Source organism: Salifodinibacter halophilus, from assembly GCA_012999515.1.
In the GTDB taxonomy this organism is placed as follows: domain Bacteria; phylum Pseudomonadota; class Gammaproteobacteria; order Nevskiales; family Salinisphaeraceae; genus Salifodinibacter; species Salifodinibacter halophilus.
In genome coordinates, this window is the sequence record JABEEB010000001.1 from 57,672 (window position 1) to 114,784 (window position 57,113).

The 57,113-nt window shown below is 58.7% G+C and carries 58 protein-coding genes and 2 tRNA genes (2 of these 60 cut by a window edge); 38 read left to right on the plus strand and 22 right to left on the minus strand.

Annotation, left to right across the window (positions count from 1 at the left end):
* Positions 1-1,677, minus strand: the 5' portion of a protein-coding gene (locus HKX41_00230) for a TonB-dependent siderophore receptor (GenBank protein NNC22586.1). It extends 627 nt beyond the left edge of the window; 1,677 of the gene's 2,304 nt are visible here — the first part of the coding sequence; the start codon lies at positions 1,675-1,677; its stop codon lies off the left edge, out of view.
* Positions 1,678-1,921: 244 nt separating this feature from the next.
* Positions 1,922-2,689 carry a siderophore-iron reductase FhuF gene (gene fhuF / locus HKX41_00235; GenBank protein NNC22587.1) on the minus strand — a complete coding sequence of 256 codons (768 nt, stop codon included), beginning with the start codon at positions 2,687-2,689 and terminating at the stop codon, positions 1,922-1,924.
* Positions 2,690-2,856: 167 nt separating this feature from the next.
* On the opposite strand from fhuF, the gene HKX41_00240 reads away from it, so the two are divergent.
* Genes HKX41_00240 through HKX41_00250 form a run of 3 tightly spaced genes read left to right on the plus strand, consistent with a single transcriptional unit; the run spans position 2,857 to position 4,404 of the window.
* Complete coding sequence (locus tag HKX41_00240; protein NNC22588.1) at positions 2,857-3,600, plus strand: MotA/TolQ/ExbB proton channel family protein; 744 nt, start codon at positions 2,857-2,859, stop codon at positions 3,598-3,600.
* Positions 3,601-3,607: 7 nt separating this feature from the next.
* Complete coding sequence (locus tag HKX41_00245) at positions 3,608-4,006, plus strand: biopolymer transporter ExbD (protein ID NNC22589.1); 399 nt, start codon at positions 3,608-3,610, stop codon at positions 4,004-4,006.
* Positions 4,003-4,404, plus strand: coding sequence for a biopolymer transporter ExbD (locus HKX41_00250; GenBank protein NNC22590.1), 402 nt, complete (start codon positions 4,003-4,005; stop codon positions 4,402-4,404). Before HKX41_00245 ends, HKX41_00250 begins: the two co-directional genes overlap by 4 nt.
* A gap of 73 nt (positions 4,405-4,477) precedes the next feature.
* On the opposite strand, the gene HKX41_00255 is transcribed toward HKX41_00250, so the two are convergent.
* A complete protein-coding gene (locus tag HKX41_00255) occupies positions 4,478-4,912 on the minus strand; it encodes a hypothetical protein (GenBank protein ID NNC22591.1) in 435 nt (144 codons plus the stop codon).
* Positions 4,913-4,925: 13 nt separating this feature from the next.
* Here HKX41_00255 and HKX41_00260 point away from each other — a divergent pair, with 13 nt between their 5' ends.
* On the plus strand, positions 4,926-5,288 hold the full coding sequence (locus tag HKX41_00260) for an energy transducer TonB (protein ID NNC22592.1): 363 nt from the start codon (positions 4,926-4,928) through the stop codon (positions 5,286-5,288).
* A gap of 197 nt (positions 5,289-5,485) precedes the next feature.
* Positions 5,486-6,352, plus strand: coding sequence for a formate/nitrite transporter family protein (locus HKX41_00265; GenBank protein NNC22593.1), 867 nt, complete (start codon positions 5,486-5,488; stop codon positions 6,350-6,352).
* A 75-nt stretch (positions 6,353-6,427) separates the two neighbouring features.
* Here the strand turns inward: HKX41_00265 and HKX41_00270 are convergent, their stop codons facing one another.
* A complete protein-coding gene (locus HKX41_00270) occupies positions 6,428-7,261 on the minus strand; it encodes an aldo/keto reductase (protein NNC22594.1) in 834 nt (277 codons plus the stop codon).
* Positions 7,262-7,400: 139 nt separating this feature from the next.
* The gene (locus HKX41_00275) at positions 7,401-8,192 is read right to left on the minus strand and encodes an SDR family oxidoreductase (protein NNC22595.1); all 792 of its coding nucleotides are present in this window, start codon (positions 8,190-8,192) and stop codon (positions 7,401-7,403) included.
* 119 nt (positions 8,193-8,311) lie between these two features.
* On the opposite strand from HKX41_00275, the gene HKX41_00280 reads away from it, so the two are divergent.
* Positions 8,312-9,439, plus strand: coding sequence for an ABC transporter ATP-binding protein (locus HKX41_00280; protein NNC22596.1), 1,128 nt, complete (start codon positions 8,312-8,314; stop codon positions 9,437-9,439).
* Positions 9,436-10,197: an ABC transporter permease gene (locus HKX41_00285; GenBank protein NNC22597.1), complete on the plus strand. Its 762-nt coding sequence runs from the start codon at positions 9,436-9,438 to the stop codon at positions 10,195-10,197. Before HKX41_00280 ends, HKX41_00285 begins: the two co-directional genes overlap by 4 nt.
* A gap of 260 nt (positions 10,198-10,457) precedes the next feature.
* Here the strand turns inward: HKX41_00285 and HKX41_00290 are convergent.
* Together HKX41_00290 and HKX41_00295 are read right to left on the minus strand one after the other, a co-directional pair.
* Positions 10,458-10,534, minus strand: a tRNA-Pro gene (locus HKX41_00290).
* A 5-nt stretch (positions 10,535-10,539) separates the two neighbouring features.
* Positions 10,540-11,508 (minus strand): octaprenyl diphosphate synthase, encoded by a 969-nt coding sequence (locus HKX41_00295; GenBank protein ID NNC22598.1) that lies wholly within the window; start codon positions 11,506-11,508, stop codon positions 10,540-10,542.
* Between the two features lie 160 nt (positions 11,509-11,668).
* Between HKX41_00295 and rplU the strand changes: the two genes are divergently transcribed.
* From rplU to HKX41_00315, 4 genes are all read left to right on the plus strand, one after another.
* Positions 11,669-11,983: a 50S ribosomal protein L21 gene (gene rplU, locus HKX41_00300; protein NNC22599.1), complete on the plus strand. Its 315-nt coding sequence runs from the start codon at positions 11,669-11,671 to the stop codon at positions 11,981-11,983.
* Positions 11,984-12,021: 38 nt separating this feature from the next.
* On the plus strand, positions 12,022-12,282 hold the full coding sequence (gene rpmA, locus HKX41_00305; protein NNC22600.1) for a 50S ribosomal protein L27: 261 nt from the start codon (positions 12,022-12,024) through the stop codon (positions 12,280-12,282).
* Between the two features lie 89 nt (positions 12,283-12,371).
* Positions 12,372-13,427 carry an Obg family GTPase CgtA gene (gene cgtA / locus HKX41_00310; protein ID NNC22601.1) on the plus strand — a complete coding sequence of 352 codons (1,056 nt, stop codon included), beginning with the start codon at positions 12,372-12,374 and terminating at the stop codon, positions 13,425-13,427.
* The gene (locus HKX41_00315) at positions 13,424-14,548 is read left to right on the plus strand and encodes a glutamate 5-kinase (protein ID NNC22602.1); all 1,125 of its coding nucleotides are present in this window, start codon (positions 13,424-13,426) and stop codon (positions 14,546-14,548) included. Before cgtA ends, HKX41_00315 begins: the two co-directional genes overlap by 4 nt.
* Before the next feature lie 45 nt (positions 14,549-14,593).
* On the opposite strand, the gene rpsT is transcribed toward HKX41_00315, so the two are convergent.
* Complete coding sequence (gene rpsT, locus HKX41_00320) at positions 14,594-14,857, minus strand: 30S ribosomal protein S20 (GenBank protein ID NNC22603.1); 264 nt, start codon at positions 14,855-14,857, stop codon at positions 14,594-14,596.
* 121 nt (positions 14,858-14,978) lie between these two features.
* Positions 14,979-15,245, minus strand: a complete 267-nt coding sequence (locus tag HKX41_00325) for a BolA family transcriptional regulator (protein NNC22604.1) — start codon at positions 15,243-15,245, stop codon at positions 14,979-14,981.
* 231 nt (positions 15,246-15,476) lie between these two features.
* On the opposite strand from HKX41_00325, the gene HKX41_00330 reads away from it, so the two are divergent.
* From HKX41_00330 to HKX41_00360, 7 genes are all read left to right on the plus strand, one after another.
* Positions 15,477-16,103, plus strand: coding sequence for a threonylcarbamoyl-AMP synthase (locus HKX41_00330; protein ID NNC22605.1), 627 nt, complete (start codon positions 15,477-15,479; stop codon positions 16,101-16,103).
* A gap of 89 nt (positions 16,104-16,192) precedes the next feature.
* Entirely contained in the window at positions 16,193-17,197 is a 1,005-nt protein-coding gene (gene trpS / locus HKX41_00335; GenBank protein ID NNC22606.1) for a tryptophan--tRNA ligase, read from the plus strand.
* A gap of 41 nt (positions 17,198-17,238) precedes the next feature.
* Positions 17,239-18,057 (plus strand): segregation/condensation protein A, encoded by an 819-nt coding sequence (locus tag HKX41_00340; protein ID NNC22607.1) that lies wholly within the window; start codon positions 17,239-17,241, stop codon positions 18,055-18,057.
* Positions 18,054-18,704, plus strand: coding sequence for an SMC-Scp complex subunit ScpB (gene scpB, locus HKX41_00345; protein NNC22608.1), 651 nt, complete (start codon positions 18,054-18,056; stop codon positions 18,702-18,704). Before HKX41_00340 ends, scpB begins: the two co-directional genes overlap by 4 nt.
* A 159-nt stretch (positions 18,705-18,863) precedes the next feature.
* On the plus strand, positions 18,864-19,640 hold the full coding sequence (locus HKX41_00350; protein ID NNC22609.1) for a ferredoxin--NADP reductase: 777 nt from the start codon (positions 18,864-18,866) through the stop codon (positions 19,638-19,640).
* A complete protein-coding gene (locus HKX41_00355; GenBank protein ID NNC22610.1) occupies positions 19,640-20,383 on the plus strand; it encodes a pseudouridine synthase in 744 nt (247 codons plus the stop codon). The genes HKX41_00350 and HKX41_00355 overlap by 1 nt, the downstream gene beginning before the upstream one ends.
* Before the next feature lie 3 nt (positions 20,384-20,386).
* Positions 20,387-21,091: a hypothetical protein gene (locus HKX41_00360; GenBank protein NNC22611.1), complete on the plus strand. Its 705-nt coding sequence runs from the start codon at positions 20,387-20,389 to the stop codon at positions 21,089-21,091.
* 199 nt (positions 21,092-21,290) lie between these two features.
* On the opposite strand, the gene HKX41_00365 is transcribed toward HKX41_00360, so the two are convergent.
* The 8 genes from HKX41_00365 to HKX41_00400 all read right to left on the minus strand — a co-directional run bounded on the left by HKX41_00365 (position 21,291) and on the right by HKX41_00400 (position 28,192).
* Positions 21,291-21,515 (minus strand): formate dehydrogenase subunit delta, encoded by a 225-nt coding sequence (locus HKX41_00365; GenBank protein ID NNC22612.1) that lies wholly within the window; start codon positions 21,513-21,515, stop codon positions 21,291-21,293.
* Between the two features lie 49 nt (positions 21,516-21,564).
* The gene (fdhF, locus tag HKX41_00370) at positions 21,565-24,462 is read right to left on the minus strand and encodes a formate dehydrogenase subunit alpha (protein ID NNC22613.1); all 2,898 of its coding nucleotides are present in this window, start codon (positions 24,460-24,462) and stop codon (positions 21,565-21,567) included.
* Positions 24,463-24,479: 17 nt separating this feature from the next.
* Positions 24,480-26,018: a formate dehydrogenase gene (locus HKX41_00375; protein NNC22614.1), complete on the minus strand. Its 1,539-nt coding sequence runs from the start codon at positions 26,016-26,018 to the stop codon at positions 24,480-24,482.
* The gene (locus HKX41_00380) at positions 26,015-26,482 is read right to left on the minus strand and encodes a formate dehydrogenase (GenBank protein NNC22615.1); all 468 of its coding nucleotides are present in this window, start codon (positions 26,480-26,482) and stop codon (positions 26,015-26,017) included. The genes HKX41_00375 and HKX41_00380 overlap by 4 nt, the downstream gene beginning before the upstream one ends.
* Before the next feature lie 420 nt (positions 26,483-26,902).
* Positions 26,903-27,214 carry a hypothetical protein gene (locus HKX41_00385; protein ID NNC22616.1) on the minus strand — a complete coding sequence of 104 codons (312 nt, stop codon included), beginning with the start codon at positions 27,212-27,214 and terminating at the stop codon, positions 26,903-26,905.
* A gap of 82 nt (positions 27,215-27,296) precedes the next feature.
* Positions 27,297-27,372, minus strand: a tRNA-Glu gene (locus HKX41_00390).
* Between the two features lie 46 nt (positions 27,373-27,418).
* Positions 27,419-27,628, minus strand: coding sequence for a hypothetical protein (locus HKX41_00395; GenBank protein ID NNC22617.1), 210 nt, complete (start codon positions 27,626-27,628; stop codon positions 27,419-27,421).
* Between the two features lie 33 nt (positions 27,629-27,661).
* Positions 27,662-28,192 (minus strand): rhomboid family intramembrane serine protease, encoded by a 531-nt coding sequence (locus tag HKX41_00400; protein NNC22618.1) that lies wholly within the window; start codon positions 28,190-28,192, stop codon positions 27,662-27,664.
* A 73-nt stretch (positions 28,193-28,265) separates the two neighbouring features.
* Here HKX41_00400 and HKX41_00405 point away from each other — a divergent pair, with 73 nt between their 5' ends.
* The 4 genes from HKX41_00405 (at position 28,266) to HKX41_00420 (ending at position 30,870) form a co-directional block, all read left to right on the plus strand.
* Positions 28,266-28,865, plus strand: coding sequence for an asparaginase (locus tag HKX41_00405; GenBank protein ID NNC22619.1), 600 nt, complete (start codon positions 28,266-28,268; stop codon positions 28,863-28,865).
* A 53-nt stretch (positions 28,866-28,918) separates the two neighbouring features.
* Positions 28,919-29,686 carry a hypothetical protein gene (locus HKX41_00410; GenBank protein NNC22620.1) on the plus strand — a complete coding sequence of 256 codons (768 nt, stop codon included), beginning with the start codon at positions 28,919-28,921 and terminating at the stop codon, positions 29,684-29,686.
* Positions 29,687-29,860: 174 nt separating this feature from the next.
* A complete protein-coding gene (gene iolB / locus HKX41_00415) occupies positions 29,861-30,652 on the plus strand; it encodes a 5-deoxy-glucuronate isomerase (protein ID NNC22621.1) in 792 nt (263 codons plus the stop codon).
* Between the two features lie 32 nt (positions 30,653-30,684).
* Positions 30,685-30,870 (plus strand): hypothetical protein, encoded by a 186-nt coding sequence (locus tag HKX41_00420; GenBank protein NNC22622.1) that lies wholly within the window; start codon positions 30,685-30,687, stop codon positions 30,868-30,870.
* 237 nt (positions 30,871-31,107) lie between these two features.
* Here the strand turns inward: HKX41_00420 and HKX41_00425 are convergent, their stop codons facing one another.
* Entirely contained in the window at positions 31,108-32,073 is a 966-nt protein-coding gene (locus tag HKX41_00425) for a sugar phosphate isomerase/epimerase (GenBank protein NNC22623.1), read from the minus strand.
* Between the two features lie 380 nt (positions 32,074-32,453).
* On the opposite strand from HKX41_00425, the gene HKX41_00430 reads away from it, so the two are divergent.
* The 11 genes from HKX41_00430 to HKX41_00480 all read left to right on the plus strand — a co-directional run bounded on the left by HKX41_00430 (position 32,454) and on the right by HKX41_00480 (position 46,257).
* Positions 32,454-33,458, plus strand: coding sequence for a Gfo/Idh/MocA family oxidoreductase (locus HKX41_00430; protein ID NNC22624.1), 1,005 nt, complete (start codon positions 32,454-32,456; stop codon positions 33,456-33,458).
* Between the two features lie 14 nt (positions 33,459-33,472).
* Positions 33,473-34,468 (plus strand): inositol 2-dehydrogenase, encoded by a 996-nt coding sequence (gene iolG, locus HKX41_00435; GenBank protein ID NNC22625.1) that lies wholly within the window; start codon positions 33,473-33,475, stop codon positions 34,466-34,468.
* Positions 34,469-34,491: 23 nt separating this feature from the next.
* Positions 34,492-35,529 carry a Gfo/Idh/MocA family oxidoreductase gene (locus tag HKX41_00440; protein NNC22626.1) on the plus strand — a complete coding sequence of 346 codons (1,038 nt, stop codon included), beginning with the start codon at positions 34,492-34,494 and terminating at the stop codon, positions 35,527-35,529.
* Positions 35,530-35,555: 26 nt separating this feature from the next.
* Positions 35,556-36,350, plus strand: coding sequence for a TIM barrel protein (locus tag HKX41_00445; protein ID NNC22627.1), 795 nt, complete (start codon positions 35,556-35,558; stop codon positions 36,348-36,350).
* 124 nt (positions 36,351-36,474) lie between these two features.
* The gene (iolC, locus tag HKX41_00450; GenBank protein ID NNC22628.1) at positions 36,475-38,424 is read left to right on the plus strand and encodes a 5-dehydro-2-deoxygluconokinase; all 1,950 of its coding nucleotides are present in this window, start codon (positions 36,475-36,477) and stop codon (positions 38,422-38,424) included.
* Positions 38,421-40,274 (plus strand): 3D-(3,5/4)-trihydroxycyclohexane-1,2-dione acylhydrolase (decyclizing), encoded by a 1,854-nt coding sequence (iolD, locus tag HKX41_00455; GenBank protein ID NNC22629.1) that lies wholly within the window; start codon positions 38,421-38,423, stop codon positions 40,272-40,274. The genes iolC and iolD overlap by 4 nt, the downstream gene beginning before the upstream one ends.
* A gap of 10 nt (positions 40,275-40,284) precedes the next feature.
* On the plus strand, positions 40,285-41,190 hold the full coding sequence (gene iolE, locus HKX41_00460; protein ID NNC22630.1) for a myo-inosose-2 dehydratase: 906 nt from the start codon (positions 40,285-40,287) through the stop codon (positions 41,188-41,190).
* A gap of 45 nt (positions 41,191-41,235) precedes the next feature.
* The gene (locus tag HKX41_00465) at positions 41,236-42,738 is read left to right on the plus strand and encodes a CoA-acylating methylmalonate-semialdehyde dehydrogenase (GenBank protein NNC22631.1); all 1,503 of its coding nucleotides are present in this window, start codon (positions 41,236-41,238) and stop codon (positions 42,736-42,738) included.
* Between the two features lie 112 nt (positions 42,739-42,850).
* Entirely contained in the window at positions 42,851-43,756 is a 906-nt protein-coding gene (iolE, locus tag HKX41_00470; protein NNC22632.1) for a myo-inosose-2 dehydratase, read from the plus strand.
* A gap of 78 nt (positions 43,757-43,834) precedes the next feature.
* The gene (locus HKX41_00475) at positions 43,835-44,998 is read left to right on the plus strand and encodes a Gfo/Idh/MocA family oxidoreductase (GenBank protein ID NNC22633.1); all 1,164 of its coding nucleotides are present in this window, start codon (positions 43,835-43,837) and stop codon (positions 44,996-44,998) included.
* Between the two features lie 86 nt (positions 44,999-45,084).
* Complete coding sequence (locus tag HKX41_00480; protein ID NNC22634.1) at positions 45,085-46,257, plus strand: Gfo/Idh/MocA family oxidoreductase; 1,173 nt, start codon at positions 45,085-45,087, stop codon at positions 46,255-46,257.
* Positions 46,258-46,533: 276 nt separating this feature from the next.
* On the opposite strand, the gene HKX41_00485 is transcribed toward HKX41_00480, so the two are convergent.
* Both HKX41_00485 and HKX41_00490 read right to left on the minus strand, forming a co-directional pair.
* Positions 46,534-47,277: a sulfite exporter TauE/SafE family protein gene (locus tag HKX41_00485; protein NNC22635.1), complete on the minus strand. Its 744-nt coding sequence runs from the start codon at positions 47,275-47,277 to the stop codon at positions 46,534-46,536.
* Positions 47,278-47,497: 220 nt separating this feature from the next.
* A complete protein-coding gene (locus HKX41_00490; GenBank protein ID NNC22636.1) occupies positions 47,498-48,508 on the minus strand; it encodes a Gfo/Idh/MocA family oxidoreductase in 1,011 nt (336 codons plus the stop codon).
* Positions 48,509-48,881: 373 nt separating this feature from the next.
* On the opposite strand from HKX41_00490, the gene HKX41_00495 reads away from it, so the two are divergent.
* Positions 48,882-50,360, plus strand: a complete 1,479-nt coding sequence (locus HKX41_00495; GenBank protein ID NNC22637.1) for a sugar porter family MFS transporter — start codon at positions 48,882-48,884, stop codon at positions 50,358-50,360.
* Between the two features lie 271 nt (positions 50,361-50,631).
* On the opposite strand, the gene HKX41_00500 is transcribed toward HKX41_00495, so the two are convergent.
* Positions 50,632-51,810, minus strand: a complete 1,179-nt coding sequence (locus tag HKX41_00500; GenBank protein ID NNC22638.1) for a phytanoyl-CoA dioxygenase — start codon at positions 51,808-51,810, stop codon at positions 50,632-50,634.
* 12 nt (positions 51,811-51,822) lie between these two features.
* Positions 51,823-52,845, minus strand: a complete 1,023-nt coding sequence (locus HKX41_00505; protein ID NNC22639.1) for an alcohol dehydrogenase catalytic domain-containing protein — start codon at positions 52,843-52,845, stop codon at positions 51,823-51,825.
* A 465-nt stretch (positions 52,846-53,310) separates the two neighbouring features.
* Here HKX41_00505 and HKX41_00510 point away from each other — a divergent pair, with 465 nt between their 5' ends.
* The 4 genes from HKX41_00510 to HKX41_00525 form a co-directional block, all read left to right on the plus strand.
* A complete protein-coding gene (locus HKX41_00510) occupies positions 53,311-54,279 on the plus strand; it encodes a sugar ABC transporter substrate-binding protein (GenBank protein NNC22640.1) in 969 nt (322 codons plus the stop codon).
* A gap of 59 nt (positions 54,280-54,338) precedes the next feature.
* Entirely contained in the window at positions 54,339-55,391 is a 1,053-nt protein-coding gene (locus HKX41_00515) for an ABC transporter permease (protein ID NNC22641.1), read from the plus strand.
* On the plus strand, positions 55,361-56,182 hold the full coding sequence (locus tag HKX41_00520; GenBank protein ID NNC22642.1) for a sugar ABC transporter ATP-binding protein: 822 nt from the start codon (positions 55,361-55,363) through the stop codon (positions 56,180-56,182). Before HKX41_00515 ends, HKX41_00520 begins: the two co-directional genes overlap by 31 nt.
* 145 nt (positions 56,183-56,327) lie before the next feature.
* On the plus strand, positions 56,328-57,113 hold the 5' portion of the coding sequence (locus HKX41_00525; protein NNC22643.1) for a MurR/RpiR family transcriptional regulator. The gene runs 81 nt beyond the window's last position; 786 of the gene's 867 nt are visible here — the first part of the coding sequence; the start codon lies at positions 56,328-56,330; its stop codon lies beyond the right edge, outside the window.

Consider the following 57,113-nt stretch of genomic DNA (forward strand, 5'->3'; position numbering starts at 1 on the left):
ACCGCCGGCCGGCGAATAGGCGTTGGGATTAAACGATTCGCTGTAGGAGAAATACGGCGACACGCCCCATTTCGATTGATACAGAATCGCCGCCCGACCTGAGAAGTTGTCATCGCTCCGATCCGGGCTTGCGCCGCCCATCTTGGAGTTGTATTCGCGGTAGAGATAATCCTCGCGACCGTTCAACAGCAGGTGCCAGCGATTCCAGGTCATTTGATCCTGAACGTAGACGCCGAACTGGCGTAGCTTCCGGTCCTTTTTCGTTGTCGCCACTGGTGTGACGCCCGCCGGAAGGCCGTCGCCCGAATAATCCGGATTGAATGGATCGAGCTCGGTTGCTGACGCGCTGTAGTTCCGAGCGTCGTTGTCACGCTGCTGATAGCCGAAGCCAGTCAGGACCTTGTGTTCGACCGGCCCGGTGTCAAAATCGAACGCTGCGTAGTTGTCGGTCGAAAACGCGTTCAGATTGTTATGGGCACCACTGTAAAAGCGACTCAGCGTTGCACCGTCGCCCGTGAAGCCACCCTGCGCGATCTGTTTTAGATCGGTTTCGTTATGCGAGTAGCGCGATTGCGAATGCAAGCTGACATGATCATTGACCTGATGGTCGAGCTTGTAGGAAAACAGTTGTTCGTCGCGCTCGAACTGGTTGTTGCCCCGGCTCTGATCGACCCAGGATGGATCGACCTTGCGCCCAAAGCGCGATCCGTGGACCGAAAGGTCGTAGGGCACTGAACCGTGAAAGCCGCCGGTCGGATCGTGTTGGATGTAAGCCTGCAGCAGTAGCTTGGTATCGTCCGATAGGTTGAGGCGTACTTCGGGCATGAGCGTGTAGCTCTCGCTCTGGACGACATCGAACTGCGTATTCGTCGTCGACGCTTTGCCGACCACGCGATAACTGCCCCAGTCGTCGTCCGGCAGTGAGCCTTGGTGTGGCAACGGGCCGGTGAAATCGATGCCACCGCCGAACGTGTGGAAGCTGCCCCCGAAGAAACGGATTTCACGCTGCGTCGTGTCCAGCGGCTTTTTCGAAGAGAAGTTGACCAGGCCGCCTGGCATCGCGCGGCCATAGAGCACCGAGCTGGGACCCTTGACGACGTTCACACGCTTGAGAAAGAACGGATCAATTTGAAAGCTCGCGTAGGTACCGGGGTCGCTCATCAAGCGCAATCCGTCGAAAAACGTATTGTTGACATCGCCGGCATGGAAACCGCGTAGTGCAACTACGTCCTGGCGTTGGGACGCGCCGGCTAATCCGGTGAAAGTGCCGGCCGTATACTTCAGCGCGTCGTTAACGCTGCGAGCGTCCTGATCCGTGAGCTGTTGCCGTGTAACTACATCAACCGACTGTGGCGTTTCGACCAGCGGTGTATCGGTGCGAGTAGCGCCGCGGCTGCTATGCGCTTTGTAGCCTGGGGTCGCCGCGGCGGCGCCGGGTGCCTTGCCCGTCACGTTGATCGGTTGGAGTTGCTGGGACGAGCTGGTAACTGCAACGCTGTCCGAGTCTGCGGCTACCGCGCCATCTGTGCTCTGTGTTGAGCCAGCCTGCTGATTGGTTGGTTGGTTGCTCTGGGTGGCCGCGCTTGCGGGCCCAAATGTGGCGAGTGCGGTGAGTCCGCATAGCCACAGCGCTGCTCGTGGTGGCCGTATCTGTCCCAAAATCCCTTGTTTTTTCATCCCTGTCTCTCTATTGCTTGTGGCGCCATTGCTCATCGGATTAGGCCCGCGACAAGGCGTGGCGCTATTCTATTTGCGACTGATTCTCAATTGCAAATAAAGAGTGGCGGTTTCGGTCCAGCGATTTGTCGCCAGCCTGGTTCTGGGGGCGCCTGTGTGGGCATTACGTGGCGGTGAGTCGCCAGCTTCTTAGTATTGTTGGAACCGAGTGCCATGGCTAGCGGCTACGCCCTGGGTTGTAAACTCAGTTCGTCAGCGCGCATGAGGTCTGCGGTGCCGAGGTTTGCCGCTTAATCGCGCGTGGGCAATTCGCACACAGGCCAAGCGATGGGTCGCAGTCCTGAACGCAGCAGAGGCGGCGACATTGCTCCGTTGGTTCGCCGTTGCCGTCGCGCGCGCCGGGGGATAGTGTTTTGAATTGTGCGTAAAACGGGTTGAAGCCACCATCCGGGCGAACAGGGGTGTTCATTAGGCTGCGTGCACGGCGCAATATCGTGTTGGGTGATGCCGCCTGGTGTGCAAGCTGTTCCAGAACCCAGTTGTAGTACATCGTGGCGTTGGATGAAAAAACACGCGCCGACAGGCCGCTGGCTGCCGCAAGCGTCGCGGTCATTGGCGCGATCACGTCGTCGATAAGCGAGGTCATATCGCCGGCTCGACGGTTGTCGGTGACTGGGTCACGAGCGAAAACAAAATGTTTGACGGTGCCGTCGGCAGCGCATGCCGCATGCCATCGGTCGGCCGAGAGTACCAACCCCGAGGAGGTGCCGTGTTCGATGACCGTAGCGGGGATGATGAGCCGCGCGAAAAAATATTTTGACCATTGACTGATGGTGGCGCGACGATCTTCGAGGTCGCAGGTGTTGGCGAACGTCTGCAGTAATGGGTCGAGGGAATGGCCGGCGATCAGGTCGATGCCCGGAACAACGACCTCGGCTTGTGGCCACGGCTGCGCCGAAAATACGTCCGCGAATGCTTGAAGATTACCGCTGAAGAAATGCGCGTGATTCATTGGCGAGTGGGCACGTGCGTGGTATCCGGCCGAACCGTTCGATGCTGATAATGGCGTCGCCAATTAGGGGGATCGTCGAATGGTCGGACACGTATTGTAAATACGAATGATTTGCAATATTATACTAATGTCTAAATTCGCTGTTAACGTCAGCTGCAGTAGTCACGATGGGCAATACCGGTTTCGACCTCGACAACCTAGTTTCACTAATCAGTATTGGTGGGCCTGTTGTCGCGGTGCTTATCTTGATGTCGGTCGCTGGACTGGCCATCGTGATCGCCAAATGCGCACAGTTTGTGAGCCTTGGTTTGCCCCGGCGAAGGTTTATTGAAACAAGTCTGTCGCAGTGGCAGGCCGGCGAGCGTGGTGCGGCCGTCGCCGAGCTCGAAGCACAACGCCATCCGATCGCGACGCCATTGGTGACCGCGATGCGCGGCACGCAGTCGAAAATGGATACCGCGATTGTGCGCGAAGAGGCAGGGCGCGTCGGCGCGCGGGAATTGGCGAACCTCCGGCGGTTTTTTCGGCCGTTGGAAGTGATTGGTTCGCTAGCCCCGTTACTGGGGTTGCTCGGTACGGTTCTGGGCATGATCGATGCGTTCAAACAGATCGCTGGCGGTGGCAGCCAAGTCGATCCCACGGTGCTTTCAGCCGGCATTTGGCAGGCGCTGATGACGACTGCGGTCGGCCTCATCGTGGCGGTGCCAGCGGTCGCGCTACTCAATTGGTTCGAGCGGATCACCGAGCGTGTGCACGAAGACATGCAGGATGTGTTGACGCGCTTTTTTACCTTGTTTCAAAGCGAACAAGTCAGTTTGCATGAAACGGTCGATGCACCGCGTGCGGTATCCAAAGCGAGTGCCGGCACGTTCGAGAGCGAGCAGCCGACCCGTGCCGCGCGTGCTGGGTGAGTAACGCGTGGAAATCGCGGCTCCCCGGCGTCGGCGACACGCGATTAGCCTGACGCCACTGATCGACGTCGTTTTCATCCTGCTGGTTTTTTTCATGCTCGCGACTAGTTTTGCGCACTGGCGTACGGTCTCGGTCGCGACCGGCCATACGTCGTCGAAACAGGCCGACCATCCCCCAGCAGTCGTACATGTCGCGCCTGATGGCAGCCTTCGCTATAAAGATAAAGTGTACGCGCCAGATAAATTGGCGAGCACATTGAAAGCGGATCGGCGTCACAACGAAATTGCGGCGGTTATCGTTCAGCCGGCCGCCGATACACCCTTGAAACTCTCGGTCCAGACGCTCGATCGTTTGGCCGATAGCGGCGTTAAATCACTGTCTTTGGCCGGCGGGGCGAGCGAGTGATCATCAAGCAGCCGCAGCGTTCGAACTCGTCCGAGACCAGTGTGTTGCCGCTGATCAATATCGTGTTCCTGCTGCTAATTTTTTTCATGGTCACCGGCACGCTCAGTCAACAATGGCCGTTTTCGATCCAGTCGCCGACGACCCAGTCGGCCGATAAACGGGCCAAAATGTCCGACAAGGTGTTGTCGATCAACGCGGGCGGCGATCTCGCCTTCGGCGACCACAAGCTGAGTCGTAAACAGCTTGCGCATAAACTCGATGATTGGCCGTCTAAGAAGCCGATCAAAGTCCGGGCCGATGGCAATCTGAAATCGCAACGCTTTGATGAATTGTTGACGACATTACGCCACAACGGCGTTCGTAATGTCGATTTACTGACTCGTCATCAACAGTCTTGAGGAAGATACGGTCGTGGCATTGGGTGGTCGCATTGTGCGCCGCGATTGCGGCGCACCTGGCGGTTTTTGCCAGCTACCAATTGGAATCGCCGAGCCCAGTTCCATCGTCCGGCGGCCAAGCAATCCACATAGCCCTGGCGTCCGACAACGAGGCCGCCAATACCGCAGAGAACGCCGAGTCGGCGCAAAAAACGACATCCCAGCCGGACAAAAAATCCAACTCGAAGTCAAAGGCAGAGCCGGAGCCGGATAAAAAATCAAAATCCGAGACTAAGCCTGAATCAAAGTCGAAACCCGAGCCCAAGCCTGAACCAAAACCAAAACCAAAACCAAAACCAAAACCGAAACCGAAACCAAAACCGAAACCGAAGCCGAAGCCGAAGCCTGAACCGAAGCCTGAACCGAAGCCTGAACCGAAGCCGGCTTCGCCGCCACCGCCTGATGAGAAGTCCGAGGCGAAAACGCGTAAGCCAACGCCCCATAAGCAGCCTTCAGCATCTAAGGCCAATGGCCAGCAAAAAGTGAGCGAGGCTGAAAAAAGCGGTAAGCGCCAAAGCGACCAAAAGCAAGCGCAATCAACGGTGTCGGTTAAAGCACTGCCGTCGTCCTATCGTGACAAGCTTCGTACCAAGCTGGCGAAAAATAAAAAATATCCACGTCAAGCGCGACGTAAGCACGTGGAAGGCCACGCTATGGTTCATCTTGTTATCAAGCGTAATGGGCACATCGTAGATTGGGAGTTTCGCCAAAAAACGGGCCACGACATACTCGACCGTGCCGTTAAACGCATGATTCGATCATCCGATCCATTCCCTGCCTTTCCGTCTGAAATCGATGGTCAAAGACTCGAACTGACGGTTCCGGTTGTATTTCGTTTGGAATAGGCTAGTCGATCGATCACGCTCGGCCTGGTGATGCCTAAGGCCGGTTGCAAGCCGGGGATCGTACGCCGAGTGTGCATGGAGCCTGTCCAACGGGGCGATATCAGTGTGACGCCGCAAACTGATGCCATCTTATAAACGCGGCCGACCTGTTCCGGTTGGCAGGGCCGCTTATCGTGTATCGTGGTTTAGAAAGCGAAATGCGGTTGCGACGCTGTGGCGTGCCAACATTTCGCTATCGATTGGTCTGTCGGTGGCAGACGGGAGCGGCTAAATCATTGGACGATCAGAAATCGAATAGTTCACCGCCGCGCCTTTCGGCGGTGCAGGTTTATCGCGCGATACAGTCCGAAGGTGAGGATGAACTGGCGCGACCGAATTGGTCGCTTTGGTGGTCCGGGATTGGTGCCGGTTTGGCGATTGCCGCATCGGTTGTCGGACGTGCGGCGTTGCACGACAAACTGCCGGACAATGCGTGGCGCCCATTCATCGAAAATTTCGGTTACTGCGTTGGTTTTGTGATCGTCATTCTGGGCCGCATCCAATTGTTCACGGAGAACACCATCACGGTTATTTTGCCGCTGATGGCCCGGCCGTCGTTCAAAATGCTAACCCGAACCGCGCGTTTGTGGCTTATCGTTTTTGTGGCCAATATATTGGGCGCGATAATCGCCGCGCTTTTGACATACTACGGGTCTTTTACGCCGGCTCAGGCGCACGCCGCCGTGGCAGTTGCCGAACCACTGACCCACAAGGGTTGGGTCGAGATGTTGTTGGAGGCCATACCGGCAGGATTCCTGGTGGCCTCGATCGTTTGGATGATTCCGAACGCGCGCGGTTTCGAAATCTGGGTCATTCTGCTTGCTACTTACGTTATCGCAATCGGTGGCTATGTCCACATTATCGTGGGGGCAATGGAAGTTGCGATTCTTTTCTTAGCCGGCCAGATGAGCCTTTTTGACTCGGTATTTGTCTTTATGATTCCGGTTTTAATCGGCAATGTGCTCGGTGGAACAGCACTTTTTTCATTATTGGCCTACGGTCAGGTTCGACACGAAATTCATTGAGAATCGGCCAAAACTTAAGGCAAGTCGATTCATTTGGCTGAATTACAGCTACATGGGTCGAAAATGGGCATCTGGCTAATAGATTTGTAGTGGCTCGGGGGTGCTGGGCGCTGGGAACAGTCGGTCGAGTTCTTGATGGTCTTGCGCAGTGAGTGTGACTTCGAGTGCGCCTGCGTTGTCGCGCACGCGAGCCGGATGTGAGGCTTTCGGAATTGGTATCACCTGGTCATGGTCGAGCAGCCAGGCCAGTGCGGCCTGTGCGGGTGATATGTCGCGTTCGCGCGCGAAGGCCACAAGCCCATCGTTGTTGATCACGTCGGGTCGATCGAACGGCGAATAGGCCATCGTGCCGATGTCGTGCTCCTGCAGCCACGGCAGCAAGTCCCATTCGATGCCACGCTGATTGAGGTTGTAGAGTAGTTGGTTGATCTGGCAGCCGTTGCCGCCGGATTCGTTGACGAAATAAGTCATCTCATCGAGATCGAGATTGCTGACGCCGAAACTGGCAATCTTGCCGTCGGCCTGGAGCTTTTCGAAGCCCTCGATGGTTTCGGCATAGGGGGCACGGCCCGGGGCATGCAGCAGGTACATATCCAGATAATCGGTGCCGAGGCGCTGCAAACTGTTTTCGCACGCCTTGATGAGTTGCTGTTTGCCGGCGTGGCCGGGCGAGACTTTGCTGGTCAGAAATACGTCGTCGCGCTGGCCGGTAATGGCTTCGCCGACTAAGCGTTCGGCGCGACCGCCGCCGTACATTTCAGCGGTGTCGATCAAAGTCAGGCCCTGTTCAATGCCTTCGCGAAGCGCGGCGATCTCGTTGCGCCGCGCGTCGTGGTTGTCGCCCATGCACCAGGTGCCCAGGCCAAGCCGAGGTATATGCGAGCCATTGGGTAGTTTGAGTGTGTGCATACGATTCGTGGTCGTTGTCGGTCGCTTGTGTGCCGACAGCACGGCGCTCGGCCGTCGGCACGTGTGTCGCGGAACTGTGAGTGATCGGCGTTTTATATATGAGGTGGCCGACTTGCTGGCGCGTTTGAGATAACGGCGGCTACATCAGACTGTCAACGACGCCGCCGTCGACGCGGAGTGCGGCGCCGCTCGTGGCCGAAGCTTGTGGTGAGGCCGTGTAGACCACCATGTTCGCGACTTCGTCGACGGTCGCTGCGCGCTGGATGATTGAACTCGGCCGCGCGCTCTGAACAAAGTCGGCGCCGGCGTCCGCCAACGACTGATCCGAACCGCGTTGGTCGGCGATCATGGTGCCGACGCCTTCCGATAGCGTCGGGCCTGGCAGCACCGCGTTGACGGTCACGCCGGTACCCGCCAGTCGCTTGGCTAAGCCGCGCGAGATTGAAAGTTGTGCGGTTTTGGTCATGCCGTAGTGGATCATTTCGGTCGGGATATTCTGTGCTGACTCTGAGGAGATAAAGATAACCCGCCCCCAGCCGGCTTGTTCCATACCCGGTGTGTAGGCGCGCGCCAAGCGAACGCCGGACATGACGTTAACTTCGAAAAACCGCTGCCAATCATCGTCGGGGATGTCGTAGAAGTCGGTGAGTTCGAATACACCCGCGTTGTTGACCAGGATATCGGCGTGCGGCACTTGTTCGTACAGCTCCCGACAGCCGTCATCGGTGCTTACGTCGGCTGCAATGCCGCGAATTTGACCCGATAACGATTGCGCGCGGATGCGAGAAGCAGCGTCGTCCACGCGCGTCTGTTCGCGTCCGTTGACAATGACTTCGGCGCCCGCATTGGCTAAGCCGAGCGCGGTGGCGTATCCGATGCCGGCAGTCGAGCCGGTAATGAGCGCGGTTTTGCCGTTTAGATCAATTTGCATTTGAGGCTCGTCGAGGTTTGGTTGGATGGGGCAGCGGTCGGGGTGCTGCCAGTATGCCGAGACTGGTGTCGATGCCGCTGGCGGCGCAGGTGGTTACCGACGCTGAACGCCCGCACGTAATGCTTACGGATCTATTGGAACAGAACGCGTCCAGATCGTTCAGTGTGCGCTTGGCGCACGCATCTCTGGCGTCGGTCTGGCGCCAAAGTCATGACTCGCATGGCTGTTTGAGACGTGACAAGCGCACTGCTGGAGCATCACTGGTGCTGAATTGCGGGTACACTCGACGCTTTGCCCAAGGCTATACGCGACGAGTTGTGAACGACACTGCTATCGATATTCGAGGGCTCGAGAAAGTCTTTGCGGGCGGGCTGCATGCGCTCGATGCTGTGGATCTCGCGATCGGCCGTGGCGAGATATTTGCGCTGCTTGGCCCAAACGGTGCCGGTAAAACAACCCTGATCAGCGTCATCTGTGGTTTGCTGACAGCCACGGACGGCGATGCCTGGCTCGCTGGATACCACTTCCAGCGTGAGTTTCGCGCTGCCCGCGCGCGGATCGGGTTGGTGCCACAAGAGTTGACCACTGATGCGTTTGAAACCGTCTGGGCGACGGTTCGGTTTTCGCGAGGTCTGTTTGGACGGCGCCGCGATTCCGCCTATTTGGAAAAAGTGCTCAAGGATTTGTCGCTCTGGGATAAGCGCAACGACATGCTGATGACGCTATCCGGTGGCATGAAGCGCCGCGTGATGATCGCCAAGGCGCTGTCGCACGAACCCGATATTCTGTTTCTGGACGAGCCAACGGCCGGCGTCGATGTCGAATTGCGGCGTGGTATGTGGCAAGTCATCGATCGTTTGCGCCGGCAGGGTGTAACGATTGTGTTGACCACGCATTACCTCGAAGAGGCTGAACAGATGGCCGATCGTGTCGGCGTCATCAACCACGGCCGGGTCATACGGGTCGAACCCACCGAGTCATTGATGCGCAGTCTTGGACAGAAACGGCTGATGTTGACTTTGGATCAGCCTTTGGAAGCCGTTCCCGATGCGCTGTCGGACTATGGGGTGACGCTGTCCGCCGACGGCGATGCGCTGCATTATCATTACCACCACCATGACGGTGCGGACGCTGTGCAGGCACTTTTGCGTGACGTTGATGCCGCCGGCCTTCGGCTGCTCGATGTCGATACCTACGAAAGCTCGCTGGAAGAAATATTCATGGACATGGTCGGAGGGACATCATGAACTGGCCGGCGATCCGTGCCATCTATGTTTTTGAGATCGCGCGTACCTGGCGCACGATCTTCCAGAGTGTGTTGTCGCCCATCATCTCGACCGCGCTGTATTTTGTGGTCTTCGGCTCGGCGATTGGGTCGCGGATTTCCGAAGTGAATGGTGTCAGCTACGGTGCGTTCATCGTCCCGGGCTTGATTATGCTGTCGTTGATGACCCAAAGCATTAGTAATGCGTCAATCGCGATCTATTTCCCCAAGTTCATCGGCACCATTTACGAACTCCTGACGGCGCCGATTTCCTATGTCGAGATCGTAATCAGCTACGTGGGGGCGGCGGCCACGAAGTCCGTTTTTCTAGGGATTATTATCCTGATGACGGCGTCGCTGTTCGTGCCGGTCCGCATCGATCATCCAGCGTGGATGTTGTTGTTCTTGCTGTTGACCGGGGTTACTTTCAGCCTTTTCGGTTTTATTATTGGTATCTGGGCCGATAACTTCGAAAAACTCACGGTGGTGCCGTTATTGGTCGTCACCCCGTTGGCCTTTCTGGGCGGCACCTTCTACTCGCTGGATATGCTGCCACCAATCTGGCAAAAGATTACGCTCGCCAACCCGGTGGTGTATCTAGTCAGCGGTTTTCGGTGGAGTTTTTACAGCGTAGCCGACGTCAATATCTACGTGAGTCTGACGATGATCCTGCTGTTTCTGGCTGGATGCCTCGGTATTGTGGCCTGGATCTTTAGAAGCGGTTATCGACTGAAGTCTTAACGCTTGTGGCGTGCCGGGTAACTATAGTCGTCCGGCCATGCTAGTCGCCTGTTATGGCATGAGCTCTTATGCCAGCCGATATATTTCGGTTGGGGCCGAAAAGGTGCCTCTGAGCTTTGTCAGTCGCTCATATTAGACCAAAAAACGGATTCGACATTCCGCTCGATTGGCCCCGATAACCGAGTGGCCGGTAACTGCTGGCGCGGTTGGCTGCTCACCATCGCCTCGTGCGCGGTGGCATCAACCGGGGCATTTTTAGATGGTCGGGGTAGCAGGATTTGAACCTACGGCCTCCACCTCCCGAAGGTGGCGCTCTACCAAGCTGAGCTATACCCCGGCGCGTTAATGGCGACGATCGACAAGCGATTCGGCTAGAGCCACCAATCGGTCACGTTCGGCACGGTCGGCAAATGCGTCCAGAGCTCGAACGGCGGCGGTGGCATACTGCTGCGCGAGATCAAGAGTGTAAGAGATTGCGCCAGTAGATTCAATCGCTGTCGTAACCTCACCGAGTGCGTTCGCGTCGCCGTTTTCCACAGCGCTTTTCAATCGGGCACTTGTCTGCCCATCGACGGCTCCCAAGGCGTAAATCAGCGGCAGGGTGGGTTGGCCATCGGCCAGATCGTCGCCGGCGTTCTTGCCATAGTCCGCATTGCCTTGGCCATAATCGAGACAATCGTCGACAACCTGAAATGCCATGCCGAGCTGCTGACCGTAGACGCGCATAGCCTCGCATTGGGTCTCATTGCAGCCGGCCAGTCGCGCGGATAGTTCGCAGCCGGCGCTGAATAGGCTCGCGGTTTTGCGGTCGACCAACTCGAGATAACGATCCTCGGTTACGCTCGAGTCGTAGGCGGCCATCAACTGCATGACCTCGCCTTCGGCGATGCGGTTGGTTGCTGCCGCCATTACTTCCATGACCGCGTGCGAGCGCAGTTCCGTCATCATTTGGAACGCCCGTGTGTAGAGAAAATCGCCGGTCAACACCGAGGCTTCATTGCCCCACACCATGTTGGCCGTCTGTTGGCCGCGGCGCAGCGTCGATTGGTCGACTACGTCGTCGTGTAACAGCGTCGCGGTATGGATAAACTCAATGATGGTCGCCAGGAGCTTTTGCGCGTTATCGTTAGCGCCACACAGCTGGCCTGTCATCAGGACGAGCGACGGGCGCAAGCGTTTGCCGCCGCTGGCGATAATATATTCGCCCAGCGCATTGATTAGGGCGACATCTGAGTTCAGTCGCTTGCGAATCAAAGTGTCGACAGTGCTTAAGTCGTCGCCAATGGACTCGAGCAGCGACTGTTGGTTCATTGTAGTAGTATCGTTCAAAAGAGCGCGTTCCCTAGGTGGCGCGAAGGCATTTTCAATGCTCGTGCGTTTGCCGTCCATCACGTTGACCGGCAACAGTTCCCACGCTACACTACGCAGCTATTCCAAGTTTTTCGAATTCTCGGCAAAGGGCGGAGTGAGCATGTACGCGGTAATTGCAACCGGCGGTAAACAGTACCGAGTAGGCGAGGGCGATACGCTACGCGTCGAGAAAATGGATGCGGCGCCGGGCGCATCGGTCGATCTATCTGAAGTGCTGTTGATTTCAGGTGAAAATGGCACAGTAGTTGGTCAGCCGACGCTGGAAGGCAAGTCCGTGACCGCCGAAGTGGTTGCTCAGGAGCGTGCCCGCAAGATTGATGTCATCAAGTTCAAGCGGCGCAAGAAGTACCTTCGGAAATACGGTCATCGTCAGCCCTACACCGAGCTCCGGATCACTGATATTCCGTCGGCTTGAAGCGGCCGCGGGTTAACCGACAGCGAGCGAGTTAAGATATGGCACATAAAAAGGCAGGCGGTTCCACCAAGAATGGGCGCGATTCCGAGTCGAAACGTCTAGGCGTCAAGCGTTTCGGCGGTGAGCGCGTTAGCGCTGGATCCATCATTGTGCGTCAGCGTGGCAACAGTTTTCATGCGGGCGAGTACGTCGGCACCGGCCGCGACTATACGCTCTATGCCGATCGCGATGGCTTCGTGAGTTTCTCGGTAAAAGGGCCGAAGCAGCGGCGCTTCGTATCGATCGAGCCGGCGCAGTAATTCGGCTCGACGTCGGCGCTGACGAAAAACCCCGCGTCGGCGGGGTTTTTTATGCGCGCATGTCGCCAGCGACCGCACAATGATTGCCCATGAAATTCGTCGACGAAGCCAAACTGCGGGTCGAAGCTGGTAACGGTGGCCACGGCTGCCTTAGTTTCCGGCGGGAAAAATATGTGCCACACGGTGGCCCGGATGGTGGCGACGGTGGCAACGGTGGCAGTGTCTATTTTCGTGCCGACCATAACCTGAATACGCTACACGATTATCGACACCAGCATGTCTTTCGGGCCGAACGTGGGCACGAAGGCAGTGGCGGCAATCGAGCCGGCCGTGGTGGCGAGGATCTTGTTTTGCCAGTGCCGCCGGGTACGATCTGTCGCGATCTCGAGACCGAGGAGCACGTCGCTGAGTTGACGTACCACGGCGAGATTGTCTGTGTGGCGCATGGTGGTCGACATGGTCTCGGCAACGCGCGCTTCAAATCCAGCGTCGATCAAGCGCCGCGCCGAACTACGGATGGCAAGCCCGGCGAAGTCCGTGAATTGGCGATCGAGCTGAATCTGATCGCTGACGTTGGCTTGGTTGGTCAGCCGAACGCCGGAAAATCCACGATTCTCGCCAGCACATCCGCCGCACGGCCACGTGTCGCTGATTATCCGTTTACTACGACCGAGCCGCAGGTCGGCGTGGTTTCGGTAGATGCGCTGCGGCGGCTTACCGTTGTCGATGTGCCGGGGCTGATTGCCGGTGCGGCCGACGGCGCTGGGCTGGGCGACCGGTTTTTGCGTCACCTTGGCCGCACGCGGCTTTTGCTGCACGTTGTCGACGTACTGGAGGCTGAGCAAGATAGCCTAGCCGAGCGTGTTGAAACGGTCGCTAAAGAACTGTCTGCGTTTAGTGAAACGCTCGCCCAGCGGCCACAGTGGCTGCTGTTGAACAAAACCGAGCTAGTCGATACTGAAACGCTGGAGGCGATTAAGGCCGATCTGGCCGCAACCCGGACGCCGACCGTGCCGATCTACGCGGTTTCGGGTGTCGTGCCAGATACGCTGCGGCCGGTCATGAGTGCGGCAGCCGACTATCTCGGCATCGGAAGAGAGGCCGGCGAGGGCGACGAAGCCGATGCCGCCGGACAGACGCCGTGAGCGCGCGTCACCGCCTGGCCGGCGCCCAGCGCTGGGTCGTCAAGATCGGCAGTTCTTTGATTACTGCGGAAGGTCAGGGGCTGGACGATACTCGGCTCCAGACCTGGGTCGACCAAATCGCGGACCTGGTTAGCTCGGGATGCTCCGTCGCGCTGGTGTCGTCGGGTGCCGTCGCGGCCGGCGCGGCACGTCTTGGCTGGCGCCAACGGCCGGCGACATTAACCGAGTTGCAAGCTGCGGCATCGATTGGCCAAGCCGGGCTTGTGGAAGCCTATGCGAGTTGTTTTCGCCGCCAAGGCTTGCAGGTTGGCCAGGTGCTGTTAACCCACGATGATGTTGCCAATCGTCGCCGTTATCTGAACGCGCGTAGTACGCTGGGTGCGCTACTCTCGATGACGGCTGTGCCGGTTATCAATGAGAATGACGCGATTACGACCGAAGAGTTTCGCGTCGGTGATAACGACCGCATTGCTGCGTTAACGGCTAACTTGCTAGATGCTGATGGCGTCATGCTGTTAACGGATCAGTCGGGCTTGTTCGATGCTGATCCGCGCCAATCGGCCGACGCTGCACTTATCTCCGAATGTGACGCCGACGATCCCAGTCTTGACGCAGTAGCGGGCATGACGGGCGGCGCACTTGGCCGGGGCGGTATGCGTACCAAGCTCGATAGCGCGCGCCAGGCCGCGCGTGCGGGGGCGACGACGGTTATTGCGGATGGTCGTAAACCTGAAGTAATCCGACGTATCGCCGAGGGTGAAAATGAGGGAAGCGTCCTGACGCCGGGTGGATTAAAGCGTACCGCGCGCGAGAACTGGATCGCCGGGCAGCGAATTGTGCGCGGTCGTGTTGAGCTGGACGCGGGCGCGGCTGAGGTTATCCGCCGCGACGGCCGCAGCCTGCTGCCAATCGGTATCCGCAAGGTTGTTGGCCGGTTTGCGCGCGGCGATTTGGTGGCCTGTGATGGGCCGGACGGCGTCGAAATTGCGCGTGGGCTGGCTAATTACGACGCGTCAGAAGTAAGTCAACTCACGGGCAAACCAAGTCGCGACATCGAGTCAATACTCGGCTACGCAGGCGACCCCGAATTCATTCATCGGGACAATTTCGCGCTGGTTTGAGCGGGTCGAGCGTGCCCGACCGCTCCGTGGTATAGGCGAAGCTGCTTACGAAATCGCCTTGATTTGTGCGTTCAGGCGCGACTTGTGACGTGCGGCCTTGTTCTTGTGAATCTGGCCCTTGCCAGCCATCCGATCGATGATCGGCTTCGCGTCAGCGAAAGCGTGCTGCGCGCGCTCGGCATCGCTCGCGGCGATGGCTTTCTGGACCTGTTTGATCTTGGTGCGCACCAATGAGCGCTGTGCCTTGTTGCGCTCGCGGGCGGTCGCTTCCTGCTGAACGCGCTTGCGGGATTGCGGCATGTTAGCCAATTCGATACTCCGTCGGGTACACCGGATTGATTAGCCGGGTATTATCAAGGCTAAAGCAGGTGTGTGTCAAAGATAGCGCGCGAGAGATCGGGCATTCGGGGGCCGTATCAGCGGCTACTGATTATTCAGCGCTACCATAGGCGCGAATCGACAGCGCGTGTATATCGGTTTGCATCATTGACCCGAGTGCGTCGTAGATCATCCGATGGCGATCGATCGGGTTGACGCCATTGAACTGCGGCGATCGGATCGTGAGTGTGAAATGGCCGAGCCCTGTTTTCGCCCCTTCGTGTCCGACGTGGCGGTGGCTGTCGTCGCGTATCTCGATGTCGTCGGTGCCCAGCGCGTCGGCTAGTGTTTCGCGGATACGCGTCACGCGGTCTTTCATAGTCGGTATTCCGAACTGTTGTTTTAAGCAAGGTTGCGACCGAAACCACATGGTTCAAGGCCTCATGCATGTCGAGCGTCGCCTTGGGCAGTCACGAGCCCATGTGTGTGGCAGTTCGCGTCTCTGTTTTCGCATCGATATACGGCATACGGCGTGGCTTGGCGGTGGCGAGCCATCGAAGCCCGCATTTTGTGTTGAAATAAAGCAAGCAATAACAGGGTGGTATCCATTATGGCGACGCTGCTTCCGATTCATCGTCAGACACCGCAACCCCGACGTTTACGCCGCGCCGCTGAGGCCATGGCCGCCGGTCAAGTCGTCGCTTACCCGACGGATTCGAGTTACGCGCTTGGCTGCGCACTTGGCGATCGCGCCGCCAAGGAGCGTATCCAGCAGTTGCGTGGGCTTCGCTCCGACCACTTGTTCACGTTGATCTGTCGAGATCTGTCCGAAATCTCAAAATACGCCCGGGTCGAAAACCGCAATTTTCGACTGTTGAAAGCAGCCACGCCAGGCGCGTATACCTTCGTTTTGCCCGCGACGAAGGAAGTTCCCAACTGGCTCGCGCAGCCCAAGCGCAAGACCATTGGTATCCGCGTGCCCGATGACGCCGTGGCGCGCGGGTTGGCCGACGCGCTTGGCACATCGTTCATGTCGGTCAGCGCCGAATGGCAAGACGATGGCGGTGTGATGGCGACTGCCGATGACGTGCGAGACGCGTTTGGTGGGAGTGTCGACATGATCCTGGATGGCGGGCCCGCCCATCTCGATGGCACCACGATCGTGGACCTAACCGGCGATTTGCCCCAGGTTGACCGCACCGGTATTGGTGCGTTGGCGCCGCTCGGTTTGGAGTGATCATGGTGCGCTGCGCATGGCACGCGCTCGTCGTCGGCGCTCGCGTATACTCGGCGCGGTTCTAAATAGTCACAAGGGAGCAATCGGCGGTGTCGGACAAATCGGTCGTCCTATCCGGAATCCAGCCTTCGGGCGCGCTTACGCTCGGCAACTACGTTGGCGCGATCAAGAACTGGGTGGCCATGCAGGAAACCCACGACTGCCTGTATGCACTGGCTGATATGCACGCCATAACGGTGCGGCAGGATCCCGCTGCGCTTCGCGAACGCTGTTACGAGTTTCTGTGTCTGTATTTGGCATTCGGCCTCGACCCGGATCGGGCGACATTGTTCGTGCAGTCGCATGTGGCGGGCCACGCTCAGCTCGCCTGGCTTTTGAACTGCCATGCGTCGATGGGTGAATTGACCCGCATGACTCAGTTCAAGGACAAGGCAGGGCAGGATACGGACAACATCAACGCTGGTCTTTTCGATTACCCGGTATTGATGGCGGCCGATATCCTGCTTTACCAGACCGAGGCCGTGCCGGTCGGCCACGATCAGAAACAGCATCTGGAGCTGGCTCGTAACCTGGCCGAGCGCGTCAATACGCGCGCTGGCGAAGAAGTGTTTACCGTTCCCGAGCCGTTCATCCCCGAGGTCGGTGCCCGTGTGATGCGTCTCGGTGAACCAACGGCCAAGATGTCGAAATCTGACGATGTCTCGGCTAACTCGATCTATCTGCTGGACGAGCCGACAGCCATCACCAAAAAGATCAAGCGTGCCGTGACCGACTCGGATGGCGAGATTCGCTACGACGAGGCCGAAAAACCCGGTGTTTCCAATTTGCTGGCCATCTACGCCGCGGTGGCTGATTGCACCATTGCCGAGCTCGAGCGTGACTACGCCGGTCTTGGCTATGGGCGACTCAAAACAGATCTGGCCGACGCCGTGGTCGCGTTTCTGGAGCCGCTGCAGCGCCGCTATGCCGAGTTCTACGAAGACAGGAGTCAACTTGCCGGGATCCTCGCGCGCGGCGCGGAGTCGGCCGCCGCGCGCGCTGAGCCGACAATAGCCCACGCTTTTCGTGCCACCGGATTCGTGCCGCCTGTTTGAGTCAGGCGACGATGCACCGTGGGATTCCTTGATCGGCCGGCATGACTGAAACAGTGATGTCTGAGGTGCCGCCGGCGGTTGTGGCCGGTCAGCCACTGGTTGATCTGCCGGACGACCTCTACGTCCCGCCCGACGCGCTGCGGGTGTTTCTGGAGACCTTCGAGGGGCCGCTGGATCTGCTTTTGTATCTGATCCGGCGGCAGAATCTCGATATAGTGGCGATCAGCATCGATGCGGTGGCCAGCCAGTACATCGCCTACATCGAGATGATGGATGACATGGCGATCGAGCTCGCTGGCGAATATCTATTGATGGCCGCTATGCTGGCTGAGATTAAGTCGCGTAGCTTGTTGCCACGCCCGCCGCCGACCGATGAGGAAGATGCCGAACAGGATCCACGCGTCGCGCTGATCGAACGCCTGCGAGAATATGAACAGTTCAAGCACGCTGCCGAGAATCTCGACGCGCTGCCCCGCACTGGTCGTGATGTGGCTGTGGTTCGAAAGCAGCCCGAAATCTTGAATGTCCCGACACCACAGCCGGAAGCGGACTTGGCGCGCATGCTGGGTGCACTTGCCGACGTGGCCCGTCGTACTGCGGCGTTGCGCGAGCATCACGTGCAACGCGAAACCCTGTCGGTGCGTGCACACATGAGCAGTGTGTTGTCGCATGTGTCTGCTTCGGGTCGCACACCGTTTAGTGCGTTGATTGACGTCGACCATGGCCGGCCCGGCGTGGTCGTGCTTTTTCTCGCGGTACTGGAACTGCTGCGTGATCAGGCCGTACAGATCAGTGCCGATGACAGCGATTGGATTGTTGACGCGCGCGGCTCTGGCAAGCGCTCCGAGGCATCTGCATGAGCCGCCAAGCAACAGCCGCGACCGAGCGACTGGTCAGCGAATCGCTGGTCAAGAGTCTCGAAGCTGTATTGATGGCCGCCGATGATGGGATTACACGCACGCGGCTAATCGAATTATTGGCCGATATCGGACCGCCGTCGGCCGACGAGGTGGATTGCGCCCTCGAAGCGTTGGGCGCCCGTTACGCTGATTCAGCAGTGGCACTCGTAGCGCTGGCTGATGGCTGGCAGTTTCAGGTGCGTAGCGATTACAGCCGCGTGGTCGCCGGCTTGTGGGAGCAAAAACCGCCCAAGCCCTCGCGCGCGATGCTCGAGACACTGGCACTGATCTGCTATCGGCAGCCGATCACCCGTAGCGAGATCGAACAAGTCCGTGGTGTAACGGTCTCCAGCAACATCATCCGTCAACTCGAACAATTCGAATGGATCCGTGTAGCCGGACATCGCGAACTGCCTGGCCGACCGGCACTTTTCGCGACGACGCAGCGTTTTCTGGCCGATCACGGCCTAGCGAGCTTGGACGAGTTGCCAGCGTTGCCGAGCATGGCCGAGCCTGAAGCGCTGGACCAAGCGATCGCCGATCTTGCCGAATCGACCAACGTTTCGACCCCCAAAGCGGACGATTCGGCTGACGCCAAAGATTCGTGAGCCTGCTCGCCGCACACCGCAACCAAACACGCTCGTCGTGCGTATAGCCGATTCCAGGAGCGTGTTGGGCTTGGAATAATGCCGTGGGCCCCCACGTTAATGACAGCAGCATTTTAGTCGGCGGTGCGAGCTGCCGGTGACACGAGACGGAAAGACAGGATGGCTTCGCTGAACACCGAACGCGTTTTGAGCGTACGGCACTGGAACGACTCGCTTTTTTCGTTCACCACCACGCGCGACCGGGCACTTCGCTTCGAAAACGGCCAGTTCGTGATGATTGGCTTGCCGGGCGAAACCAAACCGGTTATGCGCGCGTACAGTATCGTCTCGGCCAATCACGAAGACCACCTCGAGTTTTTCAGCATCAAAGTGTCTGACGGCCCGTTGACCTCGCGTCTCCAGCATCTCGCGGAAGGCGACGATATCCTGGTCGGCCGCAAGCCGACCGGCACGTTGATTATCTCGGACGTCCATCCTGGTCGCAATCTCTATCTGTTGGCGACCGGCACCGGACTGGCGCCGTTTCTATCCATCGTGCGCGATCCCGACACCTACGAGCGCTTCGAGCGCGTCATCGTTGTCCACGGCGTGCGTTATACCGAGGATTTGGCCTATGCCGACTTGCTCCAGCACGAGTTGCCCAACGATGAAATGTTCGGTGAGTTCGCCGCCGAACAGCTTTACTACTATCCGACCGTTAGTCGCGAAACGTTTCGCAATCAAGGTCGGTTGACCACATTGATGGACAACGGACAGCTCCAGTCCGATCTCGGGCTGGAAGGCCTGGACCCGGCGCGTGATCGGGCCATGATTTGTGGCAGCCCGGCTATGCTCGATGACACCTCGGCGCTGTTGGATGGCCGTGGTTTTCAGATTTCACCGCACATTGGCGCACCTGGCGACTACGTCATTGAACGCGCATTCGTGGACAAATAATGGCCGAACGCTTACAAAAATTGCTCGCCGGTGGCGGCTACGGCTCGCGTCGTGAGATCGAACGTCAGATCGAGGCTGGTCGCATCCGCGTCAACGGTACGGTCGCCTCACTCGGCGACCGGGCTGCGGCCGATGATCGCATCGAGCGTGATGGTCAACGTTTGAATGTTGCCAGCCGCGCCGGCGCTCCCACCCGTGTTTTGCTTTACAAGAAACACGTCGACCAAGTCGTCACGCGTTCCGATCCTGACGGCCGGCCGACCGTGTTCCGCGGCTTGCCAAAGCTATCCGGTGGTCGCTGGCTTGCCGTCGGTCGCCTCGACGTCAATACCTCGGGACTGCTATTGATGACCACCGACGGCGAACTCAAACGCCGCTTGGAGCATCCGAGTTTCGAAATCGTGCGCCGTTACGCGGTGCGGGTTCATGGCACCGTGGACAACGCCATGCTCGACCGGCTGCTAGCCGGTGTCGAACTTGAGGATGGCGTCGCTCGTTTCGAACAGATCCGCGTAGCTGATGACGCTGGCCGCTCTAATCACTGGTTCGATGTCGACGTGTGTCAGGGCAAAAACCGCGTTGTGCGACGGCTTTTCGAATCGCAAGGCGTGACCGTCTCGCGGTTGATCCGGACCGGCTTCGGTCCCGTTGCATTGCCCGGCGGCATCAAGGCTGGGCGCTATCAAGAACTAACCGCGAAACAGATTCGCGCATTGGCTGCCGCCGTCGACCTGTCGCGTTAGCGTTTGACTGTTTACGTCAATACGGCACAACTTGGCAATGCTTTCGAACGCCTCCAATCGGCCTACGGTCCGCAGCATTGGTGGCCAGCAACCGACCCTGAAAATCCGCGCTTTGAAATACTGATCGGCGCGGTTCTGACCCAGCACACCACCTGGGCCCAGGTCGAAAAAGCCATCGCCAACTTGCGCGCAGCCGGGGCATTGACGCCCGAGGCCATGCTCGGCCACGGCGGTGAACTCAGCACCCTCATCCGTCCGGCTGGGACGCACAACATCAAAGCTGAACGTCTGCGTGCACTTTGCGACTGGTTTATCGAAGCGGGCGGTTTTGCGTATCTTGACCTGCGATCGACAACCGATCTACGTGCTGGCCTGTTGGCATGCCGTGGCATCGGCGCTGAGACCGCCGATGTGATTTTGGTTTACGCGTTCAGCCGGCCACTGTTCGTAGCCGACGCGTATGCGTTTCGCATTTTCGAACGTCTCGGCTGGATCGCTGGTCCACGCCGCTACGACGTGCTGCGCCGGGCTGTCGAAGCGGCGACACCGAGACTTGATGCCGCGTTCTACAACGAGTTACACGCCTTGATCGTGCGCCACGCCAAGACGCGCTGTCACAAACGACAACCCGATTGCCAGGCGTGTCCGCTTGTCGATTGTTGCGACTATCCGGCACCACGTGTCGAAGCTTTGGACACTGATACGTAAAGGCGTCACGCGCAGTACACCGGCCTAACGAGGCTATGCGCGTCAGGCTGTAGTTGACCGAAAGACCGGCGTGGCTGAACGGTCGTGGTCGTTATTGCCGGTCAATGCCGGCTGACTTGGAGCTGGCTAACGCGTTTTATTGGCCCGCATGGTGGCCAGCTCATGGGGTCGCGGAGAGGCCGACGCGTTGTCCTAGTTGCTAACTGGTGTTACTTCCAACTGTCATGTTTTGGGCGGCTTGCTGGGCCAGCGGATGCAGGCCGTCGCCGCCATCCAGTGCGTAGTCGGCGAGTTGGCGCCGAATCGACGGCGCCATGAATTTTTCGAGATGGCCGCGCACGCTTTCTTCCGCGCGGTCTTGCGGATACACCTCGAAATAGGCCGCGATCTGGTTAACGTGCCGGATCATCTTGGTTTGTTCCATCGGCGTCTCTCTTGCGGCGGCTATCGACTGGCTCAGCCTGACACGGCCGTTATTCGGTGTCGTTGGCGTTGATGCTGGCTGCGATCGTTTCCGGTGCGCGAACCGACTGATCCTCGTCGTCGATTTGTTGTTGGCGTTCGCGCTGGTCGATATAGCGTTTCTGCCACTCGGACATGGTGTGCGATGGCGTGACTTCGACGGCAGTGACCTTGTATTCCGGGCAGTCCGTGGCCCAATCGGTATATTCCGTGGTCACGACGTTGGCCGCGGTTTCTGGGAAATGGAACGTGGTATAAGCCACGCCGGGCGTCATCCGCGGACTGATTTTGGCGCGCAGCGTGGTCTCGCCCATACGGCTGGTAACGGCCACCAGCGTACCGTCGGCAACCCCACGGGTTTCAGCATCGGACGGGTGGATTTCAAGCCAGTCCTCGCGGTGCCAGTGGCGGTTGGCTGTACGCCGTGTCTGGGCGCCGACGTTGTATTGCGACAGGATGCGGCCGGTGGTGAGCAGTAGTGGGAACTTGCGGTTGGCGCGTTCTTCGGTCGCCACATATGGCGTCAGCATGAATTTGCCCTGGCCGCGCACGAACGTATCGACGTGCATGACGGGCGTACCTTCCGGATGTTCTTCGTTGCACGGCCATTGGACACTGCCCAGCCGGTCGAGCTTATCGAACGATACCCCGGTGAATGTCGGCGTGGTGCGCGCGATCTCGTCCATGATCTCGCTAGCGTGCGAATAGTTCATGGGATAACCGAGCGCTTGGGCGAGCATCTGTGTGACCTCCCAATCGGCATAGCCGGCCGGCGCGGTCTGGATCTTGCGAACGCGGTTGATGCGGCGCTCGGCGTTGGTAAACGTGCCGTCTTTTTCCAGGAACGTCGAACCAGGCAAAAAGACGTGGGCGTAGCTGGCGGTCTCGTTCAGGAATATGTCCTGGATGACCACGCATTCCATCGCATCCAGGCCGGCGGCGATGTGCTTGATGTTGGGATCGGACTGCAGGATGTCCTCACCCTGAATATACAACCCCTTGAACGTGCCTTCAGTGGCTGCGTCGATCATGTTGGGAATGCGAAAGCCGGGTTGGTTGTCGAGCTGGACGTCCCATTCGGCTTCGTAGATTTCGCGGACATTATCGCCCGATAGATGGCGATACCCCGGGTATTCGTGGGGGAACGAGCCCATGTCGCAGGAGCCCTGTACGTTGTTCTGACCGCGCAGGGGATTCAGGCCGACGCCCGACCGACCGATATTGCCGGTGGCCATGCATAGGTTGGCCATGCCCATGACCATTACCGAGCCTTGACTGTGTTCGGTCACACCGAGGCCGTAGTAGATGCCGGCATTGCCGCCGGTGGCATAGAGCCGGGCGGCGGCACGGAGTTTGTCGGCTGGCACACCGGTGTATTCGGCGGTCGCCTCGGGGCTGTTTTCCTCGCGGAGGATGAAGTCGTACCAAGCGTCGAATTCGTCCAGGTCGCAGCGCGATTCGATAAATGCCCGGTTTTCCAGGCCCTCGGAAAGGACGGTGTAGGCCATGGCGTTGATGAGCGCGACGTTGGTGCCGGGCTGGAGCTGCAGGTGGTGATCAGCCTCGACGTGCGGCGAGCGTACGAGATCGATAGCCCGTGGATCGACGACAACCAGGTGCGCACCCTGGCGTAACCGGCGCTTCATGTTGGACGCGAATACCGGATGGGCGTCGGTTGGGTTGGCGCCGATAACCAACATCACGTCGCAGTCTGCGACCGAGTCGAAATCCTGCGTGCCGGCTGAAGTGCCGAACGTCGCATTCATGCCGTAGCCGGTTGGCGAGTGGCACACGCGTGCGCAAGTGTCGACGTTGTTGGTGCCGAATACTGCGCGAGCCAGTTTTTGGACCAGGTAGGTTTCTTCGTTGGTGCAGCGCGACGAGGTGATGGCGCCGAGCGCATTGCGGCCTTCGCGTTCACGGATCGCCTGGAAGCGCTCGACCGCGAAGCCAATGGCCTCATTCCAGTCGACTTCGCGCCACGGTTCGTAGATCGAGTCGCGGACCATGGGCGAGGTGATCCGGTCTGGGTGGTGGGTATACCCCCAGGCGAAGCGGCCCTTCACACAGGAATGGCCATGGTTGGCCTTGCCTTCCTTGGAGGGCACCATGCGTACGACTTCGTCGTTTTTCATGTGGGCGTCGAATGAACAACCAACGCCGCAGTAGGCGCAGGTGGTTTTTTCGACACGTTCGGGTGTGCCTTGCTCGACAACGTTTTTTTCGATTAGCGCCTCGGTCGGGCAGGCCTGCACACAAGCGCCACAGGACACACACTCCGAGCTCAGGAAATCGTCGTCGTCGGTGCTCGCACTGATCATCGAGGCGAAACCGCGGCCGTCGACGGTCAGTGCGTACGTGCCCTGGGTTTCTTCGCAGGCGCGCACGCAGCGGGAGCAGACGATGCAGCGGCTGGCGTCGAACTCGAAATAGGGGTTGGACGCGTCGATTTCGGCATGCTGGTGATCGCGGCGCGCGCTCGGGTAACGTACGCTGTCGACGCCGAATTCGCGGGCGTAATGCAGCAACTCGTCGTCGCCAGCGCCCGCCGAGTCGGCGCGGCTCTCGCCGGCATGATCGGATAGATACAACTCGACCACACCACGCCGCAACTGATTCAGTTTGTCGGACTGCGTGCGGACTTTCATGCCATCGGCGGCGGGCAGGGTACAAGACGCCGGATAACCGCCTTTGCCGTCGATTTCGACCAGGCATAGCCGGCAGGAGCCGAAAGGCTCCAGGCTATCGGTTGCACACAGTTTAGGGACGTCGGTGCCGGATTCGATCGCCGCCCGCATCACCGATGTGCCTTGCGGCACCGTGACTTCGCGACCGTCGACCTCGAGTGTGACGTTTTGATCGGACTCGCGCTTCGGGGTGCCGTAGTCGATGGGCTGGACTGTGGCCATGACAGCCTCCGTTCGTGTCAGTCGACCTCGGCGGGTGCGTGCACGCCGAAGTCCTCGGAAAAATGATTCAGGGCGGAAAGCACGGGTGCTGGGGCCATGCCGCCGTGCGCGCAGAGCGACCCTTGGCCCATCAGCTCCATGAGTTCGCGTAAGAGTTCGGCGTTGGACTCGCGGTCGTTGCCGGCCACAATCTCGCTGATAACTTCTTGCGCGCGCACCGAGCCGACCCGGCAGGGCGTGCACTTACCGCAGGATTCGATGTCGGTGAACTCCATGGCAAATCGCGCTTGTTCGGCCATATCCACAGAATCATCGAAGACCACCACGCCGCCGTGGCCGACCATGGCGTGTTTTTCACCAAGTTCTTCGTAACCAATCGGTGTGTCGAAGTGTTGGACGGGCACGTAAGCGCCGAGTGGCCCGCCCACCTGGGCTGTGCGTACCGGACGGCCCGAAGCCGAACCGCCACCGAGTTCGTTGATGACATGGCCCAGTGTGGTGCCGAACGGAATCTCGTAGAGCCCGGGGCGAGCGACATTGCCGGCCAGTTGCAACGTCAATGTGCCGCACGACTTATTGATACCAAGCCCCTGATAGGTCGCCGCGCCATGGGCGAGGATCGTCGGCGTTGTAGCCAGCGTGATGACGTTGTTCAACACCGTGGGTTTGGCCTGGAAGCCTTCGATTGCGGGCAGTGGCGGTTTGAAGCGTATGAGGCCGCGTTTACCCTCCAATGACTCCAGTAACGAGGTTTCTTCACCGCAGATGTAGGCGCCAGCGCCGAGTCGGATTTCGATGTCGAAGCCGTAACCCGAACCCAACACATTCGAACCGAGCATGCCGTGGCGGTGCGCGACGTCGATGGCCTCGGTCAGTGTTTGTAGTGCGTCTGGATACTCGGAACGCAGATAGATATACCCCTGCGTTGCGCCGGTTGCCACGCCGGCGATTGCCATGCCTTCGAGCAAGGTGAATGGATCGCCTTCCATTAGCATGCGGTCGGCGAATGTGCCGGAATCTCCTTCGTCCGCGTTGCAGACGACGAACTTCTCGGCGCCTGGCGTATCGTGCACGGTTTGCCATTTGATCCCGGCTGGGAAGCCAGCGCCGCCACGGCCACGCAGGCCAGATTCCTTGACGGCATCGATGGTTGCTTGCCCGCTTTGTGCCAGCGCTGCCCGGAGGCCGGCGGTGCCACCGTGCTGTACGAAGGCATCGAAATCAGTCGGCGCAATAACGCCGCAGCGTGCAAACGTCAGCCGTTGCTGGCCCTGCTCGCGTAGTAATTGATCAATGCGGCCGACAAAGCGCGGGTGTTGCTCCTGTGTGCCGTTGGCGACCGCATGGACCACATCGTCAACGTCGCCGGCATCGACCGGGCCGAAGCCAACGCGTCGGCCTGCGTGCTCGATCTCCACCAACGGTTCGAGCCAGTAGAGCCCGCGCGAGCCAGTCCGCACGATGTCGGCGTCTGGCGCTGCACTCGTCAGTGCATCGGCGGTCTGCTCGGCGCCGATGGATAAAGCTGCGCTGTCACGGGCGATGAAATATGTCATGACGAGACCTCGGCCTGATTGCCGCCGGCGACCAGATTCGATACCCGCTCGGGTGTGACTCGTCCAAGCGTGTGGCCGTTCAGTTGAACTGCCGGCGCACATGCGCAGTTGCCGAGACAGTAGACGGCTTCAACGTCGACGTCGCCACCGTTATCGGCCGCACTCGCCGCGGCCGACCAGACTGCGCGTCCACCAACAGCCTGACAGGCTTCGGCCCGGCAGACTTTGAGTGTATGCAGCTTGGGCGGCTCGCGACGGAAATCGTGATAGAACGAAAGCACACCGAAAATCTCGGCGCGCGTTTGATTCAGTGCGTAGGCGATCTCGCCAATCGACGTGTCGGGCACGTAGCCGAGATGGGCTTGTACCGCGTGCAAGATGGGTAGCAGCGGCGTCGGCTGGTCGGCGTGATCGGCGCAGATTGCACGGACAGCCGCGTTCTGGGCGTCGAACGAGGATTGCATAATGCCGGATTACCGCGAGACAGTTTGCGCTAATAAAAACACTACGCCCCGTGCTAGCCGTGTCAATCGCCGGCGATCAAAAAGTTGAAAAATGCTTCCTGCTTTTTCTGATATCGACATTTCGCCAGCTTATCCCGGGCCATTTTTATCGTTTATGAAAACCTAAACAGGTTAGGTCCAACAATGTGGCGGGGGCTGCGCGCAAGCCTGTTTTTTGCCGGTCCTCGTTTACGGATCGGCGTGGCGTTTAGGGCCCGTTTTCGATGGCATCGCCGATGTCTGGTCGAGATGAACCGACAATGCTGGCCGCTGCAGTGAGCGGTTTCGAAGGTAGGTGGTCAGAGGTGGTTGGTCCGCCGACACTGGCGTAGCCAGTAAGCAAATATGCGTCGAGACGCGTGCGATCCGGACGCCGGTCTGCTACGGGCAGTTGTAGGCTGTGCCTTGCGCCAACAAGCCGTCGGCGGATTGCTCTAAGTGCTCGATGTGTACTGTGTTGGCGTGAAATCGATAGGCCGCGTTCTGGCGCAGATTGAGCCGTAATTGGTAGTTCGCACGCCAGGCCCGCGTCCGCATGCCGCCGGTGGTGATTTCACCCAACGCTTTGCAGTTATGTGGCACCGAGGCATTGCGTTTGAGGATGCGCACCTCATGCGGATTGGCGCCGTTTGTCGCGCACGCACTCAGCCAAGCGCTGCAGAGTATTGCAAAGACAGCGTAGCGTATCGCCATGAAACACCTCGCGGAATCGACTCACTGTTGCGCATTCTGACGCGCCGCAGGTCGCGGCGGGTCGAATCACGATACGCATTGCTGGCGCTCCCTAGGGGAATCGAACCCCTGTTTCCGCCGTGAGAAGGCGGCGTCCTGGACCGCTAGACGAAGGGAGCGTTGCCGGTAGTTTAACGTGCCAGCGATGCGACTCCAATGGCTGGCTCAATGCATGATCGGCCCGCCGATGAACAAACGGTAGCCGAGAAGGGCTGCGTAAATGGTTATCAGTGCGGCGACAATGATCGTGGTTGTTTTAGGGCCTTCTTCCACTGGCTCGGGAAGGCCGCGCAGGCGTCGGTACCACTGCCGCAGCTTGTAGCGCAATGCGAAAAACACGAGAACGGCGAAAATCAGCCCGAATATGACGCGCACGTTTATCAGGAGTCCGTGAGCTTGGCCGACAGCCTACAGGCCGGCGATCGGCTGTAACAGTTTATGGATGAACGCTGTGCCGGCCTGGGGCATAAGCGCCAGTATGAAGACAATGCCGAACGCGCCACCCCAGAGATGCGCGCTGTGGTTGATATGGGTTTCGCCCAGGCGCTGGGCGTAGAGACCGTAGGCCGTGTAAAGCGCGGCGAACACAATGGCTGGCACCGGCACGACGAAAACGTAGATCGTCGACCACGGGGCCAGTAGGATATACCCGAAAAGGATCGCCGAGACTGCGCCTGAGGCACCGATGCAGCGATAGTTCGGATCGTCGCGGTGGTTGATGAAGCTCGGTACGATCGAGGCGGCGATCGCGGCCAGATAGAACAACGCGAAGCCGATGCCGGTAATGAAGTGACCCACGAATCCCTCGATCGCCCGACCGAAAAAGAATAACGTGATCATGTTGAATAGCAGATGCTGCCCGTCGCCGTGCACGAAACCGTGCGTAATCAGGCGGTAATATTCACCGCGGCGTACCGCGCCCGGTTCGAACCAGAGCATGTCGAGATAGCGCGGATTCTGGAGCGCAGTCAGGGAAACGCCGCAGGTAACGGCAATAAGTAGGATAGTGACGATGGGCACGGATAAACACGAAGCCAAAGTGAACGCGGGCCATGATACTGGCTCATGGCCCGCTGCGCGGTCCAACGACGTTGTGCCTGACTATCGGATCAAGCTGCTGGCGACAGGCGGTACGATCGAAAAGACCTATGACCCGGCGGCCGGTGCGTTGTCGTTGTCCAATCCGGGGCTGGATGCTGTGTTGGACGCGCTGGATCATCCGACGACCGAGCTCGATGTCGAGCGTCTGATGGCGATCGACTCACTGGATATGTGTGCCGACGAACAGCGTCGAATCGTGGACACGGCCGCCGAGTGTGCAAAAGCCGGCGGCCGCGACGCGCTGATCGTCACCCACGGGACCGATCGCCTCGCGCCTACGGCACGGCTCGTGGCCGAACAAGAGCCAGCGATGCCGGTCGTGTTTACCGGCGCCATGATCCCAGCGGCGTGCGCTGACAGCGATGCCCACGCCAACCTCGCTCAAGCATTATTGGCGGCGCGCTTGTTGCCCCCGGGTGTGTTCGTGGCTTTCCATGGCCGGGCGATAGCGGCCGAACGTGCGGTTAAGGATTATGCGGCAGGCACCTTCATCGAGTGCATACTTAGTTAGCACCGTTCCCTTGGAGAGGGATAATGAGTACGAACTCGCACTAGCCGACAACTATGACTGATCTCATTCATTATTTTGCTGCCAACGGGATAGGCCGAGACTTCGTCGTCGGCGACATCCATGGTTGTTTTTCGGTTTTCGAGCGTGCGCTGGCGAAATTAGAGTTCGAGCCGACACGTGATCGCGTGTTTTGCGTTGGCGATCTTGTCGATCGCGGGCCCGAAAGTCCGCGTGCGTTCGAGTTCGCCACGGCCGACTGGTTTTTCACTGTACGTGGCAATCACGAACAGATGGGGGTGGCCGCGGAAGCCGGGGGTCCCGAACAGACCGACGCCCGCAAGCATTGGTACATGAACGGTGGCGATTGGTTCGATACGCTCGCGTCTGATGAGCGCGCGCGTTTTGTGTCGCTTTTCGACGCATTGCCCTATCTGATCGAAGTCGAGCTTGTCGACGGCCAACGTGCCGCGATCGTGCACGCTGACGTGGTTGAAGACGATTGGTGGGCGACGCGCGCGCTGGTTGCGCGCGAACCCGGGCCGGCTGCATTAGCCGATCTGGTCTGGTCCCGCGACCGCGTTGCGTTGTTATCGGCCGACGAGTGTGCAGAGCGCGGCAGTATTGCCGTGACGGGCACCGACGTAATTTATTTTGGCCATACGCCGCTCAATAGTCCCATGGCCAGCGCTAACACGCGCTGGATCGACACCGGCGCCGTGTTCGGCAATGCATTGACGATTGCCGAGCTCGGGCCGCGCGGCGATGTCTGGGCATTTGATCGGGAGACGGGCGATATGACCATCGGTTGGATAACCGTTTGATACTCGGCTTAAGCCGTAGTCCGGCCGGGCCATGAAAACTAAAAGGTGGCGCGCCGCGCTAGCGTCCGAGATCTTCGACTAAAGTAGCAAGGAAATAGTTTGTTCTGGTGCTAAATAAAATATATATTCTATAAATCAAAATTATAGACTGTATATTCAGTGGATAGAAGCGCCATGAATCTTTTGCTCAATCCACAGCATGGGGCCGCCGAAACGCTGGATACGGCGCGTGCCCCTGAGCCGCTTCAGTATGTGCGGTTTCGCCAGCGAAATCTTGCGAAAGATGATGCTTTCGGCGAAAACAGCGGTGATCAGGAGCTGTGTCTGGTATTGCTAAGCGGCAAGGCTACGATACATTGCGGTGACCAAGTTTTTGAAGACATCGGTCAGCGTATGAGCGTGTTCGAGCAGGTGCCGCCGTATGCAGTTTATCTGCCGAACGACACAGATTACCGCATTGAAGCACATACGCACGTCGAGCTGGGCATCTGTGGCGCACCAGGGTATGGCCAGCACGCGCCGAGACTGATCGAGCCTGGTCAAATTAAGCAGGCGACACGGGGCGAGGGCGCGAACGTACGTCACGTGCACGATATTCTGCCGGAAACCGAGCCCGCCGACAGTCTGCTCGTGGTCGAGGTTTACACGCCGGCCGGCAACTGGTCCAGCTATCCACCCCACAAGCATGACCAGGATAACCTGCCGTATGAAAGTTTCCTCGAAGAAAGTTATTACCACCGCTTAAACCCGTCGCAAGGGTTTGGCTTCCAGCGTGTGTACACGCCCGATCGGTCGCTAGACGAAGCGATGGCGTTCGGCGACGGTAGCAGTGTTGTGGTGCCACGTGGTTATCACCCCGTGGGCGCGCCGTATGGCTTTGATCTCTATTATCTAAATGTGATGGCCGGCCCAAAGCGTGAATGGAAATTCACGACCGATCCGGACTTTTCGTGGCTGGTTGGTTGATTCGGGTGAGCTAGACACGCAAGGAGCAACAAATGAGCAGCCAAAGCGTAGATCGGGTTTTCTGGGATGCGGGCGAAGCCGAAAGCGATCGTCAGTGGTCGAATGACCATCCGATCCGGGCTTGGGTCGGTTATGTTATGGATCGAATCGCGCTTTTCTGCGGAACACATGCCGCGGGCTATGTTGCGCCTTTGCCGTTGGGGCCGCTCCCGCGTTAGTTCGAGGGATGCGGCGGGATGCCGCGACGTAGCGAAACAGTGGCGTGGCTACGCAGTGGCCTGGCGTATCGTGCCGAATGTGCTGGGCCCAACCACCGCTTCCCTAACTGAATAGTCGACTGAGCGACTGCTCACTGCAAATATGATTGAGCGCGGTCTGATTGGGCTGCCTGCGAGGCTAGTGGCTCACCGTGTACCGCCAGCGTCATGTTGTGTGGCACGCGGTAAGGCACAGCCTTAGCCCGGCAGAACGAAATCCGGCTTGTCACGCGGCATCACACGTTGAAGCAAATCGACGGTACGTTGGATGCCTTCTTGGCAGGCTAGATTTTGGTCCTCGTGCTCGATCGACAGGACGCCGTCCGTATAACCATGGGCTTGGAGTTGCCAACAGAACTCCCGCCACCAGTCCTCGGATTGGCCGTAGCCCAGTGTCACGTAGGACCAGCTCCGATCCAGAACACGGTCCATCGAGCGGCTATCCAGCCGGGTTGCATCGGCTAGGTTGTGCGTATCGATGTAGGTGTCCTTGGCGTGGACATGATAGATATAGTCTGAATAGCGGCGGATCATCTCGATCGGATCACCGCCCATCCATATGAAATGGCTCGGGTCGAAGTTCAGGCCCACGGTCGATCCAGCGGCTTCTCGCAGCCGCATGAAGGTCGGCATGTTGTGCACGATCTGGGCACCGTGGGCCTCGATGCAAAGCTGGCTCACACCGTGTTCTTGTGCGTAGTCCGCGAGCTTTTTCCAGTAGGGAATCGCGACGTCTTCCCATTGATAGCGAAGAGCCTCCTGGGTTTCCGGCGGCCACGAGGTGGTAATCCAGTTGGGCACGGTATCGCTTGGTGCGCCGGCCGGTAGACCGGACATGAGCACGATACGTGGCACTTCGAAGATTTCAGCCAGGCGAATGGCGTTGTGTACGACTTGCGACTGGCGCTCGCCGTCGGTGGGGTGGAGTTGGTTGCCGTTGGCGTTGAATGCCGAGATCTCCAGGCCGTGATCGCGAATCTTAGCGGCGAATTCGCGTTGACGTGCTGGATCCGCCAACAGGGCACTGACATCGCCGATATGCGCGGCTGCGCCCCAGTTGCCGACACACAGCTCGATCGCGTCAAGCCCGAGCTTGGTACAGTAGTCGAGCATCGCGTCGGTGCCCATGTTCGCGACGCTGTCGGTGACCATTCCTATTTTCATGCCGTATCTCCTCGGTGATCTGAGCGGCGGCTAGGTTTCGAACGCAAAATAGAATGAAGATTCCACGGCTACAACTTTGGTCGGTGTGGGCAACTAGCAGGCGTGCTACTAGCGGTTGGTTTTGATTACTGACAGCCGAGATGGTCGTGGGTTTGCCGATTGGCCATAAAAGGCCATTGAATCAGCACTTTCAGTCTTGAATAAAGCATTGTCCATGCGACCACGCAGAGGTATGAGGTCGCCGGTAGCAAGCGCTATCGCCACGCTAGCTCAATTAAAAATAAAACGAAATATTTGCAATAAATAGATATAGAAAATATATTCTATATGAATAGCATCCGGCATACACTGCCCGGATATCGTTTTCCAAGAGAACAGTCATGACTCGCTCGTCGATCAACTGGGGCGTGCTCGGGGCGGCCGAGATCGCCCGTGAACACACAATCCCAGCTATCGTGGCTGCCGGAAACAGCCGGCCTTATGCGTTGGCCAGCCGCCGAGGTGTGCCGGCGGAAGTCATGGAACGCTTTGGCTTCGAAACCGGCTATGGCGATTACGACGCGCTGCTGGCTGATCCGGCGATCGATGCGGTGTATCTGCCATTGCCCAACGATTGCCACGCCGAATGGACGATCAAGGCCGCGCGTGCCGGCAAGCATGTGCTGTGTGAAAAGCCGGCGGCGTTGACGGCGACACAGACAGCTGAGGCCATAGCGGCTTGCCAGTCGGCCGAAGTGCTGTACATGGAAGCCATGATGTACCAATTTCATGCGCAACATGCGCGTGTTCGCGAGTTGATCGCGGCTGGCGCCATCGGCGCGGTCCGTGGTGTGCACGTCAATCTAACCTTCAATCTGGAGAAAAGTCTGTCGGATTTTCGTCATGGTGCGCTGGATGCCGGCGGCGGCAGTCTCTACGACCTCGGCTGCTACTGCATCCATACGATACGCAGCCTACTCGGCGAGCCGGATCGGACGGCGACGATGGCCCGTTTCGCTGGTCCGCAGAATGCCGAGATGTCGGCGGCGGTCGTGTTTGGCTATGACAATGGCATCAAAGCGGGCTTCGACTGTGGTATGGACGCGACCGGGCGGCATGCCTACGAAGTCTACGGTGCTGCGGGCACAATCCGGGTGACCAAAGCCTTCGTGCCGCAAGCCGACGGTGATGGCCCCATCGAAATCGTCGACGCCGAAGGTAATAGCACGACCGAACGCGTGGTCTCGTTTCAGTATATGAACGGGATCACCCATTTTGCTGACTGCGTGCTCCATTCGCGCACGCCTAATTACTCGCCGGAGAATGTACGCGCCAACATGCGGGTGTTGGATGCTTGTATCGAATCGGCGACCACGTCCCGCATCGTTCAACTGGAGAATCGCTGATGTCCGACCGTGTCATGAATCTAGCCATCATTGGCGCCGGGCGTATTGCCCAGGTCCACGCTGCTGCAGCCGGTCGTGATCCGCGGATTGTGGTCCGATATGTCTCAGATATCCGAAACGATGCGGCCGAGAAACTTGCAGCACCCCATGGCGCGACCGTTGTGGCCATCGACACCGTCTTTGAGGACCAAGCCGTTGATGCAGTGCTGATCGCGTCCTCGACAGCCACTCACGCCGAATTCCTCGAACGTGCGGCCAGGGCTGGCAAGGCGGTGCTTTGTGAAAAACCGATTGCGCTGGATATCGAGCGTACCCGCGCGGCTGTAGATACGATCAACGCCAATCCGGTGGCCTGCGCACTCGGCTTCAACCGTCGCCACGATACCCAGTTCGACGCACTCAAGTGTGCGCTCGGCGAAGGACGTATTGGTGACCTCGAAACCTTGACCATCATAAGCCGCGACCCGGCGCCGCCACCCATTGAATATGTGAAAGGCTCGGGTGGCTTGTTTTACGACATGATGATCCATGATTTCGATACCGCCCGCTGGCTGTTCGACGAACCGGTGTCCACTGTGTCGGCGTTCGGCTCGGTGCAAGTGGATTCGGCGATCGGAGAGGCCGGCGATGTGGATACCGCCATGGTGACTCTGGTGACTGAGTCAGGCCGGCTGTGCCACATCCAGAATTCACGCCGCGCCGTCTACGGCTACGACCAACGTATCGAGGCGTTCGGCAGCCGCGGCATGCTGCAGGCGGTCAATGAAACCGAGACCCGGCTGCGCGAGACGACTGAAGCTGGCCAAACCGATGAGCCGCCCAAGCATTTTTATCTCGAGCGCTACGGCGCGGCCTATGCCAGCGAGCTGGGCGATCTCTACGACGCCTGGGTGGATGACAGTCAACCCAAGGCCACCCACGAGGATGGTTACCAGGCGCTGCGCCTGGCCGCCGCGGCGACCCAGTCATTGAGAGAAGGCCGGGTCGTAGCTATGGACGAAATCGGTTAGCGCGACGGGAGGGAGAAGCAATTATGACCGACAACCTGAGAATCGCCGTCATCGGCGCCGGCCGCATGGGCGCGGACCACATCAAGCGTCTGACCCATCGCATCGCCGGCGCCGATGTCACCGGTGTCGTGGATGTCGATGGCGGGCGTGCGACAAGCGCGGCAGCTCTGGCCGGTGAACATACGACGACCTGGGATGACCCGCATGCGGCCCTGGCTAGTGGGGAATACGATGCCGTCGTGCTGACCACGCCGGGCATGCTGCACTACGACGTGCTCATGGATGCGTTGGACAGGCGGCTGCCGGTTTTCTGTGAAAAACCGTTGACCGCGGACGCGGCAACCGCACGCGAGATCGTGGACGCCGAAGCCAAAATCGGCGAGCGTCTGATCCAGGTCGGTTTCATGCGGCGCTACGATGCGGGCTATCAGCGCCTGCGGCGGTTTTTCACCGATGAGTCGCTCGGGGCACCATTGATGCTGCATTGCCGCCATCGCAATCCCGAACCACCACCGCGTTTCACCGACGCGCTGATGATCTATGACTCGGTCGTGCACGAGATGGATGGTGTGCGCTATTTTACTGGCGAAGAAATCACCGATATCTCGGTGCGCAAAGGCCGGGCGACGACCGGCGGTGACGGCCGATTATCCGACCCGCAACAGATACTCATGCGCACGGAATCCGGCGTATTGGTCGATGTGGAAATCTTTGTCAACGCGATGTTCGGATACCAGGTGCATACCGAGGCCGTATTCGAGCAAGGTACAGTCGACATCGGCAACGACGAAGGCGCCTATGTTCGGTCCGCCGGCCGCTGGGGCGGGGAAGTTGCCCCCGGCTTTGAGCAGCGCTTCACGGCGGCTTTCGACACCGAGTTCCAGGGCTGGGTAAACCGGTTGCTTGCGTCCGCGGCACTGGATGGTCCAAGCGCCTGGGACGGCTATGCAGCCGCGGTTTGTTGCGAGGCCGGCGTGAAGGCTCAAACCAAGGAGAGCACAGTGTCGGTTGAGCTGGGCGACAAGCCCGCCCTCTACGCCCATAGCGACGCAACGCGATAGCCGTTCACACTTTAAGGGACCCCTCCATGTCCACCGATAGTTGTCCGTTTACGCTCGCCGCCTGTGCCGAGTTGATCCATGTCGATCTGCCTCTGATCGAGCGGGTCCGGCGGTTGCACGACGCCGGTTTTGCCGCTGAGTTATGGGACTGGGCGCACCTGGATCTGCCGGCAATGCGCGATACGGGGGCGACTTTCACGTCGATGAAGGGGTATATCTCCGGCAATCTAACCGATGCGCCTAAAATCCGCGAATTTCTCGATAGCGCGGCCCGTTCGTTGGAAGCCGCGGATACCATCGATTGCGCTAACCTCACCATCCACGGTACCGGTCTGGCCGAGGGTGGCATACCGGTCGATCAGGTCGAAGTTACCACGCCGGCGATGTGGCTGGCCGCCCGCGACACCTTAGCCCAGGTGGCCGAAATGGGGCGCGATGCCGGCCGCGTTTTCATCCTGGAAAACCTTAACCTCGCGGTTGATCACCCGGGTACGCCGTTCAATCGCGCGGTGGATACGCTAGCGCTGGTCGAGGCGATTGGTAGCCCCTATCTGCGTATGAATCTCGATCTTTACCACGCCCAGATCGGCGAAGGAAACTTGATCGAACTCGTGCAGCATTGTGGCGATGCCATCGGTGAGATACAGGTCGCCGATGTGCCGGGACGCATGGAGCCAGGCACCGGTGAGGTCCATTATCCGGCGATTGCCCGGGCATTAGACGCAATGGGCTACCGCGGCGTCGTGGGGCTGGAAGGCTGGGCCTCGGGCGCACCGGACATCGCGCTGGAGCGCTTCCGCAAAGCGTTTACCTTGGCGTGATTCGGATGCCGTTCCTTGATGGCAGGTAGATTGGAAGAATAATTTCTTTTTCTGATAATTTAGAATAAATAATTTATGGCACGTAATGCCTCAACGCGCTGTTCCGAGGTCAAACGGAGACTCCATGCCTGATACTCAACTCGATCTGATCTGTCTGGGGCGTGCCGCCGTCGATCTCTACGCGCAGCAGGTGGGTAGCCGCCTGGAAGATGTATCCAGCTTTGCAAAGTACTTGGGTGGGAGCTCGGGTAACTGTGCCTACGGTAGTGCGCGGCTGGGCTTGAAGCCCGCAATGCTGACGCGTGTCGGCAACGAGCAGTTCGGCAACTTTGTGCTCGAGGAATTCGCCCGCGCCGGTGTGGATGTGTCGCACATGCCGGTGGATGCGGACCGTTTCACGGCGCTGGCGATTCTTGCGCTCAAAGATCGTGACACATTCCCGCTGCTGTTCTATCGCAAGGACTGTGCGGACATGGCGATTACCGCCGAGGATATCGATCCGGATTGGATTGGAACTGCACGCGCGTTGGCTATCACTGGCACACATCTGTCGACCGAGACCACCCAGGGCGCTTGCCGTGCCGCGCTCGACGCTGCGGAGCAGCATGGTCTGAAGCGCATTCTAGACATCGATTATCGCCCGGTTCTCTGGGGCTTGGCCGAGCTCGGTGATGGTGCGACGCGTTATGTCGACGACGCCGAAACCACTGCTCATCTGCAGCGCTGGATCGGCGATTTCGATCTCATTGTCGGCACGGAAGAAGAATTTCATATCGCTGGCGGTACGACCGACACCATCGCCGCGTTGAAAAAAGTTCGTGCGTTATCCGACGCGGTGCTGGTCTGTAAGCTCGGCGCACTTGGCTGCACGGTCTTTGATGGCCCGATTGGCGACTCCGTACACGACGGTGTGTTGGTCGAGGGCGTGCAGGTCGAGGTGCTCAATGTGCTCGGCGCGGGCGATGCCTTCATTTCCGGCTTCCTGCGCGGCTATTTGTGTGGCGAATCCTGGGAAACCTGCGCGACCTATGCCAACGCCAGCGGTGCATTGGTGGTCTCGCGCCATGCCTGTGCACCGGCCATGCCGAGTGAAACCGAGCTGTTCGATTATCTCGAACGTCGGCACGAGGTGCCTCGACCCGATCAGGATGCACGTCTTAATGATCTGCATCGTAAGACCACGCGTTACCCGGCTGACTGGGGCCCGATCTATGGGCTGGCTTTCGACCATCGCATGCAACTGCTCGACATGGCCGATGATCTCGGCGTGGATACCGCAAGCTTGTCGCCGTTGAAAGAATTGCTGGTCTCGGCCGCTGAGCGCGGTGTGGCAAAAGCAGGATTAACCGATCACAAACCGGCCGTGCTTTGCGATGACGTCATCGGTCAGGACGCGCTCAATGCGATGACTGGCCGCGGTTGGTGGATTGGTCGCCCGGTTGAGCAGACGGGGTCGCGTCCGCTGCGTTTCCAGCATGGCGACGATATCGGCAGCCAGCTCATGTCCTGGCCGGCCGAGCACATCATCAAGTGCTTGGTGTTCTATCACCCGGACGACGAAACCGAGCTCCGGTTGGACCAGGAGGACAAACTCCGTCAGCTCGCTGAGGCGCGTCGCGTATCCGGACATGAGCTGCTTCTCGAATTGATCCCGCCCAAAGCTATGGTTAGCGACGATGCAACGATCGCGCGTAGTCTGCAGCGGTTTTACCACCTTGGTATTCGCCCGGATTGGTGGAAACTGCCGCCGATGAGTGATGCGGCCTGGCAGGAGGTGCGCGGCGTCATTGAGCGTTACGACGAGCACTGTCGTGGGGTTGTCCTGCTTGGCCTAGATGCACCGATAGAAGATGTGAAGGCCGGTTTCCGTGAGGCGGGTGCATCCAAGATTTGTCGTGGTTTTACGATCGGGCGCACGCTGTTCGCTGAGCCAGCGCATGGCTGGCTGACAGGGGCATTGAACGATGAAGCCTTTATCGAGACCGTGGCCGCTAACTACGCCGAACTGATCGCCACCTGGCGCGAATCGGCCACCAACGGTCTGGATCGAGACATTTCTGGAGCTTCGGTATGAACGCACAAGACACCATACGTTTGACCATGGCTCAGGCTCTGGTTCGTTATCTGGCGGCTCAGCAAACTGAAATTGACGGGCAGCGCGTACCCTTGTTCGGCGGCTGTTTTGCCATCTTTGGGCATGGCAATGTCGCTGGCATGGGCGAGGCGTTGTATACCCATCGCGACGCATTGCCGACGTATCGCGCGCATAACGAGCAGGGCATGACCCATGCGGCCACCGCCTTTGCCAGGCAAACCCAGCGCCGGCGTATGATGGCATGTACGACCTCGATCGGGCCGGGGGCTCTGAACATGGTGACGGCAGCCGGCGTGGCGCATGCCAATCGGTTGCCCGTGCTACTGCTACCGGGCGATACATTTGCAACCCGCAAGCCGGATCCGGTTCTGCAACAGGTCGAGCACTACGGTGCGCCGTCGACCACGGTCAACGACGCTTTCGCACCGGTCTCGCGTTATTTCGATCGCATCACGCGGCCCGAGCAACTGTTAGCCAGCCTGCCAGTGGCGATCGACACGCTCCTCGACCCGGCAGACTGCGGCCCGGTTACGTTGGCGCTGCCGCAGGATGTTCAGGCCGAAGCCTGGGATTTCCCGGCGTCGTTTTTTGAGCCGCGGATGCGTCGTATTCGCCGTCCGGGGCTGGACGAAGTCGAGCTGGCGGCTGCGATCAAGACCATTGAACAGGCTAAAAAGCCGCTCATCATTGCCGGTGGCGGCGTGTTGTATGCCGGCGCATCGGAACAGTTGGGACGGTTCGCCGAGAAACACGGCGTGCCGGTCGCCGAAACCCAGGCTGGCAAAGGCAGTCTGCGTGCCGACCATCCCAATAACGTCGGCTCGATCGGCGTAACCGGCGGCACCGCGGCGAATACGCTGGCTGAGGATGCGGACGTAATCATTGCGTTGGGGACGCGGCTGCAGGACTTTACCACCGGGTCGCGGGCACTTTATATGGATCATGGTCCGACGCTCGTGGGCGTGAACGTGGCACGCTTCGATGCCGTCAAACATGGCGGCCAATCGTTGATCGGCGATGCAGCCGTGGCGCTGGAGGCACTGATCGGCGGATTGTCTGATTGGCAGTCGGACGAAGCATGGCAGAGTCGACTGGCCGAAGAGCGTTCGGCCTGGCTCGATATCGTCGCGCGCGTGACTGCGAACGACGGTTCGGATTACCCGGCCGACAGTCAGGTGCTGGGTGCCGTGAATCGTGCGGCCGGCGAAAACGGCACCGTCGTGTGTGCCGCCGGCGGTTTACCCGGCGAGTTGCACAAGAATTATCGGTCTACCGGACCGGGTAGCTATCACGTTGAATACGGCTTTTCAGCCATGGGCTACGAGCTCGCCGGCGGCTTGGGCGCCAAGATGGCTGCCCCCGAGCGCGATGTGTATGTGATGGTTGGTGATGGCAGCTATATGATGCTCAACTCCGAGCTGGCGACATCCGTCATGCTCGGGCGGAAACTGATTGTGGTGCTGCTCGATAATCGCGGCTATGGCTGTATCCACCGGCTGCAAGGCGCAACCGTCGGTGTGGAATTCAATAATCTGTTCGAAGGTTGTGACACGGTCGCGGCTGGGGCGCCGGCTATCGATTTCGCGGCGCATGCCAAGGCACTCGGTTGCGAGGCCGAATGGGTCGATGGCATCGCCGGGTTGGAAGCAGCTTGTGAGCGCGCTCGAGACAACGATTGCACCACCGTCATTGCATTGAAAACCGATCCGGACAAGGAAACCGCCGAAGGTGGCGCCTGGTGGGACGTGCCGGTAGCCGAAGTCTCCTCGCGTGAGGCCGTGGTCGAGCGCCGTGCTGGTTACGACCAAAGCAAACGCCGCCAGCGTTAGGAAGTCGGCCATGACGATACAACTGGGCGTGAACCCGCTGCTTTGGACCAACGACGATCTGCCGATGCTCGGCGATGAGACGTTGCTGACGCAGTGTCTGGCCGAGGCGAAACGAGCTGGCTATGAAGGCGTGGAGATGGGGCGTAAGTTCCCGGCGACCGTCGATGAGCTCGGGCCGCTCATCCAACACGAAGATTTGGCACTGGCCTCCGGCTGGTACTCAGCCAATCTGCTGGAGCGTGATGCCGAGGCCGAGATCGAGGCCATGCAGGATCACCTGGCGCTGATGAAAGCGACTGGTGTGACAGCCATGGTGTTCTGTGAGACCACGCGCTGCGTGCATCTCGATCGTGCCATGCCCGTCTCGCGGCGGCCGCGGTTGACCGAGTCCGACTGGCGGCTTCTAGCGCCACGATTAGAGGTCGTTGCCGACTATTTGGCTGGCGAGGGCGTGCAGATGGCATTTCATCATCATATGGGCACGATGGTGCAATCGACCGGAGATGTCGCCCAGTTAATGGACTCGACTGGTGACAACGTCGGGCTGCTGTTCGATACGGGGCACTGCCGGCTCGCCGGTGGTGATCCGCTGGATTGGCTGGGTCGCTGGAGCGATCGCATGGTGCATGTCCACTGCAAGGACGTTCGCGAAGCCGTGCTTGCCCGCTCGCGCAATCGTAATGCCAGTTTCTTGGATTCAGTGGTCGATGGTGTATTCACCATCCCCGGCGATGGAGATCTCGATTTCAACGCCATTTTGAGGCGCTTGTCGAGGTCAGGTTATAACGGCTGGTTGATCGCCGAAGCCGAGCAGGATCCGGCGGTGGCGCCGTCCTGGCCGCTGGCCCAACGCAGCTATCAGTATCTGCGAGACGCAGCACAACGCAATGGTTTGTCGCTCGCGACGGCGGCTTGACGCGTTATTCCCGAAGCCGAACAAATCAACACGAAGATTTACGATATGCGCGAAATTTTGCATTTTATTAATGGCGAGGCCACGTCCGGTCAGTCGGCCGAACGCGGGGCCGTATACAACCCCACGGCGGGTGAGCAACAAGCCGAGATACCTATTGGCACGCCGGACGATATCGACTGTGCTGTGGCGGCGGCCAAGGCAGCCTATCCAGGTTGGGCAGCTACCACACCGCTGCGTCGTGCGCGTGTTCTGTTCCGGTTCAAGACATTACTCGAGGAGCGCCGTGATGACATGGCGCGCTTGCTCGCTTCCGAGCACGGCAAAGTGTTCTCCGACGCCCAAGGCGAAGTCACGCGCGGCATCGAAGTGGTCGAGTTCGCTTGTGGCATGCCGCATCTCCAGAAAGGCGAGAATTCCATGAATGTCGGCACTGGCGTGGATAGCTATTCCATGTATCAGCCGCTCGGCGTATGTGCGGGGATCACGCCGTTCAACTTCCCGGCGATGGTGCCCATGTGGATGTATCCGATTGCCATTGCGGCAGGCAACACCTTCGTGCTCAAACCGGCCGACAAGGATCCATCGGCGTCGATGCTCATGGCAGAACTATTCAAACAAGCGGGGCTGCCGGACGGCGTGTTCAACGTTGTGCAGGGCCGTGCGGCAGCCGTCAATCATCTAATCACGCACGACGACGTTTCGGCGGTTAGTTTTGTCGGCTCTACGCCCATTGCCAAGCATATTTATGAAACTGCTTCGGCCGCCGAGAAGCGTGTCCAGGCCTTGGGTGGCGCCAAGAACCATATGGTCGTTATGCCGGATGCTGACATTGACGGCGTAGCCGATGCGTTGATGGGCGCGGCTTATGGCAGCGCCGGTGAGCGCTGCATGGCGATTTCGGTGGCGGTGCCCGTAGGTGAGCAGACCGCGGACAAACTACGTGAAGCATTGGTCAAGCGCCTGGAAAACCTGCAAGTCGGGCCTTCGCTGGTTGATGGAGCCGACAACGATATGGGGCCGCTGGTATCGGCCGAACACCACGCGCGCATAACCGACTATATCGGCATCGGTGAAGCCGAAGGTGCTGAATTGGTCGTCGATGGTCGGCGGAAGGATTTCTCACAGCAGCCGAATGGTTATTTCATCGGCGGTAGCCTTTTCGATCATACAGGCCCCGGTATGCGCGTCTACGATGAAGAAATCTTTGGACCGGTGCTGTGCATGAGTCGTGCGGATTCGTTGGATGATGCGATCGATTTGATCAACTCGAACGAGTTTGCCAACGGCACATCCATCTTCACCGAAAGCGGTCACGCCGGGCGTATGTTTTCTGAGCGCATCGAGGTCGGCATGGTCGGCGTCAACGTACCGATTCCGGTGCCGATGGCTTTCCATTCCTTCGGCGGCTGGAAGCGCAGCCTATTCGGGCCATTGCATGTGCATGGTTCGGACGGCGTGCGTTTTTATACGCGGCAAAAGACCGTGACCGCGCGCTGGCCCAAGGATGATGTCTCGCACGGCAGTGCTTTCACCATGCCGACGCATTGATTGAACACGGGGATGCCGCGCACGCCGTGTCAATAAGGAGAGCTTTATGAGCACTCTGGTTTCGGGTGTGCGTGCGTGTCCTGTGCGCGAGTGGCAGGCCAGTCAGCGGGCGATGCGGGAACTGTTGGCGCCGCACGGTTTGCGTTTGGGCATCAACCCACTGGGCTGGACCAACGACGTTATTACTGAGTTCGGCGACGATACGTCGGCCGAAACGTTTATCGGCGAAGCAGCAGCGGTCGGTTATGAAGGTGTGGAGATGGGGCGGAAGTTTCCGACCGATCGCCAGGCGCTCGCCCGTATGCTCGCGGCGGGCAATGTTGATCTGGTTTCCGGTTGGTATTCCGGTCAGCTGGCCGAGATAAGCGTCGCGGAAGAACTCGCGAACGTGGCCAACCATGCCGCACTGCTGGCCCACAACGGTGCTCGGGTCATGGTTTACGGGGAGACCGGTCTGATGCCGGGCGATGCGCCGCTCGACAAGCCGTTGTCGGCCACGCCGGTTGTTGCGGACACCGAATGGGCGGCCTATGGTCAGCGGCTCACCGAGTTCGGTGAAGCCTTGCAACGCGATTACTGCATCCAACTCGCCTACCATGCCCATCTCATGATGGTTGCCGAATCCGAGGCCGAGATCGACCGACTCATGGCGGCAACCGGCGAGGCCGTCGGTCTGCTGCTCGATACCGGCCACATCGTCGCCGGTGGGGGCGATATGGCGCGGGTTTTGGCCAACCACGGCCATCGCATCAACCATATCCATCTGAAAGATATCCGCCCCGAGATCTTCGCCGGCATTCGCAAGCGTGATGCCAGCTTCAATACCGGCGTGCGCTCCGGGATGTTTACGGTCCCCGGCGACGGTGCTATCGACTACGCGCCGGTCATCGATTTCGCGACCAGTGATGCCTATACCGGTTGGCTGGTCGTCGAGGCCGAGCAGGACCCGACACAGGCGTGCCCGCGCGAATATGCCGACAAGGCGATACGTCACGTCCGCTCGCTTTTCAACGGCTGATCGTTTGCAGCCGTCGATCGGTCGTCGGTCGGGTCAGCCATCACGGACACAATCCGGTGCGACCGGAAAGGACTCATCATGGCAGAACAACTCAACATAGGACTGATTGGCACCGGTTTCATGGGCCAGGCCCATGCCGAGGCCTTCCGGCGCTGTGCTGCACTTTATCCCGATTTGGCGCTGACGCCACATCTCTATGCGGTGGCCGATGTCAGCCAGGACCTGGCCGATGCCGCCAAGAACCGTTTCGGCTTCGACAAGGCCTATGGCGACTGGCAGGCGATGATCGCCGACACAAATGTGCATGTGGTTGATATCACGTCACCCAACCATTTCCATCACGAAATGGCGCTGGCCGCTATTGCCGCCGGGAAACATATTTATGCGGAAAAACCGCTGGCTCTGTCGCAGGACGAGGCCGATGAGATGCGCGACGCCGCGTCGAAAGCCGGTGTCAAGACCATGGTTTCATTCAACAACATCAAAACGCCTGCCGCGATGGTCGCGAAGCAGATCATCGATCGCGGCGAGATTGGCCGGCTTACCCGTTTTCGAGGTACCTTCGATCAGGGATTTTTTAACGATCCAAACCTGCCGTGGTCCTGGCGTTGCTCGCGTGAGGCGGCCGGCACTGGCTCGCTAGGGGATCTCGGCGCGCACGTGATTGGTGTGGCCCAGTACCTGATGGGCGATTTCGATCGTGTTTGTGCTCAGTCGCAGACCTTTTTCAGCGAACGTCCCTTACCTTCGGGCGGCTCGGGATACTCAGCAACCGTCGGCGAGAATGCCGAATGGAAACCGGTTGAGAACGATGATCAGACACAATGTCTGGTCCAATTCGGCTCCGGCGCCGCTGGGGTCATCGAGTCTTCGCGTATCGCAGCCGGGCATTTTCTGGGTGTGTACTGGGAGGTCAGCGGCACCGAGGGCACACTGTATATAGGCGGCGAGCACTTCAACGAGCTACAAGTCTTCCGCATGAGTGACGACAAGCACGATCGCGGTTTCAAGACACTGCTCGCCGGCTCCCAGGTGCCGCAATTCGCGGGTTTTTTCCCTTACGACTTCGGTGGCGGCGGGCTCGGTTTCTTCGATGTGAAGGTCATAGACGTCTACGACCTCGTGACCGGTATCGCAGGCCCGGGCGACTGTTATCCGAATTTTGCCTTCGGCGCAGACAACCAACGCATTTTGGAAGCGATCGACGACTCCGCCCAGCGCGAAAGTTGGGTCAAGATTTAGCGATCTCTGGCGACTGGCGAAAGAATGTGCTTCGAGCTTTCGAATAACGCAGATAACCGTCGCCACACAAGGATAACGGAGCATTCATGAAAGCATTCGAAAACCGTATCCGCATCGGCATGGTCGGTGGCGGCCCGGGGGCCAATATCGCGACCGCGCATCGTATGGGGCTGCGTATGGATGGTCGCTATGCGCTCATCGCTGGCGCGTTCTCACGCGACGCTGAAAAAAACAAGGCGATGGGGGCCGAACTGGGTCTCGATGAGGGGCGCGTCTATACAAGCTATGAACGGATGGCGCGAGACGAAGCTGTACGCGCCGATGGCATCGAAGCGGTGGCCATCGTTACGCCCAACGACAGCCATTATCCGGCCGCCAAAGCCTTTTTGGAACAAGGTGTTCACGTTATTTGTGACAAGCCGCTGACCGATGACTTCGAGCATGGTCTTGAACTGCATCGCCTGGCCGTCTCGAAAGGGCTTGTTTTCGCGCTGACGCACAATTACGCCAGTCACAGCATGATTCGTCAGGCTGCCACGATGGTGGCCGATGGTAAGCTGGGCACGATTCGCAGCGTGCAGGGCGAGTTCGCGGCAAACTGGGGCGCGCAGGATCCGGCGCAGGATGCCGACAACAAACAGCTTGCCTGGCGGACTGATCCGGCACAGGTTGGTCGCGCCAGCGTGCTCTACGATCTGGGCACGCATATTCATCATCTTGCACGCTTTGTAACTGGCTTGGAGATCGAAGCGTTGTCGGCCGATCTTGCGACTGTAGTGCCGGGCCGACAGGTCTACGACCATGCCCAGATGTCGTTGCGTTTTACCGGCGGTGCACGCGGTGGTTTCTGGGTGACAATGGTGGCCACCGGTGCCGAGCATGGCTTGCGGATTCGGGTTGTCGGTTCCAAGGCCTCGCTGGAATGGTTTCACGAAGACCCGCATCATCTGCGGGTGTCATACCCCGATGGTCGGCACGAAGTGTTGGCGCAGGCGGGTTCGGCAATGGATGACGAATCGAATCGACTGACGCGTGTGGGGATTGGTCATCCGGAAGCGTTCCCCGAGTCTTTTGCCAATCTGTATTCGGAAACCGCTGAGGCTATAGCGGCCGCTCGCAACGATGAGGCCGTCCCGGAAAGACGTTTTTCCTTTCCGACAACGCGCGACGGTGTGCTCGGCCTGCAGTTCGTGGATTGTGTCTGCGCCTCGGCCGACGACGATGGTCGATGGGTCGAAATCGCGCCGCTCGATATATAACGGTGCCTCGTATTGATCAAAGGCGAAAGGCAGCAGACGGCTAAGTGGCGCTGTTCACTGGCTGCAGCCGAAGAAAGCCTGCATCGCAACGCTCGACGAGGACAGTGCCCGTCGTCCGGGCGGTATCGCCCGTGATATGACGATCCTTGTGACGATTCCTGGTTTCGGCATGGCACGCTCGGTTGTTGGCGTGGCGTTCGCCGGAATGGGCGTTGCGAGCAGTCGACTCGATGGGCTACGTTGCAATGCGAACCAGCCCAGCTGGAGGGCGTTGTGTCACGCGATAAACAACATCCAGCCCGCCTTGCCCAGTAGGACAATGGATAACAAGAAAAGCGTTGTTTCGATTATGCGCTGATAGGCCTTCGCTGATAGCGCCAGGGTAATCGATCGCCCTAGACGCGTACCGATGACGCCGGTCGCGACCAGTGCCAGCGTGAGCGACCAGCTGAGGCCGTGCATTTTGCCAAGCTCCCAATATGCGGGCAATTTGGCGAGGTTGGCCGCCGCAAATGCCATGGCCATAGTGCCGGCGAATTCCAGTTTGGGTAGTCGCTGCGGCAACAGATAGGCTTGCGCTGGCGGGGCGCCCGAATGCGTAATGAAACTGGTGATACCGGTTACGACGCCCCAGAAAATACCGGACGAGACCCGTGCAGTATGGTGTTCGGTTGCGCCCTGACGAAGCCAGGTCCGCAGGCAATACCACAGGCCGATCAGCCCAGTTGCGAGCAGCAACAAACTTTCCGGCGTAAACGGCGCGAGAATCGTGGCGACGGCGATGCCACAGAGGATCGATGGAATGAGAATCGATAAATTCCGCCCGGAAAAATCCCTGCGGTAAAGCCAGACGGCGACCCAGTCGGTCACGATATACACCGGCAGCAAAAGTGCGGCCGCCTCGATGGGATTCATGAACAACGAAAGCATGGGGACAGCGACAGCGGCGGCTGATGCCAGGCCGCCCTTGGATATGCCGACGATCAAGGCGGCGATCAATAACAGGATCGTTTGCTCCATCGGTTTCTCTGTCTGGCCCCGTCAGAAGGGTCGAGGTGGGATGTTAGTCCGGGATGTGAGCTTTGGTTCCAGAAATCGAGGCGGATGGCCAGCCGAATGAGTGGTCGATCCGGTATGCAACTGTAATCCGAGGCCGCAGTTAGGAGGACTGGGTGAGAATATGCGTAGAACTGCAGCGCCCACGATTGTTATCGACCAGAAAACGGCCGTTTAAAGCCGCTTAGCCGATTGTCTCGCGGCGGCGAGCGGTGAAATCGATCTCACGATTATCGCGGGCGCTTTCGTATATCGAAGCCAGCAGCAAATTGAGAGTACTGGCTTCGTTGACATCAACAGGTGGTTTGTCGCCGTTTTGAAGGGCGTTGATGAACAATCGGTTCTCTTCGGCGTAGCCACCTTTCTCGGCAAAGGGGATATGCGTGTAATCCTCAGTTTTGACCACCTGTTCGAGATCCAGTGCATAGCGGATGCGCTCTAGTTCTTCGGTCGTCGCCGTGGCGTAGCGCCCGTAGATCTCGACGCGCTCGAAGGGAAAACTCCAGCCCGAGTGGGCTGACGAACTGAGCGTGGCCACGGTGCCGGACTCGAACGTAAACAGCATCGAGAAATCGTCGAATTCCGATGCTGAGATAGCGCTGCGTGCGGCACAGCGGAGCGTGGCAACCGGCCCGAACAGATATTGCAGGAGGTCGATCTGGTGGATGGTGGTTTCGTAGAGAAAACCGCCGGTCTTGTTCGGATCGGCGGTCCACGGCGGGTTTAGCAGTTCGCCGCGATTGAGTTTGAGTTGCGCACTGTGCGCTTCGAGATCCCCGGAGTCGATCAGCGTCTTCAACTTGTCGTGGGTGTAAGCGTAGCGACGGTTCATGCCAAGGTTGTAAACACCCCGCGAAGCCAGCGCGGCTTCGCGGATACGTTCGCCCCCGGCTGCATCGGTCGCCATCGGCTTCTCGCAGAATACGTTGAGGCCCCGTTCCAGGCATGAAACCACCGGCGCAACGTGGGTGGTGTTGGGGGTGGTTATATAGACCGTGTCGACGTCCATGCGGAACAAATCTTCTAGTTCCGAGCCTACTTGGGCATCGCCGATCTGGTTGGCAAGTCTTGTCGCGTTGGACGCGACCATGTCGGCTACGTCCACAAGCTCTACGCGCCCGTCGTTTGCCAGGATATCGGCATGCACCGATGCAATGTATCCGGCACCGAAGATGCCGACTCGCGTTTTGGCCATGAGCAAAAGACCTCGTTTGGACGTCAACCAGCAAGACAGGCGGAAGTCGTTGGCGAGTCATGCCTCGCGCTGAGGATATTGCATCAATTATGGAATATAAATTCTATAATACTAAAGTTTAAAATAAAAATTTTGCTTCATGGTGGAGGTTGGCGTACGCTTCTGGAAAGCGTTAACGCGCCATCGTCCGTCTCTGACGATGCCTCGGGTTGCCGTGATGGCTTGTCGATGTGAGCAGGAGATTCAGCTCTCGCCTAGATGTAGACCTATAGCGTTATCAAAAGGCGTCGCTGCTTCATGGTGAATGTTTCGGCGCCCAACTTATTGAGGGAATGATCCCGCAATCTCGTTGCCAAGACGGAGGCGCATAAGAATGACTAATAACATCGATACATCCGAAAATCCTAAAGATTTACCGCCTGAAAGGCCGGGGGCGCATACCAGCAGACTGGGGATGATTGCGTTTTTGGCTACTTTCGGCGGGCTGCTGTTCGGTTATGACACCGGCGTCATCAACGGGGCGGTCAACCCAATGAAGGTGGACTTATCGCTCACCCCTATGTCCCAGGGGTTTGTGGTCAGCATCCTCGTATTCGGTGCCGCCTTCGGTGCTGCGATCGCCGGCCGGATCTCCGACTGGAACGGACGCCGATATACGATCCTTATACTTTCGATGGTGTTCATCGTTGGCACGATCGGTTCGGCTCTGTCACCGAGCTGGCAGATGCTTGCCTTGTTCCGCTTCATTCTTGGGCTCGCGGTTGGCGGCGCTTCCACGACGGTGCCGGTTTATCTCGCGGAAGTTTCGCCCACGGAAAGACGCGGCAGTCTGGTGACGCGCAACGAGATTATGATCGTCTCGGGGCAGTTCGCAGCCTTCATCATCAACGCCATTATCCTGAATATCTGGGGTGATTACCCGGGGATATGGCGATACATGCTCGTGATAGCGGTGTTGCCGGCATTTGCGCTGCTAATTGGTATGTTGCGTGTACCGGAAAGTCCGCGTTGGTTGTCCGGTCAGGATCGCCCTCGGGATGCACTCGCCGTGCTCAAACTGATCCGCTCTCCCGAGCGCGCCGAAGCCGAACTGGCCGAGGTCGACTCGCTCGTTGAGGAGGAACAGGCGTCGAAGGTCGGCGGTTGGTCTGATCTCGCCGTGCCGTGGATTCGAAAGTTGATCATCATCGGTGCCGTTCTCGGCATATTTCAGCAGCTAACGGGCATCAACGCGATCATGTACTACGGCACCCAGCTATTGGAGAGCTCAGGGTTCTCAGATAGCGGTGCGGTAATCGCCAATACCCTCAACGGCCTATTCAGTGTTCTGGGCATCACCGTGGGTGTCATGCTGATCAATAAGCTCAACCGGCGAATAATGCTGATCGGCGGCTTTTGTCTCGTCGCGTTGTTCCACGTCCTCGTCGGGTTAACGGCCATGTTTTTGCCCGACGTTGCGGCCAAGCCTTACGTCATACTATTTTTCATGGTGGCCTTCGTGTTCTCGATGCAGGGTACACTCGGCCCGCTCGTTTGGCTGATACTTTCCGAAATTTTCCCCTTGAAGATACGCAGTTTCAGCATGGGGTTGTGTGTGCTCGTACTGTGGTTGGCCAATGCCGGCGTTGCCTTCGGTTTCCCGCCGGTTGTCACTGCTTTGGGGATCGGATCCACGTTCTTCATTTTCGCAGTCATCGCGGTTCTGGGGGTGATCTTTACTGTCACCATGGTGCCCGAGACACGCGGCAAATCGCTCGAGGAATGTGAAGACCAGTTCCGCACCCAGAACGCCGGATCCGGGATCGGACAAGTCGGCGTTTCCAATGCGGCGCCTGCCGACAGAAACGAGTAAACGGTATACCCGATGACAATGGGTTTTCGCGTCGGCTGTGCGAGGTAGCACGTCGGTCGTTGCCCCGGCAGGTACAGTTGGTGCTGTGCCGCCGGGGTTTAGGGAACAAACCGCTTCGAAACTGTCGCCACGTGGCGGATTGATGTCACTCTAATCCACGCTCGCGGCGGCACCTGCTGTTTGGTTTGTTCGCGCGTAAGCACACAACCCTGCATCAACCGTGATAGTGAACGCCGCGGCCTGGCATAGCCAGGCCGCTCTCTGTTCGTGCTTAATCATCGACGCGTTGACGTTGGGCCTGTGCTTCGAGCTGATCGACGAATGTCTCGTAGGGCAGCCCTTCGCTGAGAGCGCGTGTAACGAGCTCGACCTGTGTCTCCGGTGAAATACCGCCGATCGGTTGGTCTCGATCCAGGTTGGTCGGGAAGCCATAGCCCTCGGCGCTGGCAGCGATCACCCGTTGCACGTCGGCCGTGTGGCCAGCCTGTTGTAGTGTCTGGAGGGTCGGATACAGGGCGCGACAAAGGCGGGTTCGATTCATCGTGCCCAATGCTCGGCCGAAAGCTGAAGAGACCTGTAGCAGGTTGGCACTGCGGTAAATATCACGCGAGATGTTGTGGCCGGCACCGTGAAACAGGGCGGGGCTGAAAAACACGGCGTCGCCCTTGTTCAGTGGTAGCTGGACATAGTGATTCGCGAAATACTCGCGGAAGACATCATATTGTATGCCCAAAAAGCCACGCAGGTAGCGTTGGGAATAGGGTAGATAGAGCGTCGGTCCGGATTCGATCGGCATATCGCAATGGGCCACCGCTCCTTGAAGCGTGAGCATTGGCGAGAGCTCATGGGCGTGGGCCGGAAACCGTTGGGCAGTCTCCGATGGCATGAAGCCTAGATGATAATCACGATGCGGGTTTTGGGCTTCACCGCCAGGGTTGACGATGTTCAGATCCGAGGTCATCTGATACATGGGCCCCAGCCAAGCCTCACAGACGGCTGCGAGTAACGGATTGGCATAGTACGCCGCATAGGTGTCGGGCGCGTGCTCGGCCAGCTTCTGTTGCGCACGCCACAGACGGTCGTTGGCGCCCGGCTTGGCAAAGTGATCGCCGGAAGCAACGTTGTTCGCTTTTTGTTGGGCCAGCGTCTCGTCAAAGGCGCGCGTTGTCTGGTCGATGGTCTCGGCAGCGAATGCCTGCTTGAATACCACAATGCCTGGCCCGAAGCGCATCGCCTGAACCCATTCGGCCTGTATGTCGCGGGCGGTATCGGGATCGACGATGCGTTCGGCTAGCTGTGGACCGTCGTAGATCGGCACGTTGTGCTCGATGTGGTCCGCGTATGGGTAATCGGCCGGTTGTGTCGTCTGGTTGACCTCGGCGATGAACGATTCAATATCACAAGCGTCGGCGGTCAGCCATGCGGGGTGTGTGCATGCTTGGTCAGACATGATGCCTCCTTTTTAGCTGTTTTGTAATAACACCTTGAGGTTTGACGATTTATCCCCGGCTGCGGCGTAGGCAGCCTCGCAATCTCGAAAATCGAAAACAGATGTAATCACTTGTTTTAAATTGGGTTCGGCGATGACCGCATGCACAGCTGTTTCGAATTCGTCGACAAATCGATAGGCGCCGTGGATCTCAAGTTCTCCGGTAATCAGGCGGTTGAGGTCTAGTCCGTCGCCATTAACAAAGCCAACTTGCACCACGCGTGCGCCGGGTGCGACGTTGTAAAGCGCGCTATTGAACGCAGCTGTGCTGCCCGAAGCCTCGATGGCGACGTCGTATGGGCCGAGAGGGGTTGCAGTGCTATCCAGTGGCGTTTCGCCGACGTTGATGGTATCGGCGCCACTCAGCAGTCGGGCGCGTTCAAGGGCCGTGTTATCGAGGTCGGTAATCGTGAGCGCCGCAGCACCGGCACGTCGGGCGGCAAAGGCGACCAGTGTGCCGACCGTGCCCGCGCCAGTGATTAATACATTGGCGTTCGAAACATTGGCGCGGCTGATCGCATGCAAGGCGATCGCGTATGGCTCGCTGAGTGCGGCGAGTTGTAAATCAGCATCGGCAGCGACCGCGATGCATTGGCTGCGTTTGACCACCGGCCGCTGTTGAAAACCACCGGCTGTATGCGGGCGAAACGCAGCACTGCCGAGATACCGCATAGCCGCACACAGGTTGGTCCGGCCAGCAATGCACTGTCGGCACTGACCACAGGGTAGGGAAGGGTCGACAACCACGGGTGCGCCGCGCTCGATATCGTCGATCTGGGTGCCGGTGTCGACGACTCGGGCGGATAATTCGTGGCCGAGTATCATCGGATCACGCACGATCGAGTTACCGACGCGGCCTTCGTTGTAATAATGAATATCGGTGCCACAGATGCCGCCGAACGCCAGCTCCAACCGGACCTCATCCGCGGCGAGCGCCCGCTCGTCGTGCGCTTCCAGCCTCAAGTCTCTAGCGCCGTGAATGGTGTGTGCCAGCATCGTTAATACCTGTTGCACTGATTCGGGGGCGTCTGCGATCCATGACCGGCCCCTTATAGGCTAATCGGCCGCTGGTCTGTGTCGGGCCATCGAGTGTTGTGCCCTAGCCGTGATTCGAACCGAATGTTTATACCAATGTCTAATAGAATAAATATTCTATTGATTGCTATTTTGTAACCATCATGTGGTGGCCGTCAAACACGGGTTGCTGCCTACGCTGATGCAATAAGCGGGCGTGAGCGCTTGAAACGCTACATGTGTTGTGGACAACCAACTGTATCCAGCCTCGAGGTCGGGATATATCGATCGAATAGCAATTTCATGGCATCAAGCTAAGACGTGGATAAATCCGTTGGTACGGTTTTGGCCCAGCGTCTCGGGCTGCATATCGCAGCCGTCTTGTAGCAATTGATTTTGTGTCCGATCACGCCGGTCTGAGATGCCAAACACAAAGAGGAGAACGCGATGTATCGAAGTAGTCGTTTGTTAAGACTGGCTGGTGGCACGCTGACCGCAGCGTGTTTGTGTTTCGCGGCCGGCAATGTACTGGCGGCCGACAATGAATCCGGGCAACAACTTAAATTCGCGATGGTCACCCACGCTCAGAAAGGCGATACGTTCTGGGATATCGAGCGTAAAGGTGGTAAGCAGGCAGCCAAGAATGTCGGGGCGCAATTCATTTATTCGAACCACAAGGCAGCCGGTAAACAGGTAACACTGGTTGAGAATGCCATTAACCAGGACGTTGACGGCATCGCGGTAACGCTGGCGCATCCTGACGCCATGAAAAGTGTGATCAAAAAGGCGCACGAGGCGGATATTCCGGTGGTTGGTTTCAACAGCGGGGTGGCCGAATGGCACGAGACCGAGGCCAACATGTTCATCGGTCAGGACCCGCAGATCGCCGGCAAAGCTGTGGGTAAGAAGCTGAATGAATTAGACGCAAAACATGTGCTTTGCGTTAATCACGGCCAGGGCAATAAGGCATTGTCGCGGCGCTGTGCCGGCATTAAAAAAACGCTTGATGGCGATTACAGTTTGGTTTACGTCAACGGTCAAAGCATGAGTAGCGTGCGTTCGCGGGTGATCGCCAAGTTGCAGCAGGATCGCTCGATCGATTATGTGGTGGCACTCGGTGCGCCGTACGCGATGACTGTCGTGCGTTCGTTGCCGAAGCTCGGTCGGGACGTCCAGGTTGGTACGTTCGATCTGAACCAGTCGGTAGCCAAGGCGATCCAGAGCGGCAAGCTTCAGTGGGCCGTCGATCAGCAACCGTTTCTGCAGGGCTATCTAGCGATCGAGGCGCTTTATTTGAAGGCGACCAACGGCAATACGATAGGCGGTGGCAAGGCCGTTTTGACGGGGCCGTCGTTCGTGACGAAGGATAACGTCGATGAATTGCTCAAATACGCTAAGCAGGGGACTCGTGGCTAGCAGGCTTTGACAGGATCAATGCATAACCCTCGGTTTGAGCTGAATATTCGGCGATAATAATGGCAATAACATCAAGTAATCAGAACGCAGTGGCAGTAGCGCCAGCTGGGCAGCGATTTCGGAAGAATGCCGCAAATGTCATCAAGCGACCCGAAATCGGGTCGATTGGTGGCGCGCTTCTGGTCTTTATCCTGTTCTTCATCCTGGCTGAACCGTTCCGCGATCCCGTGTCGTGGTCGACGATCCTGTATCAAAGCGCAACGCTGGGCATCCCGGCTGTCGGTGTGTCGCTTTTGATGATCGGGGGGCAATTCGACCTGTCGGTTGGCGTCGGCGTGACGACGTCGTCGTTAGCCGCCGCCATGTTTGCGATGCAGGTCACCGGTGACGTTTGGTTCGGCATCGGATTTGCGCTTGTCTTGTCGTTGGCCATCGGCGGCTTGAATGGCTTTTTGCTAGTTAAAACCGGTCTGCATAGTTTCCTGGTGACGCTTTCGACCTTTTTGATGCTGCAAGGGTTGAATATCGCCATAACCAAATTGGTGACGGGCAACGTCGCGACCGGTGATATATCGATATTGCCGGGTTTCGAAGTCGCACGGACCGTGTTCGCCAGTGACTTCAATATCCTTGGCGTGTCGGTCAACATCGTCTTTTTTTACTGGTTGCTGTTTGTTGCTCTGGCCACCTGGGTCTTGCTACGCACGACGATTGGCAACTGGATATTCGCGGTTGGCGGTGACGAAAATAGCGCTCGTGCGGTCGGTGTGCCGGTCGATAAGATGAAAATCGGCCTCTACATGGTGGTTGGTTTCTTTGTCTGGTTTCTCGGCATGCACATGCTGTTTTCCTACACGACCGTGCAATCCGGAGAGGGTGTGGGCAACGAGTTGCTCTACATCGCCGAGGCCGTGGTTGGCGGGTGTCTTTTGACCGGTGGCTATGGTTCCGCCGTCGGCTCGGCAATCGGCGCGTTTATCTTCGGCATGACCACGCAGGGCATTATTTATGCGGGCTGGAACCCGCAGTGGTTCATGTTCTTCGTGGGGCTGATGTTACTGCTCGCGACCGTGTTCAACGCATGGATCCGGCGTCAGGCAACCCAGGGGTGAATGAAATGACAGGCGAACAATCCATGATTCAGTTGTCTGGTCTGGGTAAGGTTTTCGGCAATATACGGGCGCTCCAGAATATCGATCTTTCGGTCGATCAGGGCCATGTGGCTTGCGTATTAGGCGATAACGGTGCCGGCAAGTCGACGCTGATCAATATCATCGCGGGTTTGTATACCCCCACCGAGGGCGAATATCGGGTCGACGGCGAGCCAAGATTGTTTAATTCGCCGCGCGATGCACTCGATCTCGGTATCTCCGCTGTTTATCAGCATCTCGCGCTTGTGCCGCTGATGCCGGTGTGGCGTAACTTCTTTCTGGGCTCCGAGCTATCCAAAGGCAGTGGCCCCACGCGTCGGCTCGATCGGGCGACGATGAAACAGATTACTGCCGATGCGCTCAAGGATATGGGGATCGTGGTCAAAGACCTCGAGCAGCCGATCAACACCCTATCCGGCGGTCAGAAACAGTGCGTCGCGATCGCGCGTGCGATCTACTTCGGCGCACGTGTGCTGATCCTGGATGAGCCGACGGCCGCGCTGGGCGTTAAACAGTCGGGCGTGGTCCTGAAATATGTGGCCAATGCCGCTCGTGAAGCCGGTCTTGGTGTCATATTCATCACACATAATCCGCATCACGCCTATATGGTTGGCGATTCGTTCACGATTTTGTCTCAGGGCGAGGTTGATCTGACCGCTGCCCGTTCCGAAATCAGTGTTGATGATCTGATTTACCGCATGGCTGGTGGTGCAGAACTGGCGTCGCTGGAACATGAGCTTGGCAAAGCATAGCCCGCAGCAGGGCTGCGTGTGTGACGCGTCGTGGCCGTTGTCGGCTCGTTCGAGCCGGTTGGTAAGCGCCTTGGATTGGGATGCGCAGGACACCATTGCGAATGTCTTAGAATAGGAATTTGATTTTTGGACAAGCTTTGTGCCGATGAGTGGCGTCGTTAAACCTGACACACCGTCCGAACTGCAAAATCGGATTCTGACCGAGTATCGCAATCTGAGCGCTCGGCTGCAGCAAATTGCTCAGTTCGTGGTCGATCACCCCAACGATATGGCGCTTGAGACCACGGCCGTGATCGCCGAGCGCGCCAACGTGCAGCCATCCGCGATCATTCGATTCGCTAAAGCATTCGGGTTTTCGGGGTTTAGCGAGTTACAACGCATCTATCAGAACAGGCTTGCCGAGACCGCTTCGAGCTACAGTGAACGCCTGCGCCGGCTGCGGGCGGAAGAGGAACGAAGCGATGGCGATGAGCTATCAGCCGACGGCATATTGCGGCAGTTCTGCAGCGTTAACACCGTGTCGCTGGAGCATCTGCGCGACATTGTGTCTATGGACGCGCTGGAAAAGACTGTATCTGCGCTTGCCGATGCCGACACAGTTTATGTGTGTGGCCTCCGGCGCTCGTTCCCGGTCGCGACCTATCTTGCCTATGCGCTTGGGCAAGTGGACTGCCATGTTTCGCTACTCGATGGCGCGGGTGGTCTGCTTGCGCAACAAGCGCGGCAGTTGACGGCCAATGACGTGCTTTTCGCCATCTCTTTCCACCCCTATGCCTCCGAAACAGCGGGTGTTATCAACGATGCGCTGGAGCAGAATGCCAGCGTCGTTGTCATTACCGATACGCCGTTGAGCCCCGTGGCCAGCGACGCGGATATCTGTCTCGAAGTGCACGACGCGGAATTGTATAACTTTCGCTCGCTAACGGCATCG

Coding starts and splice junctions, on each gene's coding strand:
- iolE (NNC22632.1), top strand. CDS start 42,851: ATGCGGGAACTGTTGGCGCCGCACGGTTTGCGTTTGGGCATCAACCCA.
- rplU (NNC22599.1), top strand. CDS start 11,669: ATGTACGCGGTAATTGCAACCGGCGGTAAACAGTACCGAGTAGGCGAG.
- HKX41_00280 (NNC22596.1), top strand. CDS start 8,312: ATGCTTACGGATCTATTGGAACAGAACGCGTCCAGATCGTTCAGTGTG.
- HKX41_00475 (NNC22633.1), top strand. CDS start 43,835: ATGGCAGAACAACTCAACATAGGACTGATTGGCACCGGTTTCATGGGC.
- iolB (NNC22621.1), top strand. CDS start 29,861: ATGAATCTTTTGCTCAATCCACAGCATGGGGCCGCCGAAACGCTGGAT.
- HKX41_00275 (NNC22595.1), bottom strand. CDS start 8,192: ATGCAAATTGATCTAAACGGCAAAACCGCGCTCATTACCGGCTCGACT.
- HKX41_00440 (NNC22626.1), top strand. CDS start 34,492: ATGACCGACAACCTGAGAATCGCCGTCATCGGCGCCGGCCGCATGGGC.
- HKX41_00295 (NNC22598.1), bottom strand. CDS start 11,508: ATGAACCAACAGTCGCTGCTCGAGTCCATTGGCGACGACTTAAGCACT.
- HKX41_00355 (NNC22610.1), top strand. CDS start 19,640: ATGGCCGAACGCTTACAAAAATTGCTCGCCGGTGGCGGCTACGGCTCG.
- fdhF (NNC22613.1), bottom strand. CDS start 24,462: ATGGCCACAGTCCAGCCCATCGACTACGGCACCCCGAAGCGCGAGTCC.
- iolC (NNC22628.1), top strand. CDS start 36,475: ATGCCTGATACTCAACTCGATCTGATCTGTCTGGGGCGTGCCGCCGTC.
- HKX41_00330 (NNC22605.1), top strand. CDS start 15,477: ATGGCGACGCTGCTTCCGATTCATCGTCAGACACCGCAACCCCGACGT.
- HKX41_00270 (NNC22594.1), bottom strand. CDS start 7,261: ATGCACACACTCAAACTACCCAATGGCTCGCATATACCTCGGCTTGGC.
- HKX41_00480 (NNC22634.1), top strand. CDS start 45,085: ATGAAAGCATTCGAAAACCGTATCCGCATCGGCATGGTCGGTGGCGGC.
- HKX41_00505 (NNC22639.1), bottom strand. CDS start 52,845: ATGCTGGCACACACCATTCACGGCGCTAGAGACTTGAGGCTGGAAGCG.
- HKX41_00410 (NNC22620.1), top strand. CDS start 28,919: ATGACTGATCTCATTCATTATTTTGCTGCCAACGGGATAGGCCGAGAC.
- HKX41_00495 (NNC22637.1), top strand. CDS start 48,882: ATGACTAATAACATCGATACATCCGAAAATCCTAAAGATTTACCGCCT.
- iolE (NNC22630.1), top strand. CDS start 40,285: ATGACGATACAACTGGGCGTGAACCCGCTGCTTTGGACCAACGACGAT.
- HKX41_00445 (NNC22627.1), top strand. CDS start 35,556: ATGTCCACCGATAGTTGTCCGTTTACGCTCGCCGCCTGTGCCGAGTTG.
- HKX41_00425 (NNC22623.1), bottom strand. CDS start 32,073: ATGAAAATAGGAATGGTCACCGACAGCGTCGCGAACATGGGCACCGAC.
- HKX41_00365 (NNC22612.1), bottom strand. CDS start 21,515: ATGGAACAAACCAAGATGATCCGGCACGTTAACCAGATCGCGGCCTAT.
- iolD (NNC22629.1), top strand. CDS start 38,421: ATGAACGCACAAGACACCATACGTTTGACCATGGCTCAGGCTCTGGTT.
- HKX41_00510 (NNC22640.1), top strand. CDS start 53,311: ATGTATCGAAGTAGTCGTTTGTTAAGACTGGCTGGTGGCACGCTGACC.
- HKX41_00400 (NNC22618.1), bottom strand. CDS start 28,192: ATGCTCTGGTTCGAACCGGGCGCGGTACGCCGCGGTGAATATTACCGC.
- fhuF (NNC22587.1), bottom strand. CDS start 2,689: ATGAATCACGCGCATTTCTTCAGCGGTAATCTTCAAGCATTCGCGGAC.
- HKX41_00420 (NNC22622.1), top strand. CDS start 30,685: ATGAGCAGCCAAAGCGTAGATCGGGTTTTCTGGGATGCGGGCGAAGCC.
- HKX41_00340 (NNC22607.1), top strand. CDS start 17,239: ATGACTGAAACAGTGATGTCTGAGGTGCCGCCGGCGGTTGTGGCCGGT.
- HKX41_00520 (NNC22642.1), top strand. CDS start 55,361: ATGGATCCGGCGTCAGGCAACCCAGGGGTGAATGAAATGACAGGCGAA.
- HKX41_00485 (NNC22635.1), bottom strand. CDS start 47,277: ATGGAGCAAACGATCCTGTTATTGATCGCCGCCTTGATCGTCGGCATA.
- HKX41_00405 (NNC22619.1), top strand. CDS start 28,266: ATGGGCACGGATAAACACGAAGCCAAAGTGAACGCGGGCCATGATACT.
- HKX41_00285 (NNC22597.1), top strand. CDS start 9,436: ATGAACTGGCCGGCGATCCGTGCCATCTATGTTTTTGAGATCGCGCGT.
- rpmA (NNC22600.1), top strand. CDS start 12,022: ATGGCACATAAAAAGGCAGGCGGTTCCACCAAGAATGGGCGCGATTCC.
- cgtA (NNC22601.1), top strand. CDS start 12,372: ATGAAATTCGTCGACGAAGCCAAACTGCGGGTCGAAGCTGGTAACGGT.
- HKX41_00350 (NNC22609.1), top strand. CDS start 18,864: ATGGCTTCGCTGAACACCGAACGCGTTTTGAGCGTACGGCACTGGAAC.
- iolG (NNC22625.1), top strand. CDS start 33,473: ATGAATCTAGCCATCATTGGCGCCGGGCGTATTGCCCAGGTCCACGCT.
- HKX41_00240 (NNC22588.1), top strand. CDS start 2,857: ATGGGCAATACCGGTTTCGACCTCGACAACCTAGTTTCACTAATCAGT.
- HKX41_00490 (NNC22636.1), bottom strand. CDS start 48,508: ATGGCCAAAACGCGAGTCGGCATCTTCGGTGCCGGATACATTGCATCG.
- HKX41_00265 (NNC22593.1), top strand. CDS start 5,486: ATGCGGTTGCGACGCTGTGGCGTGCCAACATTTCGCTATCGATTGGTC.
- HKX41_00325 (NNC22604.1), bottom strand. CDS start 15,245: ATGAAAGACCGCGTGACGCGTATCCGCGAAACACTAGCCGACGCGCTG.
- HKX41_00430 (NNC22624.1), top strand. CDS start 32,454: ATGACTCGCTCGTCGATCAACTGGGGCGTGCTCGGGGCGGCCGAGATC.
- HKX41_00465 (NNC22631.1), top strand. CDS start 41,236: ATGCGCGAAATTTTGCATTTTATTAATGGCGAGGCCACGTCCGGTCAG.
- HKX41_00515 (NNC22641.1), top strand. CDS start 54,339: ATGGCAATAACATCAAGTAATCAGAACGCAGTGGCAGTAGCGCCAGCT.
- HKX41_00500 (NNC22638.1), bottom strand. CDS start 51,810: ATGTCTGACCAAGCATGCACACACCCCGCATGGCTGACCGCCGACGCT.
- HKX41_00375 (NNC22614.1), bottom strand. CDS start 26,018: ATGACATATTTCATCGCCCGTGACAGCGCAGCTTTATCCATCGGCGCC.
- scpB (NNC22608.1), top strand. CDS start 18,054: ATGAGCCGCCAAGCAACAGCCGCGACCGAGCGACTGGTCAGCGAATCG.
- HKX41_00380 (NNC22615.1), bottom strand. CDS start 26,482: ATGCAATCCTCGTTCGACGCCCAGAACGCGGCTGTCCGTGCAATCTGC.
- HKX41_00385 (NNC22616.1), bottom strand. CDS start 27,214: ATGGCGATACGCTACGCTGTCTTTGCAATACTCTGCAGCGCTTGGCTG.